We start from the raw sequence: 56115 nt of genomic DNA, 5'->3' as shown, positions 1-56115 counted from the left end.
CCATGCCGAGGGCGTCGAGCTGGGCGGCGCGCCCGGGAGGCAGCGTGCCGTTGCGGTGGTTTCCGCGTTGGCGGGTCAGCCAGGCGGAGAGGTTGATGCCCCGGTGGACGGTCTTGTGGGGTGGGCGCAGGTGCCCGTGCTCAGCGTGGAAGGCCCGAGCTGCGGCGAGTCCGGCTTCGAACGGGTCCTGTTGTGGGAGGGTCCTCCAGACGATGCCGAGTTCCTGCAGGGCGGCGGTCAGGTCCGCGTTCAGGGTTCCGTTCTGGTGGGCGCGGCGCTGTTTGCGCAGCCAGTCCGCGACGTCGATGCCGTCGACGGTGGTGCCTGGTTCGGGGTCGAGGTGGCCGTGTTCGGTGTGGAAGGCGCGGGCGGCGTCCAGGTGTCGACTCCAGCGGGGCCGTCCCTGCCAGGTGAAGCCGGCGGCGTCGAGCTGGGCGACGCGCTGGTCGGGCAGGGTTGCGCGTTTGGCCCGCATCTGGCTGACCCAGGCGCCCAGGCGCAGGCCGTCGTCGGTGACGTGGCGCTGGGGGACGTCGGCCGCGTTATGGGCGGCGCGGTAGTCGAGCCAGGCTTGGATGTTGCGCCGCCAGCCGGCCTCGATGGGATCCCATTCGATGCGCAGGGCGTCGAGGGCGGCTGCGCGTTCGGGGGCGAGAGTTCCCTGGCGGTAGCTGCTGCGCTGTTTGACCAGCCATTGTCCGATCTGCAGGCTCGTGCCGTCGTCGGTGGTGACGACGGCGTCCTGCGGGATGTCGAGGTGGCCGTGGCGCAGGCGCCAGGCGGCGACGGCGGCGAGGTTCTGCCGCCATCGTGCTTCGATCGGATCCCAGACGACGCCGAGGGCGTCGAGGGCGGCGATGCGGTCGGCGCTCAGCCAGCCCTTCTTGTGGAACGTGCGTTGCTGCACCAGCCACTGTCCGAGGGCGGCGCCCTCGTCGGTGACGTGGCGCAGCGGGATGTCGAGGTGGCCGTGTTCGGTGTGGAAGGTTCGGGCGAGGTTGTACTGCTCCCACCACGGTGAGGTGGTCTGGCGGACGGTCAGCACGGTGAGTTGGTCGATGATGTGCTGCGAGGTGCCCGAGGGCAGCACGATGCTGATCTTCGCGGGCAGTTTCGGGCCGGACGTCACGTCCTGGCCTCGCTGGAGGTCCAGGGCGATGCCGAGGGGTTCGTCGTGGGCGCGCAGGGCGCGGATGACCTGCCACAGGGTGCGGTAGTCGCCGGCGTCGAGGTCGCCGATCTCGCCGTCGCTGTCGGGGACGGCGACGGGGATGATGATGGTGGACATTCCGGGGGTGTCCGAGCGGCGGCGCAGGGCTCGGCCGACGGCCTGGACGATGTCGACTGCCGATTCCTTGGGATGGGCGAACAGGACCGCGTCCACGGCGGGGGCGTCGACGCCTTCGGACAGGCAGCGGGCGGAGGCGACGGCGGCCCACTGGCCGTCGGGGACGTGTTCGAGGCGCTTGAGGATCCGGCCGCGTACGGCGTGGGGCATATCTCCGTGGACGTGGCCGGCGTACAGGGCGGTGGGGTCGCCGCCGAGCCGGGCGGCGGTGGCGGGCAGCGTGCGGGCGAACTCGGCGGCTGCGTCGATCCGGTGGTGGAAGGTCAGGGCGCTGCGCAGTCCGAAGCGGTCGCGGGCCTTGATGAGGGCGGCCTGGGCGACGACGGTCTGCAGGGCGGGGGCGCCGGGCCGGTCGATGTACTCGGCTGCGGAGTCGGCCAGTATGGCGCGCATCTCGCTGTCGGAGATGCCGACGACGGCGATGCGGTAGTCGTCCAGGTAGCCCTCGGCGATGCCGCGTGCGGCCGGATAGGTGTGTAGGACGGGACCGAACACGGTGCTGTCCGACATGGACAGCAGGCCGGGGCGGTTCTCCTGCAGGTTCTCCAGCCGGGGTGTGGCGGTGAGGTAGAGGGAGCGGATGGCCGGGAGGTGCGCCCGGTCCACGATGCGCCGTGTGGCGAGGTCCGGGCGGCCGGTGAGGTGGTGCGCCTCATCGAGGATCAGCAGGTCCAGCGGGGTGCCGGCCGCGCGCACGGCAAGGGCGAGCCGGTCGGCGGAGGCGTAGGTGCCGGCCAGCAGGCGGCGGCCGCGGGCCGGTGTGCGCAGCCATGCCGTGATCTGCGTGGGGTCGGTGGTGACCGGGCACGTCAAGTCGGACAGGTGTGTCGCGGCGTCGGCGACGGTGTCGTCGCTGCAGACGGCGAGGGACTCGATCGGCCCCGTGGCGGTGTGGCGGTGCCAGGACGCGAGGGTCTGGGCCACGAGCGTCAGGGACGGGGCGAGGACCGCGACGGTGCCCGTGGCGCCGAGGATCTCCTCGGCGGCGCGCTGGGCGACCAGGGTCTTCCCCGACCCGCAGCAGGCGTGCCACTGCCCGGATCCGCCGCTTGCCAGGCCCGCGCTGATCGCGGCGATGGCCTCCCGCTGGTAGGGGCGCAGTTCGGGTTGTCCGGTGCGGGGGTGCGGGAGCGCGGGTGCGGTGGGGGGAGTGGTGGTGGCGGTCACTCGTTCTCCATGCCGGTTAACGGTGGGCCCGGTATCGCGCTGGCGGCCGGCGACCGGGCGGGTCGGCGCTTCGGCCGCCCTGCGGGACCCACATCGGGATGACCATGGCAGGGGTTCGGCCGGGGTGGGCGTGAAGCCCGATGGTGACGGGGCTTCACGCCCACCCCGGCTGCACCCGTCTACTGGGAGTTGCTGAGGTCGGTGCGGGCGCCCTGTCCGGGGCGGTGGTTCATGGCGGTGAGGACGCGCTCGGCGCGGTAGACCGACTGGCCGCCGCGGCCGGCCTGGCGAACGGAGGCTTTGACGCCCCAGCGGGAGAGGGTTTTGCGGGCGGAGCCGGTGCTGCCCGCGTTGATGCGGTCGGCGACGTCCTCTATCGTCCACTCGGCGTCGGGATCCCAGCGCTCGACGATCGGGCCGACATCGACGCCATCGATGATCCCGCCGATGTCGAGGTCGTCGTTTTGGTTCCGGCCGGCCTCGTCTGCCGGGCCGATGAACTCGTCGCCGGTCAGCTGGACGCCGTCCGGCAGTCTGCTCTGCACGGCGTCGCGGTAGTCGCCGGCCATGAGGTCGAACGCGCCGCTCTCGGCGACGCGTCCACACCATTCGGTGCCGCCGCCGTTGATGTAGTCGAGGATGACGGCCTCGGGGGTGAGGCTGTGCTTGGCGTGGTTGAGCCAGCTGCCGTACGTGGTGGTCGTGGTCACGGGTTCTCCCGGTGTGGTCAGTGGGCGCCGGTGATGCTGTCGGCGGTCTCCTGCAGGGCGGGCAGGTACTCGCGCAGGTCGGCGTCGGTCCAGTCGTCGCCGAGCCAGTCGGTCAGTTCGGTGCGGGTGATGACGACCGTGCCGTTGTCGACGAGGGCCCCGGCCCAGACGTCGAGTTCGGGGGTGTCGCTGTCGGCGCTGACGTAGAGGACGGGGTTCTCGGCGGAACTGTCGAGGAGCTGGCGGAGCAGGGCGGCGGTGACGGTGGGCATGGCGGGTTCCTTTCGGTCACAGGGCCGCGGCGGCGGTCTTGATGCCGGCGAAGGTGCGGGCCAGGAGGTTGACGGTGTCGCGGGCGCCGTCGAGGTAGCGGATGTCGACGGCGTCGGCGTCGTAGTGGCGGGCGTGGAGCCTGCCGTCAGCGGCGTCGAACCACAGCCTGTCGATGGCGCCGAGGAGGCGTCCCGCGCGGCTGTTGGCGATGGCGCGTCCCCGGAGGGTGGCGCCGCTGACGTTGCCGGAGCCGTAGTAGGAGACGTCCAGTCCGGCGAACTCGGCCCAGTCGCTGATGTAGACGCGGTCCATGCCGTTCTTCTGCCAGCGGCGGCCGCCGAGGGCGACGACCATGTCGGCGGTGAGGACGATGGGCGAGGGGGTCTTGCGCAGCAGGGAGGGGAGCTTGATGCGGTAGGTGAGGGAGGCGGCGTCGATGGCCCACTTGCCGGCCTGCTTGACGGCGGCGATGGCGCCGGTGCGGCACCACGTGCGGATGGTGGCCACCGTGACCCCGGCTCGGATGGCGGCGCTGGTGGTGGTGACGGTGGGCATCTCGACCTCCTCTTGACGACACATCAGACTTTGACTCACAGTGAGGCAAAGTTCAAGAGGTTTGGCGAACCACACCCGAAAGAGTGAGAAGTCGCCCCGGCCTCACGACCGCGCCCACGCGATCCCCCAACCGGAAAGGGGACGACAGCCCATGCCCCGCCCACGGCCGGACCCACTGCCGGCCCTCACCAACCGGTGCCTCGCCGGCCGGGCCTTCACGGCCTTCCTCTCCCCGGCCCAGGCAGAGCCCCGCGCGGGCCTTCCCCCGCACCATTCAGGAGCGCCCGCCGCACAAGGGCCTCCACCTGCGGCTCTCCAGCCCGTCGTTCGAGGTCTACACCAAGCTGTTCGACGTCCTCGCCCAGATCACGCCCGTCGTGCAGGCCCTTCCGCGCTGCCGTCCTCGACGTGATCGGCGCGCTGAAGTACTTCGGCCGCAGCCCGGCCGGGATCGCCGACCTGGTGCGGCCCCGGCTCGCCTCGCACCTCGGCCTGCTCGCCGCGGTCGGCGGAGCGCGCACCCGCATGCTGGCCCAGTTGCTGGCCGACACCACCGAGCTCGGCGCCGTCCGGATCGGCGACGACCCCGCCGAGGCCCTGGCCGTCCTCCACGCCCAGCCCGTACGGGCCCTGCCCGGCGTCGGGCCGGTGCTGGAACGCGCCCTGGTGCGCTACGGCGTCGAAACCATCGGCCAGCTCGCCGGGCTTCCGCTGCCCACCGTGCGGCGGTGGCCGGCCCGGCACCCGGGCGAGCACCCGGGCGCACTCGACGATCCACACGACCCCTTGGCCAACGTCTTGCCCAGCCCCTTGTCCTGACCCTTGACCACCCCCCTTGTCCTGCCCGGTTTGCCCCAGTCAAGGGCCTTGTCCTCCCGGTTTGTCCGTGCCCGGGATCACCCCACGGGGCGGGGAAGCACCCAGCCGGGCGGGATGCTGCCGAGGTCCCGTTCCAGTGCCAGGCGCAGCAGGGTGAGGGCGTCGTTGGGGTTGGTGGAGAGCAGGGGGAGGTTGTCGGCGGCGTCGGCGACGGGGTGGCCGTTGATGAGGGCGATCCAGGAGCCGTCGTTGTCGTAGACCTCGGTCCAGCCGGCCAGGCGGCCGCGCTGTTCGAGGGCCTGGACGTCGGAGCGGCCGGGCCAGGTGAGGTGGACCAGGCCGCCGCCGAGGGCGTAGTCGCGGCGCGGGTCGCCCAGGCCGCGCAGGGTGGGCGGCGTCCAGCCGGTGGCTGCTCCGAGCGCCAGGTCCGGCACGGGCATCCCGTCGGGCTCGGCCGGGGTCGGCGGGGCGGCCGGGGCGGCGGCGCGGTGGAAGACGTCCAGGGCGAGGTCGGCGCTGTCGTACGTCTGGGGGCGGCCGAAGTGGTCGGCGACGAACCGACCGGGCCGACCGTCGCCCAGGTGCTGGACGGCGATCCAGCCGCCCACGCCCCACGGCCCGTCCGGCAGGCGGCAGGTCCAGCCCTGCGGCGTGCCGTCGTGCAGCAGCAGCTCAACCCCGGGCGCGCTCCAGATCGCCAGCTCCCAGCCGGCGCCGAACGTCACCGCCAGGTCGTCCAGCCGGTCGGGCCGGCCGAAGCGGGCGTACGGGTCGGCAACCGCGGTGCGCAGCGGTGCGTTCGCGTCGGCGGCGGCGAGGGTGTCGGCCGTCCCCGTCCCGCCGGTGGTGTCGGTGGTGTTTTCGCCCCGGGGCGTATTACCAGCGCCCGGGTGGGGGCTCGGCTCTGCCGGAGTTTCGCCCCGGGGCGTTTCACCGGCGCCGGGCGCGTCCCCGGATGGTGCCGGGAAATCGCCCCGGTTCGTATTTCCGTCCGTCCTGGCCGCCCCCGGGTGGGCCGCGTCCCAGACTTCCTGCGCCCGGGCAAGCAGCAGCGAGGACAGCGCGGGGATCACGCGGGCCAGCTCGGCGTAGGCAGTCTGCGGGTCGTCGTCCACAGCGGCCAGGAAGGCGTCGGTGCGCAGGCGGACCGCGTCGGCGACGTCGAGCAGCTGCTGCCGCTGCCCGGGAAGCGGCTGGTCCGGCTGCGGCTCGGCGGCCTGCTCGCCGCCCGGGGCGCCGGCAGCCGGGGCGGGCACACCAGTGGTCCGGGCCTTGGCACGGGCCCGGTCGGCGCGGCTCTTGCAGGCCTGCGAGTGGTACCTCAAGCGGCGGCCCCGGCCTTCGCGCGGCGGCAGCGGCTCCTCGCAATCCGGCCCCTCACAGCGCGCGCCCTCGACCTGGTCTCCGTCCAGCTCGAACAGCGCCACCTCACCGCCGTTATTTCGAACCGGTTCGCTTTCCATGGTGTGATCGTAACCAGGCGCGGCAACCGAATTTCGCCCCGGGGCGCTTTGCCTCCCGGCGTCCGATGCCGGTCGCTGCCGGGAATTTCGCACCGCTCCGGATTCCGTACCGGGCCGCCCGCGTGCAGGTTGTCCCGCCCCCGCATGCGCCCGCCAGCCGTGTTGTCCCGCATGTTGTCCCGCCCAGCGCGCTGCGCACGCGCAGGTTGTCCCCGCTGCGCAGCGCTGCACCTGGTGCAGCAAGGGTCGCCTTGCTGCACCAGGTGCAGCAGCGTCCGATGTAGCAAGGTCGTCCTTGCTGCACCCGTGACTGTCCGGTCCCGCTCGCGGTTGCACCCGGTATGACGACCTTGCCGACCGCCCCGCTGCCGCTCCACACCCCGGCCCTCGACGAGGCCAAGGCCCCCAAGGACCAGGTGCAGCGCGCGGCCGAGCTGGCGGCGCTGCACCTGGCGGCCGGCGCGGGGGAGGCGGCGGCCGCGTGGGTGCGCGAGCTGGCCGGCCACCAGGGCGAGGAGGACCACGGCCGGCTGCTGGAGCGGGTGGCCGAGGCGATCGCCCAGGCGAGCAGTCGCGAGATCATCCCGGGCAGCGACGGTCTGCTGACCGAGGAGCTGCGCTACACGCTGGCGGCGGACGTGGTGCTCGGTGCCTCGCACACCACCGGCACGCTGCCCGAGCTCCACGCCGGCGAGCGGATGCCGCTGATCGCCGTCTGCGCGATCGCCGCCGCCATGCCGTCGTGCGTGCTCGGCGACCTGGCGCGCGAGCTCGAGGTGCTCGCCGCCGAGCTGGACGCCGCCACCGCGGCTGGCCGGGCCGCCGCCGAGGCGCCGGCCGGATGAGCAGAACAGCCCGGCGCGGGCTCGCCCCCGGTGCCGGACGAATGCTGTCCGCCACCATCCGCCCGCCGCGCACCTCGCCGCCGTGGTCGCCGGCCGCCGTCGAGGCCGAGCTGCAAGCCGTCCTGGAGCGCTTCGAGCAGCGGGCGGAGCCGTGGCGGGAGGCGTTCGAGGACCTGGACGAGGACGTCCTCGCCGAGGCCGCAGCAGAGGCCCGGGCGTTCGGCACCGACCCGGCGGCCGCCGTCGACCGGCTGGTGCGCGGCCTGCTGCTGGAGCTCGCCGACTGGCAGCAAGCGATCAGTGCCCTGGGCGCCGACCTCACCGCGGCCGCCCAGGACCGGCCGCTGCCCGAGCTGGCCGCCGACGCCGGCCGCATCGAGGACGTCCGCTGGCGCCGAGCGCGCGCCGCGCTGCTCGAGGCCGTCGCCCGCCACCACCACGGCCACCTGCCGGACGGGGAACCCGGCAACCGACCATGGTGATCACCGACACCCGGGGCACGGAAGAATAGGACAGGTGACCAGCAATCAGCCCCTCCCCCGCGGCCTCACCTCCCTGATCCCGCAGTCCCGGGCCACCACCCCCAGCGAGCGGGCCGCCGCCCAGCTCCTCCACCTGCGCGAGGCCACCATCCCGGTACCGGTCCTCGCGGCGGCCGCCGAGCTGATCGCCCCGCAGCTGGAGGACCCAGACCCGGCCACCCGCGAAGCCGCCGGCGCTGTCCATGCCCGCCTGCTCGCCGCCATCGAGGACGCTGCACCCGGCCGGTAACCGACCGACTGTCCGAACTTGACCGCAGACACCACGCGGGTGCACAGGCGGGCGGAGGGCGGGCCGGGCAGCCGCGGACGTCGACGCAGCCGTCCCGTTTCAGGTTGGGCTCTTCCTCGGCTATCGCGAGGAAGAGGTGTCGGTGGGCCGGGTCCGCTTGCCCGCCGGGCCTGACCTGCAGAGACGCCTTTCGCCATGGAACTCGGCTGCGACGCTCGGCGCAACTCCCGGTGCAACTTCCCGTCCCACTGACCAGACAACGGTCCAGCACCCTGCCGAAGCAACCCGGGCGAGGCGGCCGAGGTGTCGGCGCCGCTGGGCTGGCTGCCTGGCTGGCACGCCTACCGGGATCGCCGAGCACGAGCGGACATGCTGTGCGGACCCCGGTCCAGGTGTTTCGGTCGAAGCACCTGGACCGGATCCGACGTCGGCGCGCTCGGGCACGACTGTGCCTTGCCGCCCCGCTCGTCCTCGCACGTGGCCCGCGCCCTTCACGGCGAGGTGTGTCGGCTGTCGGCGGCGGCTGAATTCTGTTTCACCCGTCGCCGACAAGGTGTGCCGCCGCCACCGCTTCACCGTGCTGGCGTCGACGCCGACACCGATCCACTCGGCCGCCGCGCGGCTCGGCTCGGCAGGTCGCGGGCGGCGCTGGTCCCTCGGATCTCGCGTAGACACGGTGGCTCCGACCTCGATGCCCCACCTGCCTTGAAGCCCATCATCGTCCTCACCGGGCAAGCCCGTGTTCGGGCTCTGTGCACGCCGCGGATGCGGTCTCCAGGTTCCGGGCAAGCCGGGCTTGCCCGGTGTACGTCGGGGCTTGCCCGGTTGCCCGATTCGATGGGCAAGCCTGTGGCCTGCGCTTTTCGTGGATCGGGCAAGCCGTCGGGCAAGCGGGTGTGAGGAGAGTTCACGGCATCGATCCGAAAGGAGGGTGCCGTGACCACCCCCTCGTTTTCCCCCGGGATCTTCGGACGCCTGGACGCCGACTGGGCGCTGCTGTGCGTGGACGAGTCCGTGCGCGCCGCCGTAACCGGATGGCTGGCCGCCGACCGCCTGGCGCCCGCCGTCGCCGCGGCCGCCGGTTCCTGGGCCTGGGATCTCGGTCCCGAGCAGGTGCTCGCCGCTCTCCGCCCTGGCCGGAACGGGCTCGGTGACGGCCTGTCCGACGAGGTACTGCGTGCTCTTCTGAGGCGCGCGTGCGGTGCTGGTGGTTTGGCGGGGCTCGCCGCACGCATCGTGCTGCAGACGATGGTGCCGGCGGCGGTTCGTCTGGCCCGGAGCCAGGTGCGCCCCTTCGGCGGCCGTTCCTTCGAGGACGTCGCCCAGGTGGTCGTCGCCGCGCTGTACGAGACCACGGTCTCGGGCCGCATTCACACCCGTCCCGGCCGGCCCGCCGCGAACCTCGTGCTAGACGCGCTAAGCCGCGCGTGCCGCGAGTTCGGCGCCGACCGCGAGCCGCTCGGTGCCGACGTGGCCGCGGTTGAGACCCGATCCGACGCCAGCCCCAGCCCGTTCGACCACGCCCACGCTCTGACCGTGCACGCGGCGGCCACCGCCGCGGGCCTCGACACCGAGGAAGAGACGGACCGCAGCCGCCTCGAACTGCTGGAGCTCCTCGTCGACGCCGTCGAGTCCGGCGTCCTGTCCCCGGCCGACGGGCGGGCCATCGCCTGGCACTACTCGGACTCACCCGTCTCGGACGCCCAGGCCGCCGCCCTCGCCGGCACCACCCCCGGGGCCTGGCAGCGCCGCCGCTCCCGCGCAGTGCACGCCCTCAAGGCCTCGCTGCGCCCCACCGCCTGACCCGCGCCCCGCCCTACCCCTCGCTTGGAGGTCACCCGTGTCTTCGCTGCCGATCCCCGCCCTCACCCTCGGGCTCACCGACTCCGCGCGCCTGCTCGTGCTGGGCGTGCTCTGCTACTTCGCGGCCGGCTGGGCCTACCTTGCGCTCACCGGGATAAGCGGCGGCATCCGCCGACGCGAGACCGGCCACGGCCCCGCCGCCGCCCTCACCGCCGCCCTCGTCTGGGCCGTGGTGGTGGTGCTCTGGCCGGCTCCGCTCGTCGCACGCACCGTCCGCGCGCTGCGCCGCCCGCACACCGAGGCACCCGCGGAGGCGACCTGGCGGCGCCCGGCGCTACCCGTCACGGTTCCATCGGCCGCGTACGCGCCGCCGCCGTGGCCGGTGCCGCCGTACTGGTACCGCCAGCGGTACGAGGCGGCCCGCACGGTCCTCGCGGAGAACGGCCCGACCGCCGCGCTGGAGGCGGCCTCGCGTCTGGTCGCCGATTCCGCTCTCCTCCTCGGCGACGACCACGCCTGGACGCTCGACGCCTGGGACCTGCTGGCACACCTCGCCGCCGTCGCCGGCAAGAGCTGCGAGTCCGTCAGCGTCTACCGCCCCGTCGCCCCTGCTTCCGGCCGGCCTTCGGCCGCCTCGGTGCCCTGCTGACCCCGTTCCCTTCCCTCTTGGAGACGAAGATGACCACACCCCACGGTGTCCAGGCCGTCGGACTCGACGCCGACGAGGAACTCGTGGCCCGCGCGCAGCGGCTGCTGATCGGGCTCGGCGCCGCCCTGGTCCACCGCCCCTTCGACACCGATGTCCACGAGCGCCTTCGGGCCTTCCTCACCGACGACGCCGCTGGGGTCCTCACCTCGCTGCGGGTCCTCCGCCAGCGACCCGAGGCCCAGTTGCGGCGCCGGATCGCCGAACTGTGCGGAGACCACATCCGCGTCGCCGGGAGCGCGTCGTGAGGTTCCTGCCGACGCGCAACACCGCCCAGCCCGCCGAGGAAGCCGTCGACGCTCTTCCCGAGGACGGGGCCGCCGAGGTCGGCGGCTGGTCGGTCGCGGCACGGGCGAACTCCACGGTCCTTGTCCGCTGGGCCGCCTGGTGCCTGCTGCTCCTCGGGCCGGTACTCGGCGCGGCGGCTTGGTACTCCATGCCGGCACCTGCGTCGGCGCTCCGTCAGCAGGCGCCTCCCGGCCAGCCCGCTACGGGGTCCCAGGGTGCTGCGGGGTTCGCCCAGCTGTTCGTCGGCGCTTTCATCTCCGCGGGGGACGGCGACCAGGCCAGGCTCGCCGCCTACTTCCCGGGGGCTGCGGGGCTGCGGCTTGAGGGAGCGCCGGGGCGGCGCAGCGGTGAGCAGCTGACGGTGGTGCGGTTGCGTCAGACGGATCGGGATGTGTGGTCGGTGACGGTGGCGGCCCGTATCGCCGGTTCTGCGGGTCCGGTGTCGCCGTCGCCTGTTGCCGACGGGCGGCGGGATCCGAAGGCGGAGGCGGCGGCGGCTTCGGCCGGGGCGGTGCACTACTTCCAGGTTCCGGTGGCGGCGTCGCCTGCGGGGGGCGGGGCGATGGGGTATGTGGCGCTTGCGATGCCGGCGGAGGTGTCGGCGCCGTCGCGGGTCGAGGCGCCGGTGCTGGTGTACGGGCCTGCGCGTCCGGCGTTGCCGGGTGATCCGCGGACGCAGGCCGTCGCGGCGTTCCTGGCGTCGTATCTGACGGGGGCCGGGGAGCTGGACCGGTATCTGGCGCCGGGGGTGCGGCTGGCGGCGGTGAGTCCGGCGCCGTATACGGCGGTCACGGTCGACCAGCTGGCGGTGGAGGGCGAGCACGGCGGCGAGGGGTCGGCTTCGGTGCCGGCCGACGGCGTGCGGACGCGGCTGCTGGTCGTGTTGCGGGCGGCCAGCCACGACGGGCTGCGGGTGCCGCTGACGTACGCGCTGACGCTCAGTTCCCGGGCCGGGCGGTGGGAGATCGCCTCGTTGGACGGCGCCCCCGCCGAGGCCGCCGCCGCGCCGGTTCCCGGGCCCGCTGCTCCCGCCTCTCCCTGATCTTCTCTTCTCCTTTCTTCTCCTTCTCTCACGCTTCTAGGAGTTCGTCATGCACGACGTTGTTCTCGCCGGCGGCTGGATCTCCACCGGAACGAGCCTCGGCAACGACATCAAGGCCCTGATCTTCACCGTGGGCATCCCGGTGCTGTGCGGCCTGTTCGTCCTGGTCGTCGGCTGGAAGACGAAGGCACCGGGGCCGACGATCATGGCCTGCATCCTGGCCGCGGTCGTGTGGGGGCTGTCGGCCAACATGGACACCCTTCAGAACAAGACGGTCGAGGACATCACCCACTACGACAGCACCTCGACGGTCCAGAAGGGCGACCGGTGAGCGCGCCCGAGGGCAAGGAGGTCCTGGTCGGGCGCTGCTACACCAGGGCGCGCCGCTCCCCTGTCGTCGTGGGTGTGGTGCCGGGCGGCGGCGGGCGCGGCTTGCGGCTGGTGGGCGGGCCGTACACGGTGACGCAGTTGGGGGCGATGGTCGTCTCGGTCGTGGTGCTGGTGGTGCTGCGGCCGGTGTGGGGCGGGCACGGCCTGGTGGACCTGGTGGTGCTGGTCGGGGTGCCGTTCGGTGCGGCGTTCGCGTTGCGGCATCTGCACGTCGACGGCCGGAACCCGGCCGCCGCCGCGGCCAGCGTGGTGATGATGCTCGCCGCTCCCCGGGCCGGGCGGCTTCGCGGTCGGCCGCTGCGGCCGGTGCGCTCGTCGAGTTCCGGCGCTTTGGCCACTTTGGGGGCGGGTCCTCGGCTGGGTCCGGCCGAGGACCCGCGATCTGGGGGATTGCCCGCGGTCGGCCGCACCGGATCCGCCGGGCCTGCCGTACCGGTGGAGGCGCCCGTCGCCTCCGGGGTGCAGGCCCTCCTTGCCCGTCGTACGTCTTTGGGGGACTGAACCGTGGGACGACTTCCGGTCCGTCACATCGCCGGCAACGTGATCTGGACGACGCACGGCGCGTGCTGGGCGGTGTGGCGGGTGGACGCCACCAGCTACACCTACGCCCCGGTGTCCGCGAAGCGGGCGCGGCTGGCGGCGATCGAGGCCCTGTTGAAGGGCCTGGTCGGCGAGCCGATGCTGCTGAGCCTGTGCCCGCAGGTGGACCCCGTCGCCGTGGTGCGCGCGATGGTGGACGGCGTCGACCTGGACGCGAGCCCGCGCTTCGAGCAGCTGGGGCATATGGTGCTGGACCAGCTCGGACAGATGGAGCTCACCGGCCGCACCGACTGGCTCGCCGTGCCGCTGCCCGCCGTCTCGCCCAAGGACGCCGTGGTGTCGGCCTGCTCGGCGGCGAAGGCGGGGTTCGCCCTCCAGCTCGGGCTGGTGCCCGCGCCCGTCACCGCGGGGGAGACCGAGCGGCGACTGGCCCAGGCCCGCAGGATGCAGGCCCAGTGGCCTGCCGGGGTGGCGATGCGCCCGGCCGGCGAGGCCGAGATCCTGTGGATCTACGGGCACAGCATCCGCCGCGGCCTGGTGGAGCCGCTGTTGCCGGACGGCAGCGAGCCGCTGCTGCGCGGACGCGGGCGCGGGATCGCCGCGCTGGAGGACGTGGTGCTGGCCGAGGGGGGCACCGCCGACGGCGTGGTGCCGGCGAACCCGTTCGCGCGCCGCTTCCTGCGGGTGTCCAGTGAGTGGGGCGACTCCCACCAGGCGCTGCTGGCGCTGGCTCAGATGCCGGAGGCGTTCACGCTGCCTGGTGCGGCCTACCTGCAGCAGCTGGACGACGTCGCCTACCCGGTGGACTGGGCGGCGCGCCTGGTCGTCGTGCCCGGCAGGCAGGCGGAGGTGAAGGTCCGCAAGCGGGCCCGGCACCTGCGTGCCCAGGCCGCCGAGTACGAGGGGGATCCGGCCGGGCCGCCGCCGCTGGTGGCCCGCAACGCGGAGGACAACGACGAGTACCACGAGCGGCTGACCGCCTCGCCGCGGGAGGTTGAGATCCGGGCGATGGTCACGTTGGCGGTGTGGGGGGCGAGCGCGCAGGAGGCGCAGGACCGGGCGGCCTCTCTGGCGTCCGACTTCGGCGGCGACGAGTACACCTTCGCCCGGCCGGTGGGCGCGCAGACCGATCTGTGGCGGGCGATGCTGCCGGGCTGCCGCACGCCGCGGGTGATGGCGGGCTACGCGCAGATTCTGCTGGCGCGGGATTTCGCGATGGCGATGCCGTGGTGCGGGTGCCGGCTCGGTGACGAGCGCGGCGGTCTGTTCGGGGTCCAGATCGCCGCGGGCGGGGCCCGGCCGGTGCTGCTCGACTCCGCGAGGGGGCCGCGGGAGAACGCCTCCGCCTCGATGGCGTTCATCGGCGAACTCGGCTCCGGCAAGAGCGTGGCGATGAAGGCCGCGGTGTTCAACGTGCTGGCGCGCGGCCGCCTGGCCGCTCTGCCCGGTTCTCGGGGCCGCGCGGTGATCGTGGACCGCACGCGGGACGAGGAGTGGGTGCGTTTCGCCCGCGCCTGCCCCGGCACGACCCAGGTCATCCGTATCGACCAGGGCGCGGCGGTGAGTCTGGACCCGCTGCGGCTGTTCGTCCAGGACAGCCCGAAGACCGCGGCCCGGTTCTGCGAGAGCTTCCTCACCCTGCTGCTGGGGGTGCGGCCGATGGACCTGGAGGGCGTGGCGCTGTCGGAGGCGGTGCAGGCGGTGCTGGAACGGCCGGCGCCGTCGATGCGGCGACTCGCCGACGAGCTCGCGGCGCGCGGGGCCGGCGGCGACGACGCCGCGCGTGCCCTGTCCCGCAAGCTGGCCGCGGTGGCGCGCAAGGACCTGGCCCGGGTGGTGTTCGACGAGAGCCTGCCGGTGGTCGACACCCAGGGCGCCGACAGCGTCGTGTTCGCCGTCAGCGCCCTGCAACTGCCGAAGAAGTCGGAGCTGGCCAGCGACCACCGCATCGAGCGCCTGGAGTTCGAGAAGGTCCTCGGCCGCGCGGTGATGTACCTGATCGCGGCAGTGGCACGCGAGACCGTGATGAAGAACCGGGACGAGTTCGGCGTCGTGGTCTTCGACGAGTGCTGGTGGCTGACCAGCAGCGACGAGGGACTGGAACTGCTGCTGGAGATGCTGCGCGACGGCCGCAAGCACAACGCCGCCGCGTACCTGGGCTCGCACGACCCGGACGACATCGGGCCGGCCGACAGCGAGAAGGGCGCCGTCGTGCGCGGCCTGATCCCGCACCGGCTGCTGTTCCGTCAGACCTCCCGGACGCTGGCCGCCCGCGGCCTGGCGTTCCTGGGCCTGGACGGCACCGACCCGGCGCTGCTGGACCTGGTCACCTCCGGCCTGTCCCCGATCGACCTGCCCGAGGAGGAGAAGACGGCGCGCGCCGGGGAGTGCCTGTACCGGGACCTGGCCGGGCGCACCGGCCTGATGAAGGTGCTGATCCCGCTGGACGAGGCCGCCGCGCAGGCGATCCACACCACCCCGGGCCGGGACGCCGCATTCGGCAGGGCCGCCTGATGGCCGCGCTGCTGCGCCGACTTCGGATACTGGGCGCGGCCCGGATACGCACGGCCCTGACGGTGGCCGCCCTCGCGGCCACCGCCACCGTGTTCGTCGCCTCCCTGCCCGCGCAGGCCGAGCCCGCGCCGACGCCGGCCCCCTCCCAGCCCGCCGGCCCGACGCCACAGGAGACGCAGTGGCTACAGGACCTCCTGCGCGAGCAGTCGGAGAAGGTGACACCAGCCGAGCAGGAGGCCCGTCTGGCGAAGGAGACGGAACAGCTGCGCAAGCTGCTGCCCGACGAGGGCGGGCTGCTCGGCGTCTTCAACGTCACCGACCGCGCCGGCCTGCCCATCTCCGCCTACACCGTGCGCAGCGACACCGGCGGCGTGCTCGACTGGGACCTGGGCATCGAGAACCTGCTGACCGAGCTGTGCTTCATGGTCACCAAGTGGCTGATCGCGTTCTGCTGCTGGCTGATCTCCTGGGCGCTCAGCTTCGGCCTGGCGAAGCTGCTCCTCAAGCCGGCGCTTGCCGTCGCCGGTTCCGTGCACGCCCGGATCATCGTCGAGATGGGGTTGCCGTCCCTGTTCCTCGCTGTGTGCGCGCTGATCTGCGCCGCACGGATCTTCTTCGGGGACAAGGCCAGGGGCTGGGGGGACGCGGCCGTGTCCATCCTGCTGGCCGCGCTGACCACGACGCTGCTCGCCTCTCCCCCGCAGGCGCTGCTGGGCGAGGACCACGGCGCCATCGCCGCCGCCCGCGGCCTCAGCCTGGAGATCGCCGGCATCATCCTCCAGGCCGACCCCGGCGGGCCCCGCCCCGAAGGCGACGCCACCCGCTTCACCCTGTCCCGGCCGCTCACCGACGCCCTCACCGACGCCTTCGTCGTCAAGCCCGCGATGCTGCTGCAGTACGGACGGGTCTTCGACGGGCCGTGCGCGGGCGAGTACGCCCACGCCCGGATCGAGCAGCTCACCTTCGAGCGGGCGGCCGCACAGAGGACCGCCGCGATCAAGAAGACCGTCAGCTCCACCCTCAACTACCTGCCCGGCGGAAGCTACCTGGCCAACACGAGCTACATCTCCCAGTTCACCGACCCGCCCATCGACATGGCGCTGCAGTGGGCGATCAGCCACTACGGCACCCCGCCCATGGATAAGTTCGAGAAGAAGTGCGTGCCCGGCGACGTCACCGCCGCCAAGCAGGCCAGCCTCGACAAGGTCGGCGGCGCCCTGTTCCTCCTGGTCGCCGCCGCCATCGTCACCGTCCTGATCTGCGCGCTCGCCGGGTCCTTCCTCGTCGCTCAGTGCCGCATCGCCTGGGACGCGGTGCGCGGCGAGCCCGCCCTGGTGGTCGGCACGATCCCCGGCGCCGGCCGCGGCTTCCTGTGGGACTGGTGCGCCAGCGTGCTGCGCTCGCTCGGCCAGCTGATCGCCAGCATCATCGCCCTGGCCGTGTTCATCGTGGTCCTCCAGGCCGTCCTCGACCCCGCCCAGAGCGACTGGGGCAACGAACTGACCCTGCGGTTCCTGGCCGTCGACGTCGTGTGCATCGCGGCGGTCCGCAAACGCCGCCAGATCACCACCCGCTCCCGGCAGGTCGCCACCGCCTGGCGCCAGAAGATGTCCGCGGCCCGCGTCGGCGGAACCCACGGAAGCGTCTTCAGCCCGCCCCCTACTCCCGCCGCGAAGCCCCGTCAGGCCGCCCGCACCACCGCCCGCGTCCTGGTCCGCACCGCCCTGGCCGGCGCCGCCCTCGCACAGGGCAACCCGCTGGCCGCCGCCGGCTACGCGATGCCGCAGTCCATCGGCGCCACCGCGCTGATGTCCCGCCTCGCCACCAGCCAGCGCTCAGCCCGCCCACGCCCCGGCGCCCGTCCCACCCGTCCCGCCCGCCCGGCCGGACGGCCCCAAGGACCCAAGCCCCCTGCTCCCCTCCCGCCCGCTCCCCCGAACAGCACCAGCGCCGCCAACAACGGCGCCCCCGCACCCGCTGCCAGCCCGCCCGCCACCGCGACGGCGCCCCGCCCCGCCACCGTGCGCCCGCCCCGGCCCCCGCACCCGAAACGCCCCACCACCCCGCCGCGCCCGGCCACGGCTCCGGCCACCCCGCAGCGCGCCGCGCCGCCCACCCCCCGGCCTGCGGCGTCCGCGCACCAGCACCGGCTGCGCCAGCGCCTCAACCGGGCCACCCGGCCCACACCGCCACGGCGGCGCCCGTGACCACCGGAGCCGAGGGGAAGCGATCCACCGTCAAGACGGCCCTGCCGGCAGTCGGCCTCCTGCTGGTGCTGGGCCTGCTGCTGGTGGCCGCCGCCGCTTCGCACGCCACCGGTGCCGCCGCCCGCCAGAAGAACACCAGGGCGGCCGCCCGCCAGAGCGCGGCCGTGTGCCCCGGTGCGCCGGCGGCGGCCCAGGACACCGGGCGGATCACCGAACAGGTGAAGGCCCTCCTGGCCGGGGGCCCCGGCGCGGGCACGCCCGCCGACCTGTCCCAGCCCGCCGAACAGATCCCCCACGCGACGACGATCGTCGCCACCGGCATCCGCATGTCCGTCCCGGCGCGGGGCCAGGTCATCGCCCTGGCCACCGCCCTGCAGGAATCCGGCCTGCGCAACCTGCCCGGCGGCGACCGCGACTCGGCGGGCCTCTTCCAGCAGCGGCCCTCCCAGGGCTGGGGCAGCCGCGAACAGATCCTCGACCCCGCCTACGCCAGCACGAAGTTCTACACCGCCCTCCAGCAGGTCGACGGCTGGCAGCAGCTGCCGCTCACCGCCGCCGCGCAGCGCGTCCAGCAGTCCGCGTACCCCGACGCCTACGCCCGGCACGAAACCCTCGCCACCGCCCTCCAGCAGGCCATCGCCCCCACGCTGGGCGCGGCCCCCGCCACGGTGCCCGCCCCCGCCCCGGCCGACTACGGCCCCTGCCCCGGTGCCGTCCCCGCCACCGACTCCACGCCACCCGGCGAGCTCCCGGCCGGCTACCAGATCCCCGCCGACACCCCCGCGACGGTGCGCACCGCGATCCGCTGGGCCCTGGAGCAGCTCGGCACGCCCTACCAGTGGGGCGGCTCCTGCACCAACGCCCACGGCCCGGACCCGGCCGGCCGCTGCGACTGCTCCTCTCTGGTCCAGCGCGCCTACGGCGTCGCCGGTATCCAGCTCACCCGCACCACCTACACCCAGGTCGGCGAGGGGACGGCCGTGTCCACCGAAGCGGCGTCACTGCGCGCGGGGGACCTGGTCTTCACCCGCGGCACCGCGGAGACCCCCGAACACGTGGCGATGGTGATCGGCCCCGGCCTCATCGTGCAGGCCCCCCGCACCGGCGACGTGGTCAAGGTGTCCCAGCTGGCGGGGCCGGTCCTTGCCGCGCGGCGCGTCGTGGCCGGCTGACTACGACTCAGGCTTTTGTAACGGATCGGCAAAATCCCGGCGGGTGGTGTCTGGACCGGGCCGCGGAGGCGACTTGGTCCGGGCGAGGTTCCCGTTGCCGTCGCCGACCAGGAGGCCGCCATGCCCCACCGCCCCGCTCACCCTGTTCCCCTCGTGGGGGTGTCATGACCGTCCCCGGCATCGATGTCCTCGGGTGGGGCGCCCACGCCCTTCCGTACCTGGCGGGGCTCGCGGCGGCGGGCGGCGGCGGGTGGCTGTGGGCGGCACGGCGCCGACTGCGCCGCTGCCGGGCGGCACTGGCCCGGCGGACCGTGGTCGAGGTCGTCCCCACCAGCGCGTTCGACCCCGGTGAGGGGGAGGTCGCCCGCTTCGGCCGCCATCTGGCCCGTGTCCACCATGCCGCCGGCGGCGTGCCCGCCCGCGGCGCGGCCGTGCGGGTGCGCTACAGCGCCGAGGGCGGACGGATGCACTGCTACCTGGAGGGCCCCGCCGCGGCGGCAGCCGTCCTGGCGATGCCCGGCTTCACCGGGGTCGAAGTCCACGCCGCCGGGGCCCGCAGCGCGATCACCCCGGTCCGCTTCACCACGCAGCGGGACGCGCGGTGAGCGCGCCGGCGGTCAGCCTCGCCAAGCCCGCCGACGACCCGGCGGGTGCCACCGGGCGCGGCGGGCGGCTGTACGTGCAGCGGGCCGAGCTGGTCCTGGCGTTCGCCGACCGGCGTCCGCTGGCGGCGCTGGGCCTGGCCCCGGACCCGCTGCAGCAGGTCGCCGCCGCCATGGCCTCGGTGCGCACCGAGGCGGGCGAGCAGGCCGAGGTGGTGATCGACCTGGTGCCGGTCTCGGAGCGGGCCCTGGCCCGGCGGCGGCGCCGGCTTCTGGCGCAGGCCAGGCGGCGGGGGCCGTCGGCGTACGGGGAGCGGCTGGCCGGCGGGTTGTGGGGTGCGGGGCTGGCGGAGTCGTTCTCGTCGGCCTGGTCCGGCGGGGGCTCCGGGCGAGGCGGCGCCGGGAGCCGGCTGCCGCGGATGACGGACGTGCGCGAGGGGGTCGGCAAGTTCGAGCCCGGCACTGCCGTCTTCGCCCTCCAGTTGCTGCTGCGCACCCGCGCGGCGCACCCGCAGGCGGCGCTCGCGCGGATGCACCAGTTGCTCGCCGCGTTCGCGGTGACCGGAGGCGAGAACTACCTGAAGGCCCGCACGCCGCGTACCCGGGGTGCGGTGGCCGCGTTCGACCGGCGCTTCGCCTCCGGGGAGTTCGCGCCCGCGCGGCGCCAGTGGGTGACGGTCCCGGAGCTGGCCGGGTTCCTGAAGCCGCCGACCGCGCGGTGCCACGCCGCCGGTGTGGTGCGCTCCGGAGGCCTGGTGCCGCCGGCTCCGGCGGACCTGCCCGTCTACAGCGGGCAGCGCGACCTGGTGCCGCTGGGCGCGGTGGTCTACCCGGACGGCGTGGAGCGCATCGGCGCCGCGCGCGTGCGTGACCTGCTGTTCGCGCTGGTGCTCGGCAAGTCCGGGCACGGCAAGACGGAGTCGGCGCTGGTGCAGTGCATCGCGCTCGCCCACGCCGGCTTCGGCACGTGGTTCCTCGACCCGCACGGCGAGGCGTGGGTGCGCGCCAAGCCCTACCTCGCGCATCCTGACATCGCGCCGCGGGTGTGGGAGATCAACCTGGCGCGCTCCGAGCCGGACCAGACGGTCGTCTCCTGGAACCCGCTGTCGATGGAGGACCGGTCGCTCGGCGACGTCCAGGAGGTCGTGCGCTCGGTCGTGGAGGGCATCGCCGCCGCCCAGGACTGGGGCGACAGCGCGCCCCGGGCCCGCACGATCCTGGCGCGCGCCGCCCAGTCCCTGGCCCTGCTCAACCTGCAGGCCGTCGCCGCCGGCAGCCCGGACGCCCAGTGCACCCTCTTCCAACTGCGGACCTGGCTGACCGACGAGGACTGGCGCGCCCTGCTGCTGCCCAAACTGCCGCCCAGGGTGCGGGCGTACTGGGAGAAGACGTTCCCGTCCCTGGCCAAAGACGCGGTGCCGACCGTCACCTACGCCATCGACCGCCTCGACACCTCCCGCTCGCTGCAGGCGTTCTTCGGCTCGCCCCGCTCCGCCTACGACGTGCGCCAGGCCATGGACGAGAGCAAGGTCGTGTTCGTCTGCCCGTCCGGCTCCGAGTCCGACGCCCTCGTGTCGTGCCTGCTCATCCACGACCTGCACCGCGCCGGTCTCTCCCGCCAGGACACCCCGCGCGAGAAGCGCGCCACCTTCTGGGCCTGGGGCGACGAGCTCACCGCCCTGGACGCCTCCAGCAAGGGATTCCTCGCCGCCATCGCCGAGCAGCTGCGCAAGTACGAGGTCCGCTTCACCGGCATGACGCAAATGGCGCTGCGCCTGTCGGCGATCACCCGGCAGGCACTGCTGCAGAACCAGTCCCTGCTGGCCACCTGCGCCGCCGACTTCGACGAGGCCGCGTTCGTCGCCCGCCGCTGGAACGGCCACGTCACCCCCGAGACCATCACCGACCTGCCGAAATACCACTACGTCATGTCGCTGAACCTGGACGGCCGGCGCACCACCCCGTTCCGGGTGCGCGGCCTGCCCGTCGAGGAGATCTACGCCCACTACGACAACCCGGACGGCGTCCCCGACCTCGACCGGGCGATCGACACCAATCTGAGCCGCCGCACCGCCGGCGACATCCTCGCCGCCCTCGAAGACCTCGACGGCACCGTCCTGTCCCACCACCTCGGCCTGCCCTGCGCCCCTGCCGACGGCGCCGACCCGACCACCGTCCTCAACTGATCCCGGAGCACCGCCATGCCGTACCCCGTCACCGCGCCCCAGGGCGTCGGCGCGATCGGCCAGCAGGCCATGACCGTCCTCTACCAGCACCGTCTGGTCTCCACCGACCAGCTGCACCGCCTCCTGACCCCGCACCAGAGCCGGGCCGAGTACCTGCGCCGCCAGCTCCACCGCCTGCGCGCTGCGGGCCTGGCGGATGCGGTCGGACGCCGCGCCCACGGGCAGACCAGCCTGCTGTGGTGGCTCACCGCCAAGGGCGCCGAGGCGGTGGAAGCCGCCGGACTGCTCCCCGTACGCCCTTACCGGATGAGCCCGGAGGCCGCCGCCGGTCCCCTGCAGGAGCACACCCTGGCCACCGTCGAGGCGGGCATCGCCTTCGTCCACTGGGCCCGGACGCTGGGCCACGACTGCGGCCCCCTCGACTGGTCCCCGGAGACCGCCCACCACTACCGCGACGACAGCCGCCCCGGCGAGGACCTCTCCCTGATCCCGGACGCCGTCCTCAACTACGTCCACACCGACCAAAAGGCCCGGCAGCGCACCCTGCTGACGTTCTTCGTCGAGATCGACCGCGCCACCATGACCGTCGCCCGCCTCGCCCACAAACTCCACGCCTACGCCTGCTACCAGAAGTACGTCCCGCAGAGCGGCGGCCGGGCCGGCGCCCGCCCCGGCCGGGCCGGCACAGGGGCACCGGCCTGGCGCGCCCGCTACCCCGCCTTCCCCCGCCTCCTCCTCGTCTTCACCGGCGCCCCCGAACATCGCCTGGAGCGGCGCATCGCCGACCTGCGCAGCCTCGCCGCCAGCGACCCGCTCGTCGCCGCCGGACCGCTGCGCGCCGGCGCCACCACCCTCGACCGGCTGCGCCAGGACGGCCCCTTCGCCCCGGTGTTCACCCCGCTACTCGGCCCGGCCGACCCCGTCGACGCATGGCTGCGCCCCGGCCCGGCGCCCGCCGCCGCAGCCGCCTGACCCGGTCGGTGTGACTGGACAGCACGCTCCGCGAATGGACTCCGAATATTGCGAATCGGAGCGCGCGAGCCGCACGGCAGTTGAGACGGGCCGGAGCGTCCGGCGCCTGCTCTGGCCGGCGAGTGAGGTGGCCGGTAGTGCTGGTCAGCGTTTCATGGGAGCTGATGGCCGCCCAGCCCAGGGGAGAGCTGGGGCTAGCCGTTCTTCTCCGCTGTCAACATCCGCTGGACGACCTCGCGCAGGCTGGCGGTCAGCAGGCTCAGGTCTTGGACGGGCCGGTGCGCATTGAGGGACTCGGCGTGCTCCAGAGCGCGGCGGACAACCTCGGGAGCGGTGGAGGGATCGCTCCCAGAGGCCTCGTAGAGTCTCGTGTTCTGTTCGGCGAGCGCCGCAAGGTCTGCCCGACGCGAGTCCAGTTGGTCGAGGAGTCGCGAGATCGCCGTGACCGTGTTGTAAGGCTGTTCATCCAGCATTTTCAGCTGGGCGATGAGCTGAGCGCCAGTCCAGAGCTCTTCGGCGAGAAGGTGGTCGACCTCGGCGAGGTCCACGATGCCGGCCACCGGCTGGGCCGACTTCCACACCGCGCAGCAGGCGTACCAGAAGTCGGGGAACTCGTAGCCGCGGCCGTCCTTCGGATCGGGGCGCTGCCCGAGAAGCCTGGCCCGGGTGACGGCGAGGTCCTTGGTGTAGAGGGCCTGGTCGCCGAGGCGCCCGACGGTGCTCTTGGGGCGCCACCCGCGAAGGATGCCGTGCCTTTCACGGGCGCGCCGCTCCCGTGGCACGTCGGGGGCGTAGACGACGACAGGGCAGCTCCCGCTCCAGGTGTAGGCGGTTGGCACGCTCAGGTCCTCTCGGTCGGGCAGGCGGGACTCAGCATACGAATCGGCCCTGACGCTCGTGGGTCCAGGGAAGGTGAATTCAGGGTTGCGAGCCCGGTGGGCTCGCAAACAGCCGTGACCAGAAGCCCTGTGACCTGCGGGTCACGGTAGCAAGCGCGCAAACTGTGCTGTCCGGTCACAGTCGGTCGCCCAAGGCGGCACGCTGCGGCGGGTGTTGGTGCCGGTGCCGACCCCGCCGGTCACAACTGCGCCCGCTTTATTCCGGTTTGAACGCGCTGTGTAGGCGAAACACCACGGAGTGATAGGAATATGGCCGGAATTCTCGTAGTGTGGCCGCCGTGACGCACGCGCACGATGGGGATTGATCATGCGCGCGCGCCGAGGCCGCGTCTTCACGGCGGCCGCCGCACCAGTTCGGGCAAGTGACTGCGGGGGGCCGCGGCCAGTTACACCGGTTACGGGCGTGCGCTGCTTCACGCGCCCCGTGATCGCCTTCGGCCAGGACGACTTGGGGGATGACGTGCAGCACACGACGAGGCGTTCGGCCGGCCGGATGTTTTCAGCCGCCACCGCGCTCCTGTGCACGGCCGGCCTGCTGACCGCCTGCAGCTCCGGACCGGACACCGCGGCCGCACCGCCGCCCGCGACGGCGAGCCCCGCCCCCACGACCACGAGCGCGGCCGCGTCGCCCACCATTGACCCGGCGGCCGACGCCAAGTCCCAGGTCCTCGCCGCCTACACGGGCATGTGGGCGGAGCAGGTGAAGGCGTTCGCCAAGGGCTCCACGGACGGCACCGACCTGGAGAGGTTCACCACCGACAAGGCGCTCGGCGACGTGCGGATCTCCGTCGTCAAATTCGGCGGCCTGGGGATCGTCTTCACCGGAGCGCCCGCGCACACCCCGCAGGTCGAGACGATCGACATCGCGGCCACGCCCAGGACCGCCACCGTCCGCGACTGCCTGGACGTCACCGCCTGGAAGCCCGTCGACAAGGCCAGCGGGCAGGAGAAGAAGGTCACCAACCGGCTGCGGTACGTCATCGTCTACAGCGCCCGCACCGTCGGGACGGACTGGAAGATGACCGACGTCACCCGCCACCAGGACCAGGCATGCTGAGCCGCAGACGCCAGGCGGCGGCGCTCGCCGCCGCCGGCCTCGCCCTGGCCTGCGCCCGGCCCGCGTGGGCCGACGGCGGCGTGACCGAGTGCGACACCATGATCTGCCTGGACGCCACCGACCTCGGAACCGCCACCAAGGCACCCGCCGGAGGCCAGGGGAAACCCGCAGACGGACCGGGGGGCGAGCCGGCGTGCAGCTGGCACGGCGTGCAGTGGCCGTGCGGCAACGCCGAACTCGGCTGGTTCAACAACGCGGACGGCTGCTACTGGCGCCAACTGGCCACCCAGCCGGCGGCCGGCGACCCGAGCTGGGCCGGACACCAGCCCGGCGACGGCGCGGTCTACTCGGTCGTCTGCCTCACCCCCGACGGAGGCATGTCCCCGTCGCCCGACCAGTGGCTGCAGAACCCCCCTCCCGGCTACGGCGGCGGCGTCGACCTCGCCGCGCTCGCCCAGCAGGCCGTCGACACGATGCAGCTGACGGGACCGCAGATCGGCATGGCCCCCGCGCCGGGCAGCACCGGCCTGGTGGGCATGCCCGTCTGGATGTGGACCGCAGTCTCGCCGACCGCCTGGGGCCCGAACACCAAGAGCGTCACCGCTGGCGCCGTCACCGTCACCGCCACCGCGCACGCCACACAGATCGCCTGGTCGATGGGCGACGGGCACACCGTCACCTGCACCGGCCCCGGGACGCCGTACGACCCCTCCTACGGCGCCCACCCCTCGCCCGACTGCGGCCACACCTACACCTCCACCTCGGCCCGGCAGGACAAGGGGAAGTTCCACGTCGGCGCCGTCACCACGTGGAGCGTGGACTGGACGGGCGCAGGGCGGCAGGGGCACCTGACGCTCACCCGCACCTCCGCCGCCGACGTGGCCGTCGCCGAGGCCCAGGCCGTCGTCAAGCCCTGAGCACCGAGGAAGCCCATGACCACCACCCGCGTTCCGCGCCCGCCGCAGGCCTCCGCACCGGCCGCACCGGCCGCGCCACCCGTCCGCCAGCTGCCGGTGCGCCGCCGCCGTCCGGCGATGATCGCCGCCTCGGTCGCGCTGATCGCCGTCGGATCGCTGGCCGGCGCCTACCTCTACGTCGCCACCGGACACCGCACGCCGGTCCTGGCGCTGGCGCACGACGTGCCGGCCGGGGCGGTGCTGGCCGTCGACGACCTCGTGGAGGCGAAGATCGCCACCGACCCGGCGCTCAAGCCCGTCCCGGCCCAGGACATCAAGGCCGTGGTCGGCAAGCGCGCGGTCTCCGGCCTGCCGGCCGGCAGCCTGCTGACCGAGAAGGCCATCACCTCCGACCCGCTGGTCGGCCCCGGCCAGCAGTTGGTCGCGGTCTCGCTGGAGCCCTCGCGCATCCCCGCCACGCCCCTGGCCCCCGGCCAGAAGCTGCAGCTGGTACAGGCCCCCCGGGACGGCGCCGGTGCCACGACCACACAGGCCCCGGCACCCGCCCTGACGGCGGTCGTCGTGCGGGTCGGCAAGCCCGCCAGCTCCGGCGAGACCGTCGTCGATGTCGCCGCTTCCACGGCCGACAGCGCGACCCTCGCCCGGTGGAGCGCCCGCGGCGAGGTCGCGCTCCTGGTCCTGCCCGCGGGAGGCTGACATGGCCGTGATCGCCCTCGCCGGAGCAAGCGGCGGCCCCGGCGTGACCACCAGCGCGCTGGCCCTGCTGCTCACCTGGCCTCTGCAGGCCGGGCGCAAGGTGCTGCTCGCCGAGTGCGACCCCGACGGCGGCTCCGTGGTCGCCGGCTACCTGGAGGGCCGTGTCCCCGGCCCGCACTCGCTCGCGAACCTCCAGGTCGCCGACCGCCTCGGCCGGCTGGAAGCGGGCCTGTGGGAACAGCTGATCAACCTGTCCGTGCCCGAGACGCAGGCCGACCGCCTGCTGCTGCCGGGCCTCAAGCACCCGGCACAGGCCGCGGGCCTGGCCCAGACCTGGCCGCATCTGGCCACCCTGTTCGGGGCGTGGCACCGCGGCGCGGGCTGCGACGTGCTGGTGGACCTCGGCCGCTGCGGCGCGGCCGGGGCGGCGTCCGCGCTGGCCGGCTCCGCGGACGTGGTCGCGGTGGTGGTGCGCGGCACGCTGCGCTCGGCCGTTGCGGCGCGCCCTCGGATCGAGGCCCTGCGGGAGCTGGCCGGCGGCCGGGGCGCGCACAACCTCGGCCTGCTGCTGATCGGCGAGGGGCCGTACGCCGAGCGGGACATCACGGCCCATCTGGGCCTGCCGGTACTGGCCCGGCTGCCGTTCGACCCGCCGGCGGCCCGGGTGCTGACCCACGGCGGCGAAGGCGGGAAGGCCTTCGCCCGCTCGGCCCTGATGCGCCAGGCCGCGGATGCCGGACGGCGCCTCCAACAGCTCGCCTGGTCACGCCAGGAGCAGCTGGCCGCCCCGCACGGCGCCGGGGAGGTGGTCTGAGATGACGGTACGCGGCAGGCCCCTGTACCCGGGCGTCTACGTGGCCGACCCCGCCACGGCGGCGCAGGCCTCCCCCGCGGCCGCGGATCCGGGGGCGGCGACGGTGTGGCCCTCGCCCGTGCCCACCCCGGCACCGGCCGCCGTGCCGGGCGGGCTGCGGCCCGGACCTGTCGTCCCGGCCGGGCACGGGCGCGCGGTGCGCTGGGAGTGGTCGACGGTGCGCGAGCTGCGCCGCGAGCTCGCCGACCGTCTCGCCCCGGAGTTCCAGGCTTACAAGGAGCGCCACGGCGGCGAGATGCCGGGCGAGGACGCCGAGCAGCTCGGCCGCTCCCTGATCAACACCCTGGTCGCCCGGTGGGCGGCGGACTACGCGACGGCCCGCCAGGTCTCCCCCACCCCGGCCGACGAGCGCTCCCTCGTCCAGGCCGTCTTCGACGCCCAGTTCCGCCTCGGCCGGCTCCAGCCCTACCTGGACGACCCGGAGCTGGAGAACCTGATGATCAACGGCTGCGACGACGTGTGGGCGGACTGGGCCGGCCGCCCGCGCCGCCGGGTCGACGCGGTCGCCGACAGCGACGAGGAGCTGGTGGAGTTCCTGCAGCTGCTGGCACGCCGTCACGGGCAGGGCGAGCGGTCGCTGTCGAACGCGCACCCACTGCTGGCCCTCGCCCTGGACGGCGGCTACCGGCTGCAGGCGATGACCCAGGTCACCCCGCGCCCCTATGTGACGATCCGCCGCCAGCGGGTGCGCGACATCACCCTGGACGCCCTGGTGGAGTCCGGCACCATCGACACCGCACTGCTGGCCCTGCTGCGCTCGGCGATGCGCGCGGGCAAGAACATCATGGTCTCCGGCACCCAGGGCGTCGGGAAGACGACGATGCTGATCGCCCTGGCCCGCGAGATCGACCCGGACGAGCGCCTGGGCACCTTCGAGACCGAGTCGGAGCTGTACCTGCACAAGGTCGGGCACCTGCGCCAGGTCGTGCCGATGGAGGCCCGCGAGGGCAACGGCGAACGCGGCGCGGACGGCCGGGAGATCGGACAGATCACCATCTCCGACCTGATCGCCCCATCGCTGCGCATGAACCTGCGCCGCATGATCGTCGGCGAGGTCCGCTCGGCGGAGATCGTGCCGATGCTGCAGGCCATGTCCGGCGGTGAGGGCGGGTCGCTGTGCACGATCCACGTCCGCAAACCGGACGCCGTGTTCGCCCGCATCGCGCAGCTGTGCCTGGAGCACGGCAGCGCCGGGATGACCCAGGAACTCGCATACCTGATGGCCGCCAACGCGCTCGACCTCGTCGTGCACATCCGCATGGTCGACGAGTCCGCGGCCGGCGGCGTCCGGCACCGCTTCGTCCAGCACGTCCTGGAGGTCACCGGAGTCGGCGAGCGCGGCGGCCACCCCGCCTACAACACCATCTTCGCGCCGCGCCGCGGCGAACCCCGGGCGGTGCCCACCGGGGTGCTGCCCGCGTGCCTGGACGAACTGGAGGCCGCCGGGTTCGACCCCGCGTGGCTGTCCACGCCCGGCGCGTGGACCAAGCCGCTCACCACCCGACGGACGGTGATCTGATGGGCGTCCTGATCGCCGCCTTCGCCGGGACGTGCCTGCTCCTGGGCGCCGCCGCCCTGGCCGCGGGCCTGCGCGGCACCACCGCCCCGCCCCGCCCCCGGCGCACCCGCACCACCCGACCGCCCAAGGCCCGGCGCCGCCTGCAGATCCAGACCGGCGCCGCCGCCGGCGCCTTCGTCCTGGTGTGGCTGGCCACCGGCTGGCTGCCCTCCGCCCTCGTCATCACCGCCGCCGTGTTCTTCCTGCCCTGGCTGCTCACCCCGAACAAGACCGCCACCGAGCGGATCGAGCGCCTGGACGCCCTCGCCCAGTGGACCAAACGCCTCGGCGACCTGGTACGGGTGGGCATCGGCATCGAGGAGGCGATCGCAGCCTCCCTGCGCACCACCCCGGCGCCGATCGCCCGCGAGGTCGCCGACCTGACGGCCCGCCTGCAGGCCCGCTGGGACCCGAAGGACGCACTGCGCGCGTTCGCCCGCGAGCTCGCCGACCCGCGCGCCGACCTGGTCGCCACCGCCCTCGCGCTGCGCATCAAGGACCGCGGCCCGGGCCTCGCACAGGTGCTGTCCGACCTCGGCTCACGCACCGCCGACGTGGTGCGCCGCCGACGCGACGTCGAAGCCGACCGCGCCAAGTCCCGCACCACCGCCCGCTGGATCTGCTGCATCACCGTCACGGTCATCACCGCCTTCTCGTTCAACCGCGACTACCTCGCCCCCTACAACACCGCCCCGGGGATGATCGTCCTACTACTCCTGCTCGGCGCCGTCGTCGGCCTGTTCGCGTGGATGCACCGGCTCGGCAGCACCCGGCCGCAGCCCGGCTTCCTCCAGGACGGCGAGCACACCGCCGGCGCCTCACCCCGCACGCCCCGGCCCCGGACGGTGACCCGGTGAGCCCCTACGCCCTACTCGCCGGCGCGATCCTCGGCGCCGGCCTGGCCCTGCTGCTGCGCGAACTCATCCCGGCCCCGCCCGACCTGGGCGCCGTCCTGGAACGCATCGACGCCGCCCCCGCCCGACGCGAACCCGACGCACCCGCCGAGGCCGCACCGTGGTGGGAGCGGGCCGGCACCGCGGCCGCCGACCGCTTCGCCACCGTGCTGCGCCTGCCGCTGCGCGACCTCGACCTCACCGGCCAGAGCCCCGGCAACTTCGTCGCCGCCAAGACCGCGATGGCCGCCGGCGGACTGCTGCTGCCGTCCCTGCTGACCGCCATCCTCGTCCTCGGCGGCTGGGACCTCGGCCTCACCGTCCCCGCGCTCACCGGCCCCGCCATCGCGGCCGCCGCCTGGTTCGTCCCCGACCTCGCGCTGCGCGACAAGGCCAAGCGGGCCCGGGAGGAGGCCACCACCGCGGTCGTCGCCTACATGGAGCTCGTCGCGATGGAACGCGCCTCCGACGCCGGCGCCGCCGACGCCCTGGAGCGCCCCGCCGACGTCGCCGACGGCTGGGTGTTCCGGCGCATCCAGCAGGCCCTGCTGCGCGCCCGCCTCGACCGGGAACCGCCGTGGGAGGGGCTGCGCGCCTTCGGCCGCGACACCGGCGTCACCGCCGCCGAGGACATCGCCGACATCGTCAGCATCTCCGGCCGCGACGGCGCCGCCATCTACGAGACCCTGCGCGCCCGCTCCGAGAGCCTCGCCGGCGAGCTCGCCGCCGCCGAACAGGCCCGCGCCAACGCCGCCACCGAAAGCATGGCCGTGCCCGTGACCCTGCTGTCCATGGTCCTGCTCGCCTACTTCGCCTTCCCCGCGCTGATCCGCATCTTCCTCATGTAACCGGCCTCCCGAAGGGAACCCCCGACCGATGCACCGCCTGCACCACAGCGCCCTGCGCGCCTCCGTCTGGACCGCCACCACCGCACGGCGCCTGCGCGAACGCCTCGACGCGGCCCGCGCCGAACCCGACCGCGGCGACGTCAACATCCCCACCGTCATGTGGATCGTCGCCGGCGTCGTCTTCGCCGTCGCCGCAGTCGCCGCGTTCAAGGCGCTGGCCGACAAGCACCTGCTGGACCTGAAGGGCCTGTAGGGACGGTGATACTCCTGACGCCCGTCCACGCCCTCGCCCGGCGGGTGCGCCGCCGCGCCCTCCAGAGCAGCGGCGACGCGGGCGACGCCAGCCTCCAGATGGTGATCTGCTTCCCCGTCGCCCTCTTCCTGCTCCTCATGGTCGTCGAGGGCTGCAACGTCTACCTGGCCAAAGAGGCCGCGCAGACCGCCGCCCGCGAAGGCGTCGCCAGCGCCCGCGGCTACGGCGCCGGCCCCGACGCCGGCGTCCAGCGCGCCACCACGGTCCTGGCCCGCATGCACGGCACCCTCACCCACGCCGCCGCCAGCCGCGACGGCTCCACCCCGGACCAGGTCCGCATCACCGTCCGCGGCCAGGCGCCGTCCCTGCTCGGACTGGACATCGCCGTCACCGAGCAGGCCAGCGGCCCGGTCGAGAAGTGGACGACACCGTGACCGGCCCGACGACACGCCCACCGCGCCGCCGGCCGCGCGCCGCAGCCTGGAGGAACACGGGCAAGGGGAGCACGGACGAGGGGAGCGCGGCGATCGAGTTCACCCTCTGGGTACCGGTGGCCCTCCTAATCCTGGGCATCGCCCTGGCCGGCGGACGCATCATCATGGCCGGCAACGCCGTCGACGCCGCCGCGGCCGACGCCGCCCGCGAGGCCTCCCTGGCCCGCAACGCCCCCGACGCCAACGCCCGCGCCCAGGCCGCCGCCCAGCAGACCCTCGGCGACCACCACCTGCACTGCGCCTCCGTCGACGTGCGGCTCGACACCTCCGGCTTCTCCGCCCCCGTCGGCCAGTACGGCGCCGTCACCGCCACCGTGCACTGCCGCCTCAGCCTGTCCGACCTCGGCATCCCGGCCAGCGGCGGCAAGGACATGCGCGCCACCTTCACCTCCGTCATCGACCGATGGAGGGCCCGCTGATGCCCCGCACACCACGCACCCGACACGCCGACCGCCGGGGGGACGAGGGCAGCATCACCCTGTGGTGGGTCATCACCCTGGCCGGCACCCTGATCATGATCGGGCTCGTCGTCGACCTCGGCGGCAAACTGCGCGCCATCGAGTACGCCGACTCCCTGGCCGCCGAGGCCGCCCGCGCCGGCGCCCAGGCCGTCGACCCCGCCAAGGCCGTCCCCGGCCAGGGCATCGTCATCGACCCCACCCGGGCCGCCGCCGCCGCGAACGACTACCTCACCCGCGCCGACGCCGGCGTCAGCGGCACCGCCACCCCCAGCCCCGACGGCACCAGCCTCGACGTCCACGTCACCGTCCGGCACAAGACCCTCTTCCTCCAGGCGCTCGGCGTCGACGCCCTCCAGGCCGACGGCCACGCCAGCGCCACCCTCCTGCACGGCGTCACCGCACCAGAAGGCTGACCGATGACCACCGCCCTGCGCCGCCTGGCCGCCGTCCTGCGCGCCCTCACCGCCCTGCTGGTCCTGATCGCCCTGCTGGCCGCACTGCCCGCCCTGCTGTGGCTGTTCACCACCACCCTCCTACCCCACGGCGTCAGCCCCGCCGAGATCGGCGCCCTGCTGACCCAGCGCCAGAACGTGGGCACGCCCCTGCTCGCCGTGCTCCTCGCGGCCGGCTGGCTCTCCTGGGCCGCCTTCGCCGGGTGCGTGCTGCTGGAGGTCCCCCGCCAGATCACCGGCCGACCCTCCGTGCGGCTGCCCGCCCTCGGCGGCCCCCAGCGCATCGCCGCCTTCCTCGTCGGCGCCATCCTGGTGGCCCTTCCGGCCGGCAACGCGCTCGCCTCCCCCACCCCCGCGAACGCCGCCACCGCCCGCCCCCTCGTCGCCGCCACCGCCCCCCAGACCCCCACCTCCGGCCCGGCCACCGCCGTACCCGCCCCGGCCACCGACGCCGCGGCCCCGCACGGCCCCTCCTACACCGTCCGGGAACGCGACAGCCTGTGGAGCATCGCCGAGCACCAGCTCGGCGACGGCACCCACTGGCGGGAGATCGCCGATCTCAACACCGGCCGCACCATGGCCGACGGAAGCGCGTTCAACCCGGACGTCATCCAGCCCGGCTGGACCCTGGCGCTGCCCGAAAACGCCGCCCCCACCCCCACACCCGCCCCCACCACTGGCTCCCCCGCCGGCTCCGTCCCGGCGGCGGCCGGGACAGGCACCACCGGAACCGTCGCCGCCCAGGACACCGACTGGCCGACCCACACCGTGCAGGACGCCTCCGAGACGCCGTGGGACCTGGCGGTCCGCTACCTGGGCGACGGGCAGCGCTGGCCGGACATCGCCGCCCTCAACCCCGTGCTCGCGAACACCCCGCCCGGCCACGCCCTCCCGCAGGGCACCGTCCTCAAGCTCCCCGCCGACGCCCGCCCGTCCGGCCCCACCGCCTCCGCGCCGACCACCAACCCCAGCGCCGACCCGGGCCAAACCACCGCCAACACCGGCACCGACACCCCCGGCGCCGACGACGCCCGGCCCGCCCACGTGACCGTCCAGGCAGGCGACAGCCTGTGGACCATCGCCGAGCACAACCTCGGCGACGGCACCCAGTGGCCCGCCCTCTTCGACGCCAACAAGGACAAACCCCAGCCCGACGGTGGCCGCTTCACCGACCCCGACCTCGTCTACCCCGGCCAGGAACTCGACCTGCCCCCGGCCGCGCCGCCCGCGAGCACCGGCCAGCCCGCTACCCCGACGACCGCGCGGCCCGACAGCCCGGCCCCCGACGCCACCCACCAGCAGGACACCCCTCCGATGCCGGCCGCGCCCGCACCCTCACCCGCGCCCTCCACATCCGTCCCCGCGCCCGCCGCACCGGCCCCGACCGTCCCCGCCGCACCGGCAACCGACACCCCCGTCCAGGCCACCGCCGCGCACGCACCGAACCGCCAGCAACACCCCCTCGCCCCCGCCGCCGCGTTCGCCGGCGCCGGAGCACTGGCCGCCGCCTTCATCACCACCCTCGCCCTGCGCCGCCGCCTGCAGCAGCGCCGGCTGCGCCCCGGCCGCCACATCCCCCTGCCCACCGGCCGCGCCGCCGCCACCGAGCAGTCCCTGCGCGCCGCCCAGCGCCCCGGCGGATTCGACCTGCTCGACCGCACGCTGCGCACCCTCGCGCTGAACCTCGCCGCCGAGGGCCGTGAGCTGCCCGCCCTCGACGCGGTCGTCCTGTCCGAGTCCCGTGTCGACCTCCACCTGGCCGACGCCCCCGCCGCCGGGCTGCCGGCGGCGCCGTTCACCGCCGCGGCCGACCGGTTGTGGACCTGCCCCGCCACCAGCACCGGCATCGCCGACGACGAGCGCCTCGCCGCAGCCGACGCCCCCTACCCGGCGCTGGTGTCGATCGGCCACGACACCCGGGACAGGCTCGTCCTCGTCGACCTGGAGCACATCGGCATCCTCCACCTGGCCGGCGACCAGGACAGCGCCCGCCACGTCCTCCAGGCCGTCGCCGTCGAAATCGCCACCTCCCCGCTGCCCGCACACCTGGAGGTCGAGGTCCTCGACGGTGCCGTCCCCGGCCTGGAGAACGCCGTCCCGGACCGCGTCCGCCGCGCCGCCGACCCGGCACGGGCCGTCGAGAGCCTGCTCGCCCACGCCACCGGCCAGCACCACGCCCTGGCCGCCGCCGGCGCCGAGTCCCTGCGGGCCGCCCGGCTGAGCGAGGCCTCCGACTCCTGGGCCCCGCGGATCCTCCTGGCCGCCGGCCTCCCGGAAGGCGACGACACCGGCCGGCTACTCACCGCTCTGGACCAGCGCCCCCGCACCGCCGCCGCGATCGTCACCGCCTCCGCCCCGCCCGTCCTGCCCGCGCCGGGCTGCGGCTGGACGCTGGAGTGCCCGTCCGACGGGTCCGCGGTCGTCCTGCCCGGCTCCGGAATCCCCGTCGTCCTCCAGGGCCTGGCCGACGAACACCTCGCCGACGCCGTCGACATCCTCGTTCTCGCGGCCAGCCCCGCCGACGCCCCCGCGCCCGACTGGATCACCGGCACCCCCGGCACCGACCAGCAGCCGCCAAGCGTCCAGGGCCCCGACGCCGCCGAGGACGGTCTGCCCGCCGAGTACGCCGAGTTGGAGGACGAACTCGCCGACACCGAGAAGGCCCCGGCCCCCCGGCCCGCCGAGCCCTTCCAAGCCCCGGTACCCCGGCCTCACACGCCCACCCCGCCGCCCCCGGCGTCCGTACCGGCCGCCGGCCCGACCCTCGCCGACGTCCTCGCCGGCCAGGACGACATCCCGGCCCCCGCGACCGTCCCCGCCCCCGTCGCGGCCGCGGTCCGGCGCCCCCTGCCCACGCCCGCACCCGAGAAGGCCCCCGACGGCCCGTCCGTCCTGGTCCTCGGCCCCGTCGCCATCGAAGGCGCCGCCGGCCAGGTCGACTCCAACCGCCGCCGCACCGCCACCGAACTCATCGCCTACCTGGCGCTGAACCCCGGCGTCGACCACCACTCCCTCGACGCCGCCCTGTGGCCCGGACAGATCGTCAGCAAGCAGGTCCGCAACGCCGCCATCTCACGGGCACGCTCCTGGCTCGGCTCCGCCCCCGACGCCGCCCTCCACCTGCCGCGCGTCCAGGACACCGACGACAACCGCTACCGCCTCGCCGACACCGTCGACTGCGACTGGACCCGCTTCCTCCACCACACCCGCACCGGCCTGGCCGACACCGGCGAAGACGGCGACCTCGCCCTGCGCCGCGCCCTCGCCCTCGTCCGCGGCCGGCCCTTCACCGGAACCGACCCCACCCGCTACACCTGGGCCGAACCCGCCATCCAGACCATGGTCTCCACCATCACCCACGCCGCCCACGAGCTCTCCACCCGCCGCCTCGACGCCCACGACGTCCCCGGCGCACTCTGGGCCGCCAAGCAGGGCCTCCTCGCCGGCGAAGAGAACGAGACCCTCCACCGCTGCCTCTTCCGCGCCCACCACGCCGCCGGCGACACCGACGCCCTGCGCACCGCCGCCGCCACCCTCTCCCGAATCAACAACCGCCTCGGCGACCTCGACATGGAAGGCGAAACCGCCGCCCTCCTCCACGAACTCCTCCCCCGCCCCCTCGCCACCCGCTGACCACGAGACACCGAGACACCGAGACATGCCCATCCCGCTCCCCGCCGCCACCGCCGCAGGCCTCCTCACCGGCGCCCTGCTCGTCCGCCCCCTCGCCTTCCACTACACCGCCCCCACCGGCCACCCCCTCCCCCGCCGCACCTGCCCCACCTGCGACCACCCCCTGACCGCCACCCGCCCCCACCACCTCTACGCCATCAGCCTCACCCGACGCTGCCCCCACTGCGCCAACCGCATCGGACCACCCCCACTGCTCCCCGAGGCCCTGGCCGGGCTCGGCGTTGCCGCCGTCCTCACAACCGGGACCGAAGTGTGGGTGACGACCGCCCAGCTCTGGCTGACGGTCATCGGCGCGGTGCTGGTCATCACCGACGCCTCCGTACGACGCCTCCCCGACCACCTCACCGCGGCAGCGGCCACCGGAGTCGCACTGCTCCTCACAGCCGCCACCGCCAACGCCACCACCGGCTCCCTGCTGCGCGCGGCCGAAGCAGCCGCCGTGGTCGGCGCCGCCTTCTTCATTTCCCTTATCGCCGGAGGGCTCAGCATGGGCGACCTGAAACTCGCCCCAGCACTGGCCGCCGTCCTCGGCTGGCACAGCTGGACCGCCCTGTTCTGGGGCCTGACAGCGGGCTTCACACTCGGCGCCGCCCACGCCGCCGTCCTCCTGGCGACCGACAGATCCGCGACACGGGGCCGGATCGCCTTCGGGCCCGCACTGATCGTCGGCGCCCTGGCCGTCTCCACCACCATGTCCTGAGTCAGTGATCGTTCGAATCGGGACAGCACCCCGGGACAGGGCCTCCGGCCGAGGCGGCTCCCGCCACCCTGGACCCGGCACGGCCACCGCCGTGCCCTGTCACCGGGAGGGCCCATTGCCGTGCCACACCTCCGGGTTGACGCACCGGTGGTCGGGATACCACCGCCAGGTGCACCCCTCCGGCGACTGCCCGCCGTCGTCCGGCCGGATGCTGTCGAGTTCGGCCCGGACCGTCTCCAGGTACGCGGTCGCCGTCACCGCTGTCCGTCCCCGGCGCCGTCGAGGTCGACGGCCTGCATCGGCGGAGTGCGGTCCGGGCGCCGGCGCCAGGCCAGCAGCGCGAATAGCGCGCAGAAGACGACGATTCCGCTCCCGGCCGCCCACATCGCGGACCCGGTCAGGTGCAGGCCGTGGCTCAGCACCACCAGCCCGGCGTAGGCGGTGGACACGAAGAACCCGACGGCACCGATCGTCTCCGGCATTCCGCGCGGGGGCTGCCGCCGGTCGGCCTCGGTGTGCACCGACTTGCCAGGCCCGCCGCGTTCGGCGGGCACCACGGGGTGTTCCAAGGGGACCTCCCACCGGCCGGAGCCGATCTCACGTCATGTCACAGGATTTGAGCGTTCAGTGATTACCGGTAAGGGCGGCATATCGGCAATCACCGACAGTCACAGGGGAGTTGGCGGCGGTCGCCCGCCACCCGATTCGAGCGGTGGTCAGAGCGTGAGGCTCAGGTGTGCGAACCCCGGCGGGATCGTCCCAGGACCGTCGTCGGTCAGCAGGTAGACCAGTTCGTCCGGGTTGTCGGGGCCGTAGCCGAGGGCGTCCAGCCAGGCCGCGACGTCGGGCCGCTCCAGCAGGCCCGGGTACTCGGGGCAGTCGGGGTCGGCGAGTTCGCGGCCAAGGACCGTGTCGCCGGGCGCGGCCGACACCAGGTGGATCGTGGGCATGGTCAGCTCCAGGGGTTGTTGCCGAACGGGACACCCACCAGGGCTGATGAAGAGTGCCATCCTATCGCCGGCGCGGGCGGAACTGGGGGGCTCAGCCGCCACGCTCGGCGGTGCAACACGGCTACCACGGCGCCCGCTGGACGGGCGCGCGACGACCGCGCCGCCTCCCGGACGGGCGGGGCATCCCGAGCCCCGAAAAGATCTTGGTCGGAAAGTGGCGCGATCATGAGACCGGTGGCGTTACCCCTGTGAAGCACGCCCGCCGTGCTGCCTCCGGTGCCCTTCGACCGGAGGGCACCCCTGTTCGCCCTCCCCAGTTGGGGGTCAGGGGCTCCACCAGAAGGGAGAGAGCCGTGACAGACACGACTCCCTCTCCGACCTCCGTTGGGTTCGCCGAACCCGACGGGGCGGCCTTTATCCGTTTTGTCGAGACCGCGAGGACGTCGCTGTACGCCTGCGCGGTGAGGGTGACCGGTAACAAGCACCTCGCCAGCGACATTCTTCAGGAAGCGTTGGTCGAGTGCTTCAAGCGCTGGCCGACTCTCCGCGCGGAGTGTCCGGACGACAACGGGCTCATCCAGAGCCCGTACGTCTTCGAGATCATTCGCAACAAGTACCGGGATTATCTCCGGAGCTTGGGGCGGCGTGAGACCCGTAATGAAAAGTGGGTCTCGCAGACGCTGCCGCTGGTCGTCCAGGTACTTCCGGACAGTGAATGCATTTTCAATCAGACGGCCCGAGAGCTTTGGGCCGCCGTGGGAGAACTCGACCCGACACAGCAGCTCCTGATTCAGCTGGTCTACGTGGAGGAGAAGTCCATCACGCAGTCCGCCAAAGAAATCGGGATGCCGCCTACCACTGCCCGGCGCCGCCACAAGGAGGCACTGGAGCAGCTTCGCCTGCTGATTGGCAGCGGAGAATAACCAAATAAGTTGAGGGAGGCTGGAATGGGCGTTGAGAAACGTATCCTTCTGGCCGCCGAGCCTCTAAAAAAGGCCGTCGAAGAATTCGATGGCGCTGAATTCAGCATGCGGCTCTATGCCAGGCTGGGAATAGTGCCGGAGGAGACGGGCCAGGGTGTGGAGGCTAACCACCGCAAGGTGGCCAGCCTCCACACCCGGGGGCACGGGGACCAGGGGCAACACGGAAAGTAGTACCTACCTGGCCGTAGAAGTGAAGTAGAGCGAGGTAAGCACATCGGCGGGTGAGCCCCAACGCGGGGCGGCTTCATCGAAAAGAAGGATCGGACGAGCAGGGACCACTGGGGGAATCTGTTCATCGCGGCCTCACGACAGGAAAAGAAGGACTGAAATATGACCCACCGAAATTTGCACCGAGCATGCGAGGGACAAAGGTAACAGTGTCTGACCGCATTCCCTGTCGGGGGATGGGAGAGCGGTAAAGGCGGAACGGGGCCCCCGCGCTACGGCGCGGGGGCCCTTTCCGTGTTCTGTGGCGCGAAATCGCGGGCGGTGACGTGTAATGGGTGAGCGGAGAAGCGAGGGAAAGGCCCACGCCATGTTCTGCTCACAAGGGAGAAGAGCATGGCCACCACCACGAGCACCAAGACGACCGAGACGACCAAGACGACCGAGACCACGAAGACCACCGGATCCAAGAGCAGCGGCGGTGCCTTCCGCAAGTGGATCGACCCGACGACATTTCGGGGCGCGGTGGTCGCCGCGCTTATCGGAGCCGCGATTTTCGCCGGGGTGGTCGCGCTCATCTAATGGAGCTACGCGGATGCGATCGTGGGCGTTCCGGTGGGTACCGCCACGGTCTCCGTCGGAACGCTCATGCCGCCGTCCGCGTCGGGCAGCCACAGGTCCGCGCGGCGCTCTCGTCCGGCGGAGCCCCGGATGGCCGCCGTCAACGCCCTGTTCACCACCTACTGGAACGCCAGCACCAGCCCGAACAAGAACATCCAGGCCAGCGCCATGGCCCTGGCCTACTACATCGACCTCTCCAGCGCGATCCGCCGCACCGACTTCGCCCTCACCGCCACCCACCCCGACGACCGACCCCTGACCCGCATCGTCATCGACAACCGCCCCGCCCAGACCACCTGAACGACACCCCCCGATCAACAGGGGCCTGCCATCCGGCGTCGACCGCCAGGCCGAGGATGTCCTCGCCCCGTCGCCGACGACATCGGGATCACCACCGAGGAGATGCTGGCTTGCCGCCGCTACGCGATCAGCGGCGACGTCTGGGCGATGGACGGCTGGTAGAACCGCAGGTCAGAGGGTGCGGCTTATAGATTCGCGCCCGTCCCGGAGGGCCTCGGACGGGGGGCGATTTATGAAACCGCCGCAGGTCAGCGCCCGCCGGTGATGGCCCGTGAGTGTGCGTCCCGGGTCCGGCGGGCGCCTGGCCGCAGGCTACCGGGACGCGGTCGGCGGGCCGGGGATTCGTACCCGCCGCAGGATGGTCGCGTTACCCGTGGTGGTAACGCTCAAATCTGGCGGTCCGGGTCGGAGAAGGTGAGGCCACCGGGGGCGAGCGGACGCCGGGCCGGAGCAGATACGGGCGCGGTCTCGCCGGGCGGCTGGCGGAAGTCGGCGCCGTGCTCGACCGGCAGCCGGCGCACGCCGGACTGGGCAGGCACGGGAGCGTCGGTGGCGGGCTCGGAGAAGGCGGGCAGCGAGAGGCTGCGGCGGGCAGTCATGATCACCAGTGTCGCAGCCCGGGCAGGCACGGGTGGGCCGAACCGCTATCACCGGTGGTAGCGCTCTGGCCCCGGCCATCAGGGCCAACCGATCTCGCCCGCCCTCGGGTGGGGTGACCACGAGGACGGCTACGCCTCCGTCTACGGCCGCGGGCCTTCGGTAGCCGAATGCACGAGCCTGAGGCGCGGACGCGGTAGGGGCGCTACTTCCCTCGGGGCCGGCTCCGCAAGCGCGTGCAGCGTCACCCGACCAAGCGGTCGCACTGCCACAAGACGGCCATCGGCGACGAGCGCGGCAAGAGCCTTCTTCACAGTGGTCGGGGACGTGCCGAGCGCCTCGGCCATGCGCAGGTTCGTCATGAACAGCGGATCTCCACCAGGCACTCGTGCCTTGTAGAGGTCCAGCACTGCTGCGGAGATCTCGCTGGCGTTGCGGGGAGTCCTTGCTCTGTCAGGCCGGTCAGGGTCCGGCTCGTAAGCCTCGACCGCGCTGGTGATCAACGCGAGGGGGTCCTCGCTGCGGAAGTCGAACCATTCTCCGTGGATCCGCTGACGGGCGAAGCAGACGTGCAGGTGCTTCTCCAATCGCGGGCCCCCGGGGAAAGTCGCCAGGAGGCGGAGCTCGACGGGCGATCCGGCCTGGAGGCTCGCGAGCCGACCGGCCGGATCGATGCTTCGCCCGATCTTCACCGGCCGAGCGGCAGGCGACCCCACCACGTAGACGGAGTCACTGGTCGCTTGTACCGGCTTGTCCACCCCAACTTCGTTCACGGCACGGCACGTTACCGAGCGCCACTGACAGTAGCGCTCTCAGCTCGAGCACCGCACGCCTTACTCCTGGTCGGGGACGGCCTTGATGGTGCGTCGGCGTCGGGCGTCCACGTTGCCGACCTTCCGGGGGCCTTCGGCGCGGGCATCGAGGGTGATCTCGGGGGCCTCCAGCGCTTCGCCCACCAGGCGACGGATCTCGGGGTTGGAGGCGAAGAAGAAGCGGGGGTTGACGCGGTAACTTCCCGGGTCCGGGTGCTCGACCAACTGGAGCGCTTCCAGCCGAGCCAGGGCCTCGTACGCGGTGGAGGTCGAGGTGCCGCAGTCGTGGGCGATCTCCTCGACGTCGGCCGTGATCGGGGCGAACACGGCGCCGTGGCTGGTGAGCCATTCCAGGACGCTGCGCTGGCTGGCGGACAGGTTCAGCGTGTAGACGGGCGGCATGCCGAGGCTGTCCGGGTCGAAGTCACCGTGGTGGCTGTGGGTGGCGGCGCTCATCGGGTGCCTCCGTTCGTCGTGCGGCGCGGTCCGGGCGTCTTGGCGGCCGCTTTCTCGGCGGCCTTCTTCGCGGCAGTGATCGCCTTGGCGTCCGGTGTGATCGGCGGCGGATCCAACCTACGGCACGCCTGTACCTGGGCGTCGCCAGAGCCTTCCCAGAAGCGCCGCGGGTTCAGCTGGTAGGTCTGGCTACGGGGGCTGGTCTTGAGCAGGATGTTCAGCTTCACCAGGCGGGCGAGCGCCGTCTTCGCGGTCGTCTCCGTAGCCAGGATCGCCCCCGCAACGGCGGCGGCGGTCACCTTCACGGCCGCGCCGGCCCCACCGTTCGAGCGCACCCAGTCGATCGTCGCCCACTCCGCCCCGGACAGCGCCAGCGAGTACAGCGGCGCGTCGTCGGTGTAGGCGTTGAGGGTGTAGGAGCCGTCCATGGTGTGCGGCGTCCGGGGCTTCGGCGCAGGCAGCACCGTCCCCGTATCCAGGTTCACCAGGGCGATGTTGCCCCTGCGAGCCATGTTGCTCCTCACCGTGCCGTCGTTGTCCGAGAACCGGTCCAACGACCGGTGCGCCACCAGGTTTCTAAGGTCTGCTTTTTCAGACGTTAGCTCCGAAAAACCAGACCTTAGCGGCAAGAACCTACAGCAAGAGGCCCGAAAAACGCAGGCGCCTGGCAGCGTGTCGAGCCACTGCCTCCTCACTGCCCCCTGCCGTAACGTCTGGTTTTCTGGCTACAACGTCTGGAAAACCAGACGTTAGTGAGGGGAAAACCGCAGGTCAGGGCATATGTCCCTTCTTAGGTAGTAAAGGCAGGTGGTCACGCAAGCCTTCACCCCGATGGCGCCCTGACTCTGCCAGCACCCTGACCAGTGCCCAGCACCCGTACCCTGCTGCTCACCGTGGGCCCGGCGACTGGGCGCAGTTCACAGCATGGTCCCGGCCAGCTCTTCCAGGTGGTGAGGGTGAGCAACAAGGTCTTCGTCAGGTGGCCAGTAGCGTCGGCAACCGCTCGGAGGGCGTGCAGGCCGTGGTACCCGGTGCAGCTTGGTTCGGTAGGCGGCCCAACCGGCTACTGGCATCGACCCACCGTCTCCGGGGGCAACTGCCCAGTGCCGGACCGGCCACGGTCCGGCCGGTGCGGCGACGGGCCGACGGCGGGGCCGGCCACGGCCCTGACGGCGGACCCGCGCCGCAGGGCAGGCGGCAGGGGCTGGTCCAGCGCAGCCCTTGGCGCTGGCCACGGGTGCGGGGGCGGAGCACGCCGCGCCTGGCCAGGCCCGGATCCGACGGTCCGCGATGGTGACTCGGTTGCCGCCCGTACCCGGTAGTCCGGCAGGGCAGGTGGCGCACCGGGTACGGGGTGGGGAAGAGAGAAGGGGAGGGCGTGCTCGGCGGCGTCGGAGACGAAGAGGTGCAGCGGGGCCGACTGTTCGGGCTGGGTCACCGGTCGCCGCCGCCGGCGCGGAGCCGGGCGAAGGCGTCGGCGGCACCGGTCCACTGCTGGCCGCCGATCGGCGCGGCGAGGGAGGCCATGGCCTCGGTGCTGGTCTGCAAGTCCAGGCGGTGGCGGTAGGTGGCGATGGCCTCGGCGACGGCAGCCAGGTCGCCGATCGAGGAGGAGCCGAGGGCGGTGGCCAGGTCCCGCTCGAACAGGTCGCGGTCGCCGGGCAGGCCGTAGCGGGACAGCGCGGTGCGCAGCGCGTGCAGGGTCGCCGGCTGGGGCGCGGCCGCGTCCTGGTGGTCGGGCTGGGTGGTCACCTGGTCCTCCTCGGTGGTGGCGGCCGCCGTGATCGCGGGCCGCAGGTTCGGCGGTAGCGGTCGGCGGGCGTGCGGTGGAGCAGTCCTGGTCACGCGGCACCGGTGAGGGGCATCGGCTGGCGGGTCGGGCGCAGCGGGACGGCGCCGGCGCGGAGTGCTTTGTCGTGGCGGGCGCGGCGTTCGGCGAGGGCCTGGCTGCTGGTGGCGGCCGCGGTGCGGGCGGCGGCGTTCTCCTGGTCGGCCTTCTCGATGGTCGGTTGACCGCTGACAGACATCCCGGGGGAACGCAAGGCTGGGACCCGCCCGGTTCGTGCGTGCGCCGCTTTCTGTCATCCGGCCGCCACTCAGCTCGAACTCCAGCGCCGCTGGTACACAGCCGAGGCCGACTGGGACGCCGACCCGACCGAGGAGAAGCGGGCCGCATTCGCCACGGTCGGCGCCGAGCTGCACGCACGGACGAAGGCGCGGACGACTTCCAGCTGCGGGCGGCGTTTGCCGGATGCTGCCCGGGACAGCGTCGCTACGGAGACGCTCGGAGACGTCTCGGCGGCCATCTGGGCGTAGGTCTTCCCGCTGCGCGCGCACAAAGCGTTCAGGTACTCGGCAAGATGCCCGGCGACCGCGCCAGCAGCAACTGCCCTCTTGGGCCTTCCCACGACGGAACCTTCCGAAGGTGTCCCCGAACCCCCAATTCCTGCTCTCAGCTGGGCGGGCGTTCTAAGGCGACCAGCCCGACCACCTGCTCCTCGACGACCTGGCGTCGGCGACCCGTCCCGGCGCTGCCGCCGCGGGTCGCCGACGAAGACGACTGCCTGCTCGTACCGCTGGCCGAACCGAGCTCCAGGTCCCCGACGTGCCCGGGGGCCGGCGGCCAGTGGGCGGCGGCGTCGGGGCCGACGATCGTGGGCCAGTGGTCGGCAGCCGAGACGAGTGGGCTGGGCGGGGAGGCTTCGGTTCGTGCGGGCGGCGCGCAGGGCGGTGAGGGCCAGGTCCACGCACTCCCGGATCACGGTGCGGATGGAGCGCACGGCAGCGTCTGGCGGACCGCCTCCGCAGCCTCGGCCCGCGCCAGCTGAACAAGCCCGGCGGGCGTCGGCCTCGACCCGCTGCTGCGCAACCCGCTGACGGTCCGCCGTCTGCTGCTCGGCGTGCAGCATCGCGTGCCGGCGCAGGTACTCTCGGCAACGAGGCCTTCTCCTGCGCGAACAGCGTGCGCGCCCGGCTCTCGATGGACCGCAGCGACGGGTTGCCCCGGTCGGCCCGCAGACGCGAAGGCGATCGCGCGCCCGCTGCAGGAGGGCCGCCGAAGCCCCTGCCCTCACCCCGCCATCCAACGGTCAACCCGATCCCGAGTCCCCAGGTGACTCTCCGGCAGCCAACCGGACTGATCCCGGTGCCCACCTTCGGGCGGCCCTCGCCCGGCAGGCCTCGCAGGCGTGGAAGCCGGCGTCGCCGTAGCGGCGGATGGGCGAGCCGCAGCCGGCACACGGTCCGATCTGCCAGGGCTCGCAGCCGTGGGCGAGGGCGGCTTCGCGGCGCTGGCTCTCGGTGGCGTCGAGTCGGTGGTCCTGCCGGGGCACCGTGAACAGCCGCTTGGGGACCTCGTCGAAGGTGTGAAGGCCGGTGCCGGCGGAGTTGCCGCGCCGGGGCCGGGGGTCGTTGAAGGTGAAGGTCTCCTCGCCGTAGCGGCAGGCCGCGTCGAGTTCCTGACAGGTGTAGGTGATTTCGGCGTCCCCGGTCGGGGGTTCGGCCGGGGAGTCCTCGTCGGGGCCGAACATGTCGTGCCAGCGGTCCCGGTCGGCGGCGGGTACCCACATTCGGGAGATGGAGCGCGGGTCACGCTGGCTGGGGATGCGCATCGGCACGAACTCGCCGTCCGCGCTGGCGACGACGAGTTGGTCGACCTCGGTGGCTGGCTTCGCGGGCAGGCACAGCGCGGGCAGGAACCACTCGGCGTGGAAGCGACCGCAGGAGCTGCCGTTGACCGGGCAAGGCCGCACACTGCTCGGCAGGCACTTCCATTGCTGCAGGTGCCGGACCCCGGCGCGGACCACCATGGCGAGCGGGGAGGCGATCTCCTTCCAGCTGAAGTCGTCGACGCGGGCCCACGGTGCCCGCTCGACCACGGCGGAGCGGTCGGTGTCGGTCACCCACAACGGGACGATCCCGTGCTCGGCGGCGGCTCGGGAGCGGCGGCGGACGGTGTCGGCGGTGATCGGCGAGTACTGGGCCTCCCAGCCGATCCGGCGGCCGTCATCGCCGGTGACGAGGACGTCGGTGCGGATCCGCCCGTCGGTTGCGCGGGCCTCGACCTCGGCGTGGAGGCCGTGGCGTTCGGCGGCCCGGGCGATCCGCTCCTTCATCGCCTGGTGCTTCGCGCTCTCCTCGGCGGTGGGGGTGTGACGCACCGGCAGGTGGGCGGCCACCCAGAAAGTGGAACCGCCGACCGTCCGGCGGCGGATCGTCATCCACGGGGACCGGCCCTCCTCCTCGGCCTGGCAGGCGCCGTCGCGGTGGTGCTCCAGGCACTCCAGGAGCTCGCGCTCGCGCCGGTCGATCGGGGTGGTGATCTCCTCCAGCAGGCCGGGCCGGTCCGGATGGTTGAGGTCGGGCAGGGTCAGGTTGATCTCGATGCCGTACCCGGTGTGGAAAACGCCGTTAGCCATATCCGGAGAATAGAAACAGGAACTGACAATTTAAACACCGCTGTGAATGTTTAGGATCGGCAGATAAAGCTCTCAAATAACACTGGCCTCACGATTGACAGAATTCGACATTCTGTTTGAATTCCCACCCGCGCATACCTGCCCGCCGGCGGCCCATACAAGGGTCCGGCCACAGCACGGATGTGACCCGCGGGACACATCCCGGCGCGCACGGGCTGGACGGTTCGTTCTACGCCGGGAAGCTATCGATGAACGCGCCCCGGCCTCCGGCGAGATCGAGTGGCTGAAGGTCGGCGTCGTAGTCGATCCACCACACGACCGGAGTCTGGGGCGCCAGCTCGCGCAGGACCGTGTAGATGACGGTCAGCGGTGCGGAGTGCGGTTCCCGGTCCTCGAACGAGAACGCTCCGTGCCGCAGGTTGAACGACAGCTCAGCCCGCTGGCCGGGTTCGACCTCGGCGTCGATCTCCAGGAAGTTCTCGAAAGCGCTGCTCACCGTGGAGGCTGGCCAGTGCCGGCGGACGCAGTCCTTCACCTGCTCGCCGGTGAAGGTCCACGGTCCGGCGTGCTCGCGGTCGGCGCTGACGTAGAAGGTGGATCCCACGGTCGTTCTCGTTTCTCTTGGCGGTGCGGGCCCGGGTGGCGGGTCAGGGTTCGATGCGGACGCGTCCGGTGACGCCCTGGGCGGTCATGAGGGCCTGGAAGTAGGAGCTCGCCTTCGCGTCGTTGGTGATCAGCTCGAGGTGGTTGACCTTGTTACGGGGGTCCTTCAGCGCGGACGCGTACTTCTCCAGTTTCTTCGCCTCGCCGTCCATGGTGTTCTCGTAGACGAAGTCGAACACGCCGTCGGCGTTGTCCAGCCGGAACGGTGACTTGCAGCTCTTCTGCTGGCCGATGTACTTGGCGTCGATCGCAGCCCCGTCCTCGGGCCGGACTCCGTCGGCGTCCATCCCCAGCTCGCGGCCGGTCTCCGGGTCAGTCACGTTGGTGTACAGCCGGTACTCGGTCGACCCGGCCACCCTGACCTGGTACCCGCGGCGTGCGTCGATCTTCGGATCGCCCTTGACCGACGGCCCCAGCGCCTGGAAGGTACGGCCGTCCTGCTCCATCTGCGTCATCCACGCCCGAACGGCGGCCTGGTCCTGCGCCGAGAGGGCCGGGAACGGGCTGGCAGGGTCACGGGGAAGAGGCGGCATCCCGGCGGTGACCGTGAACGGTGGGGGCTTGGGGCCGGGAACGGCCGCGGCGTCGGTCGCCCCGGCCAGCACAACGGCGGTCGCGGTAGCGGTCACCGCCGCGCCCACGGGGATGAGGCTCGCCGCCGCGCTGTCGACCACGGCCGCCGCCTCGGCGAGCACCGCGAGTTCCGCGCTCCCCTCCACCGCCGCGGTCATGGCGACCGCCGCGGTACCGGCCTCGGCGGCGATCGCGGCCTCACCCCCGGCAGCCGCCAGATCGGACCCGCCGAGGGTGACCACGGTCAGGAGGATGCCCGCCCCCGCGACGAGCCCGGCAGCGACGGCGAGATCCTCCAGCTTGTCCCGCAGGCCCTCGACCTCCTTCGCATACGCCTCGCACGCCTGCCCCAGCTTGAACGCCGCATTCGTCAGGCTGTTCAGCAGAGGCCCCTCGGTGGCGCAGCCGTCGTGCATCTTCGCCCAGTTCTGCGCGAAGGAGGTGACGGCGCTGGAGGTGCTGGAGGCGGTGACCCGCTGCACCCGCTTGTCGCCTTCGGTCCCCAGCCGGCTGATCAGCGCCGCGAAGTGCTTCCAGTCGGCCGCGGCCTTGCGGAGCCTGTCCACGTCACCCTGCGGCCAGAATTTCCGGAGGATCTCGTGGACCGCACCGGTGTCGTTGTGCCCGGCGGCCGAGCGGAGCTTGGCCTTCGCGGCCTGCTCGTCGCACTGCGGGTCGGCTGTCTCGGGCAGCTTCTGCGGAGCCATCATCGCGGCCGCGACATCGGCGTCGGCCTGAAGGTAGCTGATCGCCATCGTGTACAGGCCGTTGGCGGTCCCGCCGAGCTGACCGATGACCTGGGACATCGCGTCGGCGACCTTCTGCGCCGCGGAGTCGTACTTGGCGGCGAACTTCGTGCCGGCATCGTCATCACCGGCCATGCCCGCGGCGTCGTCCATGGTGAACACCAGGCTCCGGTAGAGCTGGGCAGCCGCGCTGTGCAGGTCGCTGAAGCCGGCGGAGGACACGATCATGTCCGCCGGTTTGACGTGGAAACTCGTCATCAGACCCCCCAGTTTTCCGTGCTGTTCACGGTAGCAAGCACGTCTGGCGCGCAGGGAGGCATCCGCCGTGGGACCGGATCCAGGCGAACGTGTCGGCGGCCACGGTCCGGAGAACAGCACAAACCGGCCGCCGTGGACGGCTCGCCCGGATTCAGTGCCTGTGTCTGAACCTGGACCGTCGCAAAATGTGTGAGACGGGGTGTGCAGAGCGGGGCGGGCGGCCATGCTGGGTACGGCGATGACCGGTCGAGGGGTTGCATGATGGTGATATGGCAGGCATGCCTTTGGGGTCTGCTTGGAGCCGGATTGATCGAGATCCGTGGCTTATGGTCGGCGTTCCAGCCGTCCCGTGCCCCGAAGTGGCCGTGGAAGGACGGTAGGGGCCGGCCTCAGGTGTGGGGCTACGTCATTGCCGTGGCTTGCCGGTTCTCGATGGCTGTTGGCCTGGATGCCGTCTACGCCGCGGCGCATCAGATTGCGGGACCGCTGGGAGCAGTGACGATGGGTATCGCGGCGCCGTTGGTGATCCAGCAGATGGCCGTGCGTGCGGAGGCCGCACCTGTGCCTGCGGCGGACACCATCGCACAGACAGGGATTGGGCAGATCTCAGAGGGCGGGCTCGGTGCCCGTGGACAGGCGGCTGAACTCCGGGACGAGACTCAGGGGGGCGCGAGTGTCCGCTGACTCCCGTGTGCTGAGTACGGTCCGGCATCACCTCCGGGGTACGCCGCCGACGGTCCTTTCGCCGCAGAAGACCCTGTGGGGATGGATTCGGGCAGCGCTTGCGTTCCAGCCCGCCCACCCTGCAGCCGTTCCCTCCCTCGCCGAACCCACCGAGCCACCGACCGTCATCACTGGCCCGCCGGCGGACCATTCGCCGGCGGACCATTCGCCGGGGATAGAGACCGCTGGCCATGACGCCTCCGGTGACATCCCCACCCAGCCTGTCCGGTTCAGAGTGGCGGATCTTGGCGCGGCAGAACGCCTAGCTTTGCGCACTCGGCCCGGTTTTCAGGCCGCACTCATCAGCGGCATCTTGGCGAGAACACTCACTCTTACCTTCGACCTCAGGCTCACCTTCGAGCTCGTGCACGCCCACTCACACCTACACCCTTTGCACCGTCGACCGCTTCTCCTCGACCCCATCCTCGACCGCGCGCTCGCCCTCGACCGCGCCTTCGACCTCTACCTCACCCTCGACCCCGTCCTCTACCTCGATCGCGAGCGCGAGCGCGCCATCGCCCGTGACCTCAATTTCGCCATCGCCCGTGATCTCGACCACGACCGTAGCCCCGACCGCACCCTCGAACACGCCATCGCCCGCGCCCTCGCCCGTGACCTTGACCGCACCCGTGGCCTCGCCCGTGACCTCGACCGCGCCATCGACCGCGCCATCGCCCGCGACAAGTACGACCCCGACCTCGATCTCGCCCTCGCCCTCACCGGCGACCTCGCTCGCGCCCTCCACAAGGCCGTCCGCCTTGCCCTCGCCTTCACCCGTGGCCTCGCCCGCGACCTCAACCACACGCTCGCCCTAGCTGGCGACCGAGACCGCGCCCGTGACCTCGTCCTCGCCCTCGCCCTCGCCCGCGACACCCTCGACCGGGACCTCGTCCGGGACCTCGCCATCGGCCTCGTCGAAGATATCGACGACCCGGACCTCATCCGGTACCTCGTCCTCGCCCTCGCCCGCGACAACCTCGACCCCGGCCGCTTCGTCCAGGACCTCGTCCTCCCCCGCGTCCGCGACCTGAGCGAAGGCCTCAGCACTGTTGTTGGTGTGGATGCAGAGGACCTGCTCAACGCCGTGCAAGCGGGCCTGCTGGACGACTTCACACAGGCCGACCTCCGCCACGCCGACCTCACCCATATCGTCCTGACCGGCATACGGTGGTCCCTTGGCGGCACCCAGTGGCCACCAGTCGTGAACCGAGAAGAACTCCTGGCCAGATCCACAGAGACCAGCCCTGGCTCCGGCATCTACGTGGTCACCCGGGGTGAAATGCCACGTATTTTCCCAGCCAAAATGCTGCCACCCATTCCCCGTGGGGATCCCGACGCTGCTTCTTGATCTCCATGAGGACGCCGCTCTTTCCCGGGCCGCCCGACAGCCAGCCTGATCTTGAGGGCGCGGAGGGGATGAGCGCAGCTCACCGCGCTCGCGGCGCCGAAGGCGTCCTTGACCTGGACACGTCCTGTGGCTGGGACCCGCCAGAAGAGGCCTGACCGGTGCGCTCGCGGGTCGGAAGCGGTGTGAGCCTGGGGAGAGCGGGGAGGTGATCGCCGATGGCAGCGAGGTCTGCTTCCTGGTGCGCGACTCCTCGGTGGTGCACCGCACCGACCCGAAGCACGACGGCCAGCGGCTGCTGGTGGCGTGTGGCCGTGAGCACGGGCGGCAGCTGGTCGAGCAGTATCGCAGCCGGCCGTTCGTGGATCCCGAGCAGTGGGCGGCCAAGATCATGCGGGCGCTCGACCAACCAGTTGAAAGCCCGAAATTCGAGGACACGGTTCTGCTCAACCGCATGCAGATCACGCAATTGGAGGTTCGAACAGCACCAACGCGCACTCAGCGACCCCTCGTCCTCCATGCAGAAGGTGGAGTGCCCAGCCTGCGGCGTCACCTGGACGAGCGGCAACGACCGACGTCAAGACGCTCGCTACTGTTCACCGCGATGCCGACAAGCCGCTTACCGCCAACGCATGATGGCCGAAGCTGACTGACCGACAACAGCAGGCAGGCACTACTGTCCTCAGCTATGACAGAGCCGACCTACCTGCACACCACTCGGGTGGCCTACGACACCGTTGCCGTCGACTACGCCAAACTTGTGCCACCTGCGTTCGAGGGCGACCTATACGGCCGCGCGATGATAAGCACGTTCGCTGAACTCACGCGGGCCGTCGACGCCGGGCCCGTCGCTGATCTCGGCTGCGGGCCCGGCCACGTGACGGCACACCTGCACTCGCTCGGGGTGACCGCGTTCGGCATCGATCTGTCGCCGGAGACGGTTGCGGTTGCCCGCCGCACGCACCCGGACCTGCAATTCGACGAAGGGTCGATGACCGACCTGGACCTGGCGGACGGAGCTCTCGGTGGCATCATCGCCTGGTACTCAACCGTCCACACCCCTCCGGAGCTGTTGCCGGTGGTGTTCGCAGAGTTCCACCGTGTGTTGGCCCCAGGCGGCCATCTGCTGATCGCCTTCAAGGCAGGCGACAAGCACCGGCACCTGGAGAACGCATACGGGCACGAGCTCTCCCTCGACGTCTACTGGGTGTCTCCCGACCGAATCTCCGAGCTCCTGAGCCAGATCGGGCTGGTGGTGGATGCCCGACTGATCCGCGAGCCCAACGAGAGCGAGAAGCCCCGGCAGGGCCAGCAGGCATACCTCCTCGCCCGAAAGCCAGGGCAGCCGGCCGGAGACCTGGAAACGCGGGCAGCCGACAACGCCACGTGAGACGAACCCGCCGATCTACTTCCCGGCGACAACATCAAGTGAGACCGGCCGCCAAGCCGGTCTCACCGCTGATTACACCTGCCCAGGTCACGGGACTGCTTACCGGCAATGATCAATTGAGACGGGACAAGTAGACGGCGTTCGAACGCCGATCCACCCCGGCCACCCACCAGACGCCGCACTCCGGGCACTCAACCCGGCCGGTGCCGCTGATCTCGGCTGCCACCCGCTTCCGCAGCCGGCGTTCCACCCGCCACTGCCTGGCACGACAGGCCGTCGAGCAGAACGCGGCATCGGGCCGCGATGCTGGCCTCAGCCGACCACCACAGCCCCTGCACTTCCGCTCTCCGGCCCGCCCGGCGCCCTCGGACACCCAGTCAGGTTAGGGCTCCAGGCTACCCAAAGTAGGGGTTCAGACACAGGCACTCAGCGGGCCGGCGCGGCGGAGACGGCGGCGCGAGACCGTACGACGGTGGTCTCCGGGCGGTACACCGGATCGGGCCTCAGGGCGTCTGCCAGAGGCGACGAACGCAGGACGTGGTGGTAGCCGGCAGCACCGCCACCACGCAGGGATTCCAGGTAGAACACCCGCAGGATCACCGCGAGCTCGGCCTCGGTGACGTCCACGCTGTGCCGGCTGGAGCCCTCGACCGGCCGCGCCCTGGCGATTGCCGCGCCCAGCAGGCCGGCGTCCACCCCGGGGAGGAGGCCGGCCTCCGCGTCCTTGCGGACGGCGCGGAGGAGAGGCAGGTCGACGGCGCGCACGCTGATCGTGGAGTCCGGCACGCAGTCAGCCACCGGTGTGACGGGCTGCTCGGCGGGGCGGTCCCGCAGGACCCGGTAGCGCAGCAGGTCCTGCCCCAGCCCGGTGGCCCGCACCGCCCACGCTGGACGGGTCCCGGCGGCGGCGAGACCGTCGAGCTGTTCGGGGCCGGCGAACTCGCACACCTTCGCTCCGACGAGCCGGCGCACGGTCCCGTGTTCCGCGATCCGGCGTTCCAGGGGCAGGTCCCCGGTCAGCCAGCCGGAGCCCTCGGCAGCGGCGGCCTCCAGCATCACCCACTCATCGTGACTCAAAGCCACAGAATCCTCCCTCAACGTGACCGCGTCGATCCTGCCACGTCGGCCCGCCACGGCACTCGGGTTTCGCACTTCCCCGCCAGGCCCGGACCGGTGGGCGGCGACCGTGGGCCCGTTGCTGCCGGTACCCGGCCGTCCGGCATTGCGGGTGGCAGGCGAGGGGTTGGCGGAGCTGCCCATAGGTCCCGTGCGCGGCTTTCGGGCAGGGGTGTGCCGCGCCGTACAGCGCCGGCTGGCCACGGGCCGAGCCCACACCGGCGCTTGGGAAGGCGCACTCCTTGTGGTGAGGTATCCCCGCAATCCCCGCACTGCCCGCCGGTGAGCCGTAGATTCACTGCGACGACCGGTGACCGATGAGGCATGGGAGTGGTTGTGGGAAGCGGAAACACCTTCGGTACGGACAGCGGTGTGGCATCGACGATCGCCCTGCTGGAGGTACGACAGCCCGCCGTGCAGGACCGAATCCGTCGAGCGGAGGCGGAACTGGCCGCCGCGACGGCGGAACAGGAGGCCATCGCCAAGGCACTCGAAGGGCTACGGCTCCTCTCGTCCGGCACGCCCCTGGACAGCGCTGGTGAGCTGCACGCTGACGACCTGTCTCCGGCACCGTCTGCTGGGGCTGTGCGGGAAGCCGCTGCGGCGGCCGAGCCGGCCGACCGGCGGGTGGCGTCCTCACCCAGCGGGCCTGCCGCCGCGGTGGTCCGCACCGGGAAGAGAACGGCCGCGAAGAAGAAGGCCGCCGCCACGAGGACGCGCGCGGCGGCGAAGACGGCCACCCCCGCGCCCGAACGGAAGGAACGGGCCTCGGCACCCGGCGCGAGGAAGACCGCCCGGAAGACGACGGCGAAGGACACCGGGCCCAAGGGCGCGGCGCAGCGGACGGCCACGGCCAAGGAGGCGGCCCGGGGGAAAGCGGCGTCCGCCGGTGGCAAGTCCCCCGTTGAGGCGGCCGCGCCGGCGGCGGGCCGCCGACGGCAGGTGACGGACGCGGACAGCGTCCTGGAGGTCCTGTCGAAGGCGGGAAAGCCGCTGCGCGCCCGCGAGGTACTCGACCTGCTGGAATTGGATGCCCTCGAGGGGAACATCAACGCGCTCCGCACCAGGCTGGAACGCCTCGCCAGGGACGGCCGCGCGCAGCGGCCCGGGCGCGGCCTCTACACGGTGACGGCCGGCCGGCCCGAGACCGGGAAGTGACCACGCCGACAGGGCGACCGGCTGCTCAGCCGGCCTGCGGGTCCCGGGCACGGCAAGCGCCTGCAGCGTTGGCTGGAAGAACGGCGGTCCCCCGCACCCGCTGACCGTTTGCCCGAGCTGTAGCGTCACGCGGCGAGTGCGCGGGTTCGCTGAGACCAGACTGTCGCCTCGTCGTACGGTGTACCGGCGTTGAAGTACGAGCCGTTCTTCAGCTGGCCGAGACCTGAAGCTTGTAGTCGACGGAGACGGCAAAGGATCCCGATGATCCCCTGATGCTCAGTGTGTGGCTGCCAGGTGCCAGCGGTTCCAGTTGTACCCAGAGGCCGCAGGCCCGGGCTAGGAAGCGTCCCCCGTCCTGGGTGAGCGGGTTGCCGTCCACAGCACTGATCTGCACGGTTGTCGCTTCGTATCGTTCGAGTTCCAGAGCTTGGCCGTCGAGGATGGCACTGCCCTGCGCGGAGGCCATGAAGGCGGTGCAGTCGCCTGCTTTGCCGTATGTGTTCACCAGTGGGAAGGCCACTGGCACCGCTGCAGGTACTGTGCACGAGCGCGTCACGGTCCCGCCGAAGGTACCGGCGAGGAACCAGATGCCGGCGGTCTGGCCCTGAGCGCACAGGTGGCCGTCCTGATCTGAGACAGGGTTCGAGTCACTGACACTTGAAGCCGCCCAGGTCCACCAGTGGCCCTGCAGATCGGCGGCGCTCAGCTTGGCTCGCGTACTCGGAGTACCTCCTGCGGGCAGCGTAGGAGCGGTCGCCGCCCTGGTCGGGGAGCTACTTGTGTCCGCCGTAGAAGACGGGGCAGACGTGGCGGAGCATGCGCTGACCAGAACCGATGCGCCGATCAGCAAGGCTGTGGATCTTCCGAGATGCATGAGCGAAGAGTACGAGGCACAGTGCGCAGCTCGCCGCGGTGCTGACCGCGCTGGCGGCGTGTGTCGGTCCGTTGGTGCTGAGCCGTCGCGTGGGCTGACGGCGTCCCGGCCGGCCCAGGGCCGGCCGGGCGGGTGGATACGCTGGTGGCCGGGGCCCTCACGATTCGAGCGTGAGGGCCCCGGCCACGTCTGCGTGCCGGTCAGCGGTGGGGCGGGGTGGGGTAGACCTCGATCCGCGGGCCGCCCTTCGGTGGGGCGAGGACGTCGCGGTAGTGGTGGTCGAAGGACAAGACTGCTGGCCGGGCGAGGCGCCAGGCGAGGACGGCGTTGACGGCGTCGGCTAGGCCGAGGGCGTGGCCCTGGTACTGGCGCAGCAGGGCTGCGGCGTCGGCGTACAGGCGCCGGTCGGCCGGAGGAAGGACAACGAAGCCCTGTCCGGCGAGCGCGCCGAGCCGGGTGATGGCGTTGATGGCCTCGGCCTCTCCGGCGCGGCGGGCCAGGAGGTGGTCGAGCTCGGTCATCACCATGGGGGAGACGATCAGGACCCGGGCCAGGGAGAGGGCCTGGGCGCCCTGGGCGTGGAGGTCGTCCTTGCGGTTGAACGCCGCGAGGAGCACGGAGGTGTCGGCGACCGCGACGCCCAGTGGGGCGGTTGGGCTCACCGGACGGTCCGGTCGTGCATCCACTGGTCGGCTCCGGCTGCGAGGTCCGACGGCCCGTCGAACAGCGACCAGTCCGCCAGCGGCTCGGCGGGAATCGGCAGAAGGCCGGCGGCGTGCTCGATCGCCAGATCCTCCGGGGTCCGGCCAAGGACGGCGGCCAGGTCCCGCAGGATCTGCGCCTCCGCCCCGGACACGGTGACGCTCGCGGTGATCGACGGCTGCTCCGGCTGCTCCGGAGCCGGTTCCGACTGAGGGCTCATCAGTTCACTCCGTGTCCAAGGGGTGGGTCTGCAGGTCGACGGTAGCGGTCGGCAGGCGGTCTGCGGGCCGATCCCGCTCACGCTGCACCGCGTCGGGGAACTGCCGCCTGGCAGGCGGGACGCGGCACGGGGATGCCGGCCTGGTAGGTCGGGTACTGGCAGTTCGGCGGAACCGCCTCGGGAGCTTCGGCAGGAACCTCATCATCAGAAGACCTCAGCTCACCCTTCCGTCGTGTCGTAGGGCGCTGGTACATCAGGGGACAACAGGTCGGGTAGCGCGGTCTGCCGAGAAGGAGGTCATCGTGGTGAGCCCGTACAGCCCAGGAGGAAGGCGGCAGGAACTGCTCCGGCACTACACGCAGGCCGTGGCCACACGGCTGGTAGGTGCCACCACCGACGAGACCCAGGTGGTCATCGCCGGTGGAGTTGCTGACCTGATCGTCTACTCATCCGACGCTGAGCTTCCCGTGGTGACCGTTCGGTTGACTCCGTCGGGGCGGGACAGCGAGGCGGTGCGATCGGCGATGGCAGCCCTGCAGACCGACAGCAATGCCATCGCCCGCAAGATCGGCGCCACCCTTCAGTGGAGTTCTGACGAGGTAGTAGCGCGCGCACCGGAGCACATGCGGGGATGGCGCTACCTCAACGGTCCCGCCCGGAATAAGGGAGTGGTCGTCAGTGCGTCCGTCGACTGGGCAGTGAACGTCGCGAAGGGGTTGCGCCGGTTCGTTCTCGCAGCGCTCCCCTCGGTGCACCGTGAGCCGGCGTCTGTTCTCGAGCAGCGGGAACCCGCCCCGTTCACCATCCCCCTTCCCACGGGCCGGGCCTCTGCGGTCTACGAGGCTGAGGTCGCACGGATCGCCATGCGGCGGGAGTT

Annotated in this window: 60 protein-coding genes (2 of these 60 only partly in view); 38 read left to right on the top strand and 22 right to left on the bottom strand. The window is 72.6% G+C overall.

All coding sequences use genetic code 11. From position 1 onward, the window contains the following. The 4 genes from ACIOJE_RS27710 to ACIOJE_RS27695 all read right to left on the bottom strand — a co-directional run. Nucleotides 1-2515, bottom strand: partial view of a DEAD/DEAH box helicase gene (locus ACIOJE_RS27710; protein ID WP_280685936.1) — the 5' portion only. The gene continues 248 nt to the left of window position 1, outside the view; the window shows 2515 of its 2763 coding nt (coding positions 1-2515); it begins with the start codon at nt 2513-2515; the stop codon falls past the left edge of the window. A 179-nt stretch (nt 2516-2694) separates the two neighbouring features. After that, complete coding sequence (locus ACIOJE_RS27705; protein WP_280685935.1) at nt 2695-3225, bottom strand: hypothetical protein; 531 nt, start codon at nt 3223-3225, stop codon at nt 2695-2697. Between the two features lie 17 nt (nt 3226-3242). Next, entirely contained in the window at nt 3243-3497 is a 255-nt protein-coding gene (locus ACIOJE_RS27700) for a hypothetical protein (protein ID WP_280685934.1), read from the bottom strand. 16 nt (nt 3498-3513) lie between these two features. After that, nucleotides 3514-4053 carry a hypothetical protein gene (locus ACIOJE_RS27695; RefSeq protein WP_280685933.1) on the bottom strand — a complete coding sequence of 180 codons (540 nt, stop codon included), beginning with the start codon at nt 4051-4053 and terminating at the stop codon, nt 3514-3516. Nucleotides 4054-4461: 408 nt separating this feature from the next. Here ACIOJE_RS27695 and ACIOJE_RS27690 point away from each other — a divergent pair, with 408 nt between their 5' ends. Next, a complete protein-coding gene (locus ACIOJE_RS27690; protein WP_400779665.1) occupies nt 4462-4872 on the top strand; it encodes a hypothetical protein in 411 nt (136 codons plus the stop codon). A 77-nt stretch (nt 4873-4949) separates the two neighbouring features. Here ACIOJE_RS27690 and ACIOJE_RS27685 read toward each other — a convergent pair whose 3' ends face one another. After that, nucleotides 4950-6335 (bottom strand): hypothetical protein, encoded by a 1386-nt coding sequence (locus tag ACIOJE_RS27685; RefSeq protein WP_280685931.1) that lies wholly within the window; start codon nt 6333-6335, stop codon nt 4950-4952. Between the two features lie 341 nt (nt 6336-6676). Here ACIOJE_RS27685 and ACIOJE_RS27680 point away from each other — a divergent pair, with 341 nt between their 5' ends. The 15 genes from ACIOJE_RS27680 to ACIOJE_RS27610 all read left to right on the top strand — a co-directional run bounded on the left by ACIOJE_RS27680 (nt 6677) and on the right by ACIOJE_RS27610 (nt 22373). Beyond that, nucleotides 6677-7180, top strand: a complete 504-nt coding sequence (locus ACIOJE_RS27680) for a hypothetical protein (RefSeq protein ID WP_280685930.1) — start codon at nt 6677-6679, stop codon at nt 7178-7180. After that, entirely contained in the window at nt 7177-7662 is a 486-nt protein-coding gene (locus ACIOJE_RS27675) for a hypothetical protein (protein WP_280685929.1), read from the top strand. Before ACIOJE_RS27680 ends, ACIOJE_RS27675 begins: the two co-directional genes overlap by 4 nt. 34 nt (nt 7663-7696) lie before the next feature. Further along, the gene (locus ACIOJE_RS27670; RefSeq protein WP_280685928.1) at nt 7697-7951 is read left to right on the top strand and encodes a hypothetical protein; all 255 of its coding nucleotides are present in this window, start codon (nt 7697-7699) and stop codon (nt 7949-7951) included. A 936-nt stretch (nt 7952-8887) separates the two neighbouring features. After that, nucleotides 8888-9754, top strand: coding sequence for a hypothetical protein (locus ACIOJE_RS27665; protein ID WP_280685927.1), 867 nt, complete (start codon nt 8888-8890; stop codon nt 9752-9754). 37 nt (nt 9755-9791) lie between these two features. Then, nucleotides 9792-10403 carry a hypothetical protein gene (locus ACIOJE_RS27660; protein WP_280685926.1) on the top strand — a complete coding sequence of 204 codons (612 nt, stop codon included), beginning with the start codon at nt 9792-9794 and terminating at the stop codon, nt 10401-10403. Between the two features lie 29 nt (nt 10404-10432). Beyond that, nucleotides 10433-10708 carry a hypothetical protein gene (locus ACIOJE_RS27655; protein ID WP_280685925.1) on the top strand — a complete coding sequence of 92 codons (276 nt, stop codon included), beginning with the start codon at nt 10433-10435 and terminating at the stop codon, nt 10706-10708. Next, nucleotides 10705-11790, top strand: coding sequence for a conjugal transfer protein (locus tag ACIOJE_RS27650; protein ID WP_400779661.1), 1086 nt, complete (start codon nt 10705-10707; stop codon nt 11788-11790). The genes ACIOJE_RS27655 and ACIOJE_RS27650 overlap by 4 nt, the downstream gene beginning before the upstream one ends. Before the next feature lie 49 nt (nt 11791-11839). Beyond that, nucleotides 11840-12121 carry a hypothetical protein gene (locus ACIOJE_RS27645; RefSeq protein ID WP_280685923.1) on the top strand — a complete coding sequence of 94 codons (282 nt, stop codon included), beginning with the start codon at nt 11840-11842 and terminating at the stop codon, nt 12119-12121. Then, nucleotides 12118-12681: a hypothetical protein gene (locus ACIOJE_RS27640; protein ID WP_280685922.1), complete on the top strand. Its 564-nt coding sequence runs from the start codon at nt 12118-12120 to the stop codon at nt 12679-12681. Before ACIOJE_RS27645 ends, ACIOJE_RS27640 begins: the two co-directional genes overlap by 4 nt. 3 nt (nt 12682-12684) lie before the next feature. Beyond that, a complete protein-coding gene (locus ACIOJE_RS27635) occupies nt 12685-15234 on the top strand; it encodes an ATP-binding protein (RefSeq protein WP_280685921.1) in 2550 nt (849 codons plus the stop codon). After that, on the top strand, nt 15234-17441 hold the full coding sequence (locus ACIOJE_RS27630; RefSeq protein ID WP_280685920.1) for a hypothetical protein: 2208 nt from the start codon (nt 15234-15236) through the stop codon (nt 17439-17441). The genes ACIOJE_RS27635 and ACIOJE_RS27630 overlap by 1 nt, the downstream gene beginning before the upstream one ends. After that, nucleotides 17438-18613 carry a C40 family peptidase gene (locus tag ACIOJE_RS27625; RefSeq protein WP_280685919.1) on the top strand — a complete coding sequence of 392 codons (1176 nt, stop codon included), beginning with the start codon at nt 17438-17440 and terminating at the stop codon, nt 18611-18613. Before ACIOJE_RS27630 ends, ACIOJE_RS27625 begins: the two co-directional genes overlap by 4 nt. A 164-nt stretch (nt 18614-18777) precedes the next feature. Then, nucleotides 18778-19218: a hypothetical protein gene (locus tag ACIOJE_RS27620; protein ID WP_280685918.1), complete on the top strand. Its 441-nt coding sequence runs from the start codon at nt 18778-18780 to the stop codon at nt 19216-19218. Next, nucleotides 19215-21401, top strand: coding sequence for an ATP/GTP-binding protein (locus ACIOJE_RS27615; RefSeq protein ID WP_280685917.1), 2187 nt, complete (start codon nt 19215-19217; stop codon nt 21399-21401). The genes ACIOJE_RS27620 and ACIOJE_RS27615 overlap by 4 nt, the downstream gene beginning before the upstream one ends. 15 nt (nt 21402-21416) lie before the next feature. Further along, entirely contained in the window at nt 21417-22373 is a 957-nt protein-coding gene (locus tag ACIOJE_RS27610) for a replication-relaxation family protein (RefSeq protein WP_400779656.1), read from the top strand. Nucleotides 22374-22567: 194 nt separating this feature from the next. Here the strand turns inward: ACIOJE_RS27610 and ACIOJE_RS27605 are convergent, their stop codons facing one another. Continuing rightward, nucleotides 22568-23212, bottom strand: a complete 645-nt coding sequence (locus tag ACIOJE_RS27605) for a hypothetical protein (protein WP_280685915.1) — start codon at nt 23210-23212, stop codon at nt 22568-22570. A gap of 553 nt (nt 23213-23765) precedes the next feature. Between ACIOJE_RS27605 and ACIOJE_RS27600 the strand changes: the two genes are divergently transcribed. From ACIOJE_RS27600 to ACIOJE_RS27540, 13 genes are read left to right on the top strand one after another with little or no spacing between them, the layout of a single operon-like run. Then, a complete protein-coding gene (locus ACIOJE_RS27600) occupies nt 23766-24329 on the top strand; it encodes a hypothetical protein (protein ID WP_400779654.1) in 564 nt (187 codons plus the stop codon). Further along, complete coding sequence (locus ACIOJE_RS27595; protein WP_400779652.1) at nt 24323-25246, top strand: ATP/GTP-binding protein; 924 nt, start codon at nt 24323-24325, stop codon at nt 25244-25246. Before ACIOJE_RS27600 ends, ACIOJE_RS27595 begins: the two co-directional genes overlap by 7 nt. A gap of 15 nt (nt 25247-25261) precedes the next feature. After that, nucleotides 25262-25942 carry an SAF domain-containing protein gene (locus ACIOJE_RS27590; RefSeq protein ID WP_400779650.1) on the top strand — a complete coding sequence of 227 codons (681 nt, stop codon included), beginning with the start codon at nt 25262-25264 and terminating at the stop codon, nt 25940-25942. A 1-nt stretch (nt 25943) separates the two neighbouring features. Next, nucleotides 25944-26756, top strand: coding sequence for a hypothetical protein (locus ACIOJE_RS27585; protein WP_400779648.1), 813 nt, complete (start codon nt 25944-25946; stop codon nt 26754-26756). 1 nt (nt 26757) lies between these two features. Then, complete coding sequence (locus ACIOJE_RS27580) at nt 26758-28335, top strand: CpaF family protein (RefSeq protein WP_400779646.1); 1578 nt, start codon at nt 26758-26760, stop codon at nt 28333-28335. Then, entirely contained in the window at nt 28335-29231 is an 897-nt protein-coding gene (locus ACIOJE_RS27575) for a type II secretion system F family protein (RefSeq protein ID WP_400779644.1), read from the top strand. Before ACIOJE_RS27580 ends, ACIOJE_RS27575 begins: the two co-directional genes overlap by 1 nt. Then, nucleotides 29228-30115: a hypothetical protein gene (locus ACIOJE_RS27570; RefSeq protein ID WP_400779642.1), complete on the top strand. Its 888-nt coding sequence runs from the start codon at nt 29228-29230 to the stop codon at nt 30113-30115. The genes ACIOJE_RS27575 and ACIOJE_RS27570 overlap by 4 nt, the downstream gene beginning before the upstream one ends. A gap of 28 nt (nt 30116-30143) precedes the next feature. Beyond that, on the top strand, nt 30144-30368 hold the full coding sequence (locus ACIOJE_RS27565; RefSeq protein ID WP_400779640.1) for a hypothetical protein: 225 nt from the start codon (nt 30144-30146) through the stop codon (nt 30366-30368). 5 nt (nt 30369-30373) lie between these two features. Then, on the top strand, nt 30374-30802 hold the full coding sequence (locus tag ACIOJE_RS27560) for a TadE family protein (protein WP_400779638.1): 429 nt from the start codon (nt 30374-30376) through the stop codon (nt 30800-30802). Then, entirely contained in the window at nt 30787-31281 is a 495-nt protein-coding gene (locus ACIOJE_RS27555; protein ID WP_400779636.1) for a TadE family protein, read from the top strand. The genes ACIOJE_RS27560 and ACIOJE_RS27555 overlap by 16 nt, the downstream gene beginning before the upstream one ends. Further along, entirely contained in the window at nt 31281-31736 is a 456-nt protein-coding gene (locus ACIOJE_RS27550; RefSeq protein ID WP_400779634.1) for a pilus assembly protein TadG-related protein, read from the top strand. Before ACIOJE_RS27555 ends, ACIOJE_RS27550 begins: the two co-directional genes overlap by 1 nt. A 3-nt stretch (nt 31737-31739) precedes the next feature. Beyond that, entirely contained in the window at nt 31740-35408 is a 3669-nt protein-coding gene (locus ACIOJE_RS27545; RefSeq protein WP_400779632.1) for a LysM peptidoglycan-binding domain-containing protein, read from the top strand. Nucleotides 35409-35433: 25 nt separating this feature from the next. Further along, a complete protein-coding gene (locus tag ACIOJE_RS27540; protein ID WP_400779630.1) occupies nt 35434-36168 on the top strand; it encodes a prepilin peptidase in 735 nt (244 codons plus the stop codon). Nucleotides 36169-36267: 99 nt separating this feature from the next. Here the strand turns inward: ACIOJE_RS27540 and ACIOJE_RS27535 are convergent, their stop codons facing one another. From ACIOJE_RS27535 to ACIOJE_RS27525, 3 genes are all read right to left on the bottom strand, one after another. Then, nucleotides 36268-36426 carry a hypothetical protein gene (locus tag ACIOJE_RS27535; RefSeq protein ID WP_400779628.1) on the bottom strand — a complete coding sequence of 53 codons (159 nt, stop codon included), beginning with the start codon at nt 36424-36426 and terminating at the stop codon, nt 36268-36270. Then, a complete protein-coding gene (locus ACIOJE_RS27530; protein ID WP_400779626.1) occupies nt 36423-36737 on the bottom strand; it encodes a hypothetical protein in 315 nt (104 codons plus the stop codon). The genes ACIOJE_RS27535 and ACIOJE_RS27530 overlap by 4 nt, the downstream gene beginning before the upstream one ends. Before the next feature lie 147 nt (nt 36738-36884). Further along, nucleotides 36885-37118 (bottom strand): hypothetical protein, encoded by a 234-nt coding sequence (locus tag ACIOJE_RS27525; protein WP_400779624.1) that lies wholly within the window; start codon nt 37116-37118, stop codon nt 36885-36887. A 353-nt stretch (nt 37119-37471) separates the two neighbouring features. Between ACIOJE_RS27525 and ACIOJE_RS27520 the strand changes: the two genes are divergently transcribed. The 4 genes from ACIOJE_RS27520 (at nt 37472) to ACIOJE_RS27505 (ending at nt 39187) form a co-directional block, all read left to right on the top strand. Beyond that, nucleotides 37472-38041: an RNA polymerase sigma factor gene (locus ACIOJE_RS27520; RefSeq protein WP_400779622.1), complete on the top strand. Its 570-nt coding sequence runs from the start codon at nt 37472-37474 to the stop codon at nt 38039-38041. A 24-nt stretch (nt 38042-38065) separates the two neighbouring features. Continuing rightward, complete coding sequence (locus tag ACIOJE_RS27515) at nt 38066-38272, top strand: hypothetical protein (RefSeq protein WP_400779620.1); 207 nt, start codon at nt 38066-38068, stop codon at nt 38270-38272. A gap of 390 nt (nt 38273-38662) precedes the next feature. Then, complete coding sequence (locus ACIOJE_RS27510; RefSeq protein WP_400779618.1) at nt 38663-38848, top strand: hypothetical protein; 186 nt, start codon at nt 38663-38665, stop codon at nt 38846-38848. A 129-nt stretch (nt 38849-38977) separates the two neighbouring features. Continuing rightward, nucleotides 38978-39187: a hypothetical protein gene (locus tag ACIOJE_RS27505; RefSeq protein ID WP_400779616.1), complete on the top strand. Its 210-nt coding sequence runs from the start codon at nt 38978-38980 to the stop codon at nt 39185-39187. 386 nt (nt 39188-39573) lie between these two features. Here the strand turns inward: ACIOJE_RS27505 and ACIOJE_RS27500 are convergent, their stop codons facing one another. The 9 genes from ACIOJE_RS27500 to ACIOJE_RS27460 form a co-directional block, all read right to left on the bottom strand. Next, nucleotides 39574-39786 (bottom strand): hypothetical protein, encoded by a 213-nt coding sequence (locus ACIOJE_RS27500; RefSeq protein WP_400779614.1) that lies wholly within the window; start codon nt 39784-39786, stop codon nt 39574-39576. A gap of 141 nt (nt 39787-39927) precedes the next feature. Then, nucleotides 39928-40557, bottom strand: coding sequence for a GIY-YIG nuclease family protein (locus tag ACIOJE_RS27495; protein WP_400779612.1), 630 nt, complete (start codon nt 40555-40557; stop codon nt 39928-39930). Between the two features lie 60 nt (nt 40558-40617). Beyond that, a complete protein-coding gene (locus ACIOJE_RS27490) occupies nt 40618-41052 on the bottom strand; it encodes a MarR family transcriptional regulator (protein WP_355675980.1) in 435 nt (144 codons plus the stop codon). Then, a complete protein-coding gene (locus tag ACIOJE_RS27485) occupies nt 41049-41564 on the bottom strand; it encodes a MarR family transcriptional regulator (RefSeq protein WP_363614254.1) in 516 nt (171 codons plus the stop codon). Before ACIOJE_RS27485 ends, ACIOJE_RS27490 begins: the two co-directional genes overlap by 4 nt. Before the next feature lie 922 nt (nt 41565-42486). Continuing rightward, nucleotides 42487-42897, bottom strand: coding sequence for a hypothetical protein (locus tag ACIOJE_RS27480; RefSeq protein ID WP_400779610.1), 411 nt, complete (start codon nt 42895-42897; stop codon nt 42487-42489). Further along, a complete protein-coding gene (locus tag ACIOJE_RS27475) occupies nt 42894-43079 on the bottom strand; it encodes a hypothetical protein (RefSeq protein ID WP_400779608.1) in 186 nt (61 codons plus the stop codon). Before ACIOJE_RS27475 ends, ACIOJE_RS27480 begins: the two co-directional genes overlap by 4 nt. Before the next feature lie 1062 nt (nt 43080-44141). Continuing rightward, nucleotides 44142-45470, bottom strand: coding sequence for a hypothetical protein (locus ACIOJE_RS27470; RefSeq protein WP_400779606.1), 1329 nt, complete (start codon nt 45468-45470; stop codon nt 44142-44144). A 229-nt stretch (nt 45471-45699) separates the two neighbouring features. Beyond that, entirely contained in the window at nt 45700-46074 is a 375-nt protein-coding gene (locus ACIOJE_RS27465; protein ID WP_280684897.1) for a hypothetical protein, read from the bottom strand. Nucleotides 46075-46117: 43 nt separating this feature from the next. Then, entirely contained in the window at nt 46118-47710 is a 1593-nt protein-coding gene (locus ACIOJE_RS27460; RefSeq protein ID WP_280684898.1) for a restriction endonuclease fold toxin-2 domain-containing protein, read from the bottom strand. Between the two features lie 1036 nt (nt 47711-48746). On the opposite strand from ACIOJE_RS27460, the gene ACIOJE_RS27455 reads away from it, so the two are divergent. The 3 genes from ACIOJE_RS27455 to ACIOJE_RS27445 all read left to right on the top strand — a co-directional run bounded on the left by ACIOJE_RS27455 (nt 48747) and on the right by ACIOJE_RS27445 (nt 51168). Continuing rightward, a complete protein-coding gene (locus ACIOJE_RS27455) occupies nt 48747-49781 on the top strand; it encodes a hypothetical protein (RefSeq protein ID WP_400779603.1) in 1035 nt (344 codons plus the stop codon). Between the two features lie 205 nt (nt 49782-49986). Then, the gene (locus ACIOJE_RS27450; RefSeq protein ID WP_400779601.1) at nt 49987-50427 is read left to right on the top strand and encodes a hypothetical protein; all 441 of its coding nucleotides are present in this window, start codon (nt 49987-49989) and stop codon (nt 50425-50427) included. 39 nt (nt 50428-50466) lie between these two features. Then, nucleotides 50467-51168 (top strand): class I SAM-dependent methyltransferase, encoded by a 702-nt coding sequence (locus tag ACIOJE_RS27445; RefSeq protein WP_280684901.1) that lies wholly within the window; start codon nt 50467-50469, stop codon nt 51166-51168. 426 nt (nt 51169-51594) lie between these two features. Here ACIOJE_RS27445 and ACIOJE_RS27440 read toward each other — a convergent pair whose 3' ends face one another. Next, a complete protein-coding gene (locus ACIOJE_RS27440) occupies nt 51595-52251 on the bottom strand; it encodes a hypothetical protein (protein WP_400779598.1) in 657 nt (218 codons plus the stop codon). Between the two features lie 405 nt (nt 52252-52656). Here ACIOJE_RS27440 and ACIOJE_RS27435 point away from each other — a divergent pair, with 405 nt between their 5' ends. Further along, entirely contained in the window at nt 52657-53442 is a 786-nt protein-coding gene (locus ACIOJE_RS27435; protein ID WP_400779596.1) for a hypothetical protein, read from the top strand. A gap of 208 nt (nt 53443-53650) precedes the next feature. Here ACIOJE_RS27435 and ACIOJE_RS27430 read toward each other — a convergent pair whose 3' ends face one another. The 3 genes from ACIOJE_RS27430 to ACIOJE_RS27420 all read right to left on the bottom strand — a co-directional run bounded on the left by ACIOJE_RS27430 (nt 53651) and on the right by ACIOJE_RS27420 (nt 55238). Beyond that, a complete protein-coding gene (locus ACIOJE_RS27430) occupies nt 53651-53947 on the bottom strand; it encodes a hypothetical protein (protein WP_400779594.1) in 297 nt (98 codons plus the stop codon). 569 nt (nt 53948-54516) lie between these two features. Then, entirely contained in the window at nt 54517-54978 is a 462-nt protein-coding gene (locus ACIOJE_RS27425; protein ID WP_400779592.1) for a type II toxin-antitoxin system VapC family toxin, read from the bottom strand. Continuing rightward, entirely contained in the window at nt 54975-55238 is a 264-nt protein-coding gene (locus ACIOJE_RS27420; protein ID WP_400779590.1) for a hypothetical protein, read from the bottom strand. The genes ACIOJE_RS27425 and ACIOJE_RS27420 overlap by 4 nt, the downstream gene beginning before the upstream one ends. A gap of 302 nt (nt 55239-55540) precedes the next feature. Between ACIOJE_RS27420 and ACIOJE_RS27415 the strand changes: the two genes are divergently transcribed. Next, nucleotides 55541-56115, top strand: the beginning of a protein-coding gene (locus tag ACIOJE_RS27415; RefSeq protein ID WP_400779588.1) for an HNH endonuclease. 964 nt of this gene lie beyond the right edge of the window; the window shows 575 of its 1539 coding nt (coding positions 1-575); it begins with the start codon at nt 55541-55543; its stop codon lies off the right edge, out of view.

It is taken from the genome of Kitasatospora sp. NPDC087861, assembly GCF_044742585.1.
Lineage (GTDB): Bacteria > Actinomycetota > Actinomycetes > Streptomycetales > Streptomycetaceae > Kitasatospora.
Note: the sequence above shows the minus strand (reverse complement) of the source record. Positions and strands in the feature narration are given on the sequence as shown.

What these genes read in the sequence shown, in the direction of transcription:
- ACIOJE_RS27700 (WP_280685934.1), bottom strand. Translation starts at nt 3,497, where the DNA reads ATGCCCACCGTCACCGCCGCCCTGCTCCGCCAGCTCCTCGACAGTTCC.
- ACIOJE_RS27695 (WP_280685933.1), bottom strand. Translation starts at nt 4,053, where the DNA reads ATGCCCACCGTCACCACCACCAGCGCCGCCATCCGAGCCGGGGTCACG.
- ACIOJE_RS27685 (WP_280685931.1), bottom strand. Translation starts at nt 6,335, where the DNA reads ATGGAAAGCGAACCGGTTCGAAATAACGGCGGTGAGGTGGCGCTGTTC.
- ACIOJE_RS27680 (WP_280685930.1), top strand. Translation starts at nt 6,677, where the DNA reads ATGACGACCTTGCCGACCGCCCCGCTGCCGCTCCACACCCCGGCCCTC.
- ACIOJE_RS27675 (WP_280685929.1), top strand. Translation starts at nt 7,177, where the DNA reads ATGAGCAGAACAGCCCGGCGCGGGCTCGCCCCCGGTGCCGGACGAATG.
- ACIOJE_RS27655 (WP_280685925.1), top strand. Translation starts at nt 10,433, where the DNA reads ATGACCACACCCCACGGTGTCCAGGCCGTCGGACTCGACGCCGACGAG.
- ACIOJE_RS27645 (WP_280685923.1), top strand. Translation starts at nt 11,840, where the DNA reads ATGCACGACGTTGTTCTCGCCGGCGGCTGGATCTCCACCGGAACGAGC.
- ACIOJE_RS27630 (WP_280685920.1), top strand. Translation starts at nt 15,234, where the DNA reads ATGGCCGCGCTGCTGCGCCGACTTCGGATACTGGGCGCGGCCCGGATA.
- ACIOJE_RS27620 (WP_280685918.1), top strand. Translation starts at nt 18,778, where the DNA reads ATGACCGTCCCCGGCATCGATGTCCTCGGGTGGGGCGCCCACGCCCTT.
- ACIOJE_RS27610 (WP_400779656.1), top strand. Translation starts at nt 21,417, where the DNA reads ATGCCGTACCCCGTCACCGCGCCCCAGGGCGTCGGCGCGATCGGCCAG.
- ACIOJE_RS27600 (WP_400779654.1), top strand. Translation starts at nt 23,766, where the DNA reads ATGTTTTCAGCCGCCACCGCGCTCCTGTGCACGGCCGGCCTGCTGACC.
- ACIOJE_RS27595 (WP_400779652.1), top strand. Translation starts at nt 24,323, where the DNA reads ATGCTGAGCCGCAGACGCCAGGCGGCGGCGCTCGCCGCCGCCGGCCTC.
- ACIOJE_RS27590 (WP_400779650.1), top strand. Translation starts at nt 25,262, where the DNA reads ATGACCACCACCCGCGTTCCGCGCCCGCCGCAGGCCTCCGCACCGGCC.
- ACIOJE_RS27585 (WP_400779648.1), top strand. Translation starts at nt 25,944, where the DNA reads ATGGCCGTGATCGCCCTCGCCGGAGCAAGCGGCGGCCCCGGCGTGACC.
- ACIOJE_RS27580 (WP_400779646.1), top strand. Translation starts at nt 26,758, where the DNA reads ATGACGGTACGCGGCAGGCCCCTGTACCCGGGCGTCTACGTGGCCGAC.
- ACIOJE_RS27575 (WP_400779644.1), top strand. Translation starts at nt 28,335, where the DNA reads ATGGGCGTCCTGATCGCCGCCTTCGCCGGGACGTGCCTGCTCCTGGGC.
- ACIOJE_RS27565 (WP_400779640.1), top strand. Translation starts at nt 30,144, where the DNA reads ATGCACCGCCTGCACCACAGCGCCCTGCGCGCCTCCGTCTGGACCGCC.
- ACIOJE_RS27550 (WP_400779634.1), top strand. Translation starts at nt 31,281, where the DNA reads ATGCCCCGCACACCACGCACCCGACACGCCGACCGCCGGGGGGACGAG.
- ACIOJE_RS27545 (WP_400779632.1), top strand. Translation starts at nt 31,740, where the DNA reads ATGACCACCGCCCTGCGCCGCCTGGCCGCCGTCCTGCGCGCCCTCACC.
- ACIOJE_RS27540 (WP_400779630.1), top strand. Translation starts at nt 35,434, where the DNA reads ATGCCCATCCCGCTCCCCGCCGCCACCGCCGCAGGCCTCCTCACCGGC.
- ACIOJE_RS27525 (WP_400779624.1), bottom strand. Translation starts at nt 37,118, where the DNA reads ATGCCCACGATCCACCTGGTGTCGGCCGCGCCCGGCGACACGGTCCTT.
- ACIOJE_RS27515 (WP_400779620.1), top strand. Translation starts at nt 38,066, where the DNA reads ATGGGCGTTGAGAAACGTATCCTTCTGGCCGCCGAGCCTCTAAAAAAG.
- ACIOJE_RS27510 (WP_400779618.1), top strand. Translation starts at nt 38,663, where the DNA reads ATGGCCACCACCACGAGCACCAAGACGACCGAGACGACCAAGACGACC.
- ACIOJE_RS27505 (WP_400779616.1), top strand. Translation starts at nt 38,978, where the DNA reads ATGGCCGCCGTCAACGCCCTGTTCACCACCTACTGGAACGCCAGCACC.
- ACIOJE_RS27500 (WP_400779614.1), bottom strand. Translation starts at nt 39,786, where the DNA reads ATGACTGCCCGCCGCAGCCTCTCGCTGCCCGCCTTCTCCGAGCCCGCC.
- ACIOJE_RS27490 (WP_355675980.1), bottom strand. Translation starts at nt 41,052, where the DNA reads ATGAGCGCCGCCACCCACAGCCACCACGGTGACTTCGACCCGGACAGC.
- ACIOJE_RS27485 (WP_363614254.1), bottom strand. Translation starts at nt 41,564, where the DNA reads ATGGCTCGCAGGGGCAACATCGCCCTGGTGAACCTGGATACGGGGACG.
- ACIOJE_RS27475 (WP_400779608.1), bottom strand. Translation starts at nt 43,079, where the DNA reads ATGTCTGTCAGCGGTCAACCGACCATCGAGAAGGCCGACCAGGAGAAC.
- ACIOJE_RS27470 (WP_400779606.1), bottom strand. Translation starts at nt 45,470, where the DNA reads ATGGCTAACGGCGTTTTCCACACCGGGTACGGCATCGAGATCAACCTG.
- ACIOJE_RS27460 (WP_280684898.1), bottom strand. Translation starts at nt 47,710, where the DNA reads ATGACGAGTTTCCACGTCAAACCGGCGGACATGATCGTGTCCTCCGCC.
- ACIOJE_RS27445 (WP_280684901.1), top strand. Translation starts at nt 50,467, where the DNA reads ATGACAGAGCCGACCTACCTGCACACCACTCGGGTGGCCTACGACACC.
- ACIOJE_RS27420 (WP_400779590.1), bottom strand. Translation starts at nt 55,238, where the DNA reads ATGAGCCCTCAGTCGGAACCGGCTCCGGAGCAGCCGGAGCAGCCGTCG.